The organism is Egibacteraceae bacterium (assembly GCA_040905805.1).
Taxonomy (GTDB): domain Bacteria; phylum Actinomycetota; class Nitriliruptoria; order Euzebyales; family Egibacteraceae; genus DATLGH01.
In genome coordinates this window covers 25,884-71,426 of sequence record JBBDQS010000154.1, presented here as the reverse complement: position 1 = coordinate 71,426, position 45,543 = coordinate 25,884, and the positions used below count along the sequence as shown (strand labels likewise).

Genomic DNA, 45,543 nt, shown 5'->3' with positions numbered 1-45,543 from the left:
ATCAGGATCCGGTTGAGCCGTCGGAGGACCGCCGCGTGCGGGCTGCCCTCGTCGGCGGCGAGCACGATGCGCCCGTCGAGCAGCTCGACCTTCTCGTCGGCGAAGTAGCCCTGCTCGCCGAGCGCCTCGTACTCCCACCGGTACAGCGGCCGGGTGCGCACGGGCTCAGCGGTCGTCATGCGCCCAGCATGGCCCGACCCGCAGCATCGCGGCAAGCACCCCGCCGCTGGCCTGGGGAGAAGACGCCTGGGGGTGTCCGCGCAGGTGGGCGATCAGCACGTCGCGAGCACCACATGTCGCCACTTCAGCGCACCGCTTCGCTGAACGCCTCGCAGTCGGGGTTGTCGCAGACGAACGCGGCGGGGATCCCCACCGCTGCGCCCGGCAGGGCCGTGACCCCGCACGAGGGGCAGATGGGGGCGTGGGTGTCGGTCACGCCGCCCCGGCTGCCGCCTCCACACAGGTGACGCCCTCGGCACCGACCGTCGCGCTGTGCGGGTGTGCGGCTTGCGCTCCAGACGGTCACCGGCGCTGAGCTCGACGTCGCCGCCGGGTGTATGGAAGGTGACGCTGCCGCGCACGCACACCAATGCCGGCGGAGCACTGCCGATCCACGGCACCCCCGTTATCCACAGGATCTTCCGTAGCGGGCAGAACGTGCGTCAACCATGGCCTACGGTCCAAACCGCCCACGACCGGGCAGAGGAGGACCTTGGATGGCATCAGGCCTCGAGCGATTCCGCAGAACGCGACGTTCCGGCGAGATCGAACAGTCAAGCGATGTTCCGTCCGCACGGGAGTGGGACGGGGCACTGACGGGGTCCCCCATGGAGTACTCGGCCAGGACCCTGACCGAGGAAGACAGCTGGGCGTTGCTGCCAGCCGACCTCCGAGCATGGGCCGAGCAGGTCGCGGGACCGCCGATCCGCGACTGGCGCACGCGCGCCGCACGACGATATCGGCACTGCCGGGTCGACCACACTGCAGCCGCACGCCCCGTACAGGGGTGCGCGACCTACGATCTCTGGCTCTTCGGCAAGGGCGGGCTCGCCGTCGCCACCGGGACCACCACCGCCCTAGACGATCGCACGGGGGCCTCATGGGGAGGAACCCGGTGGGCGCGGCCGGTGGACGGCACACGGATTCGCTCGGCCCACTTGAGCGCGGGTCGACCTCACACGGGCGCCCCGGCGGGCGGCCGGCCCGACAGAGCCGGGCTGCAGCTCGCCGCGGGCACCGCTCGCTACGTCCCGGTCGACGTCGCGCCATACCTGGGGAACCTGCCGGCGGGCACCCAGCGTCACCTGCTGGAACCGTTCGTATCAAGGGGGCGGATGCCGGAGCGCGCCGGCCTGCATGCCACCACGGCCATCGTCGCGAACCGCTACGAAGAGCGGTACAGCTGTTACCTCTTCGATGGCCACTGGGTCTCCTTCGCCGAGGCCTCACGCGGCGTGCCGTACGCCAGCGGGATGGCCGGCCCTGCGCTCTGGCACCACTCGCCCGAGAGCGCGCGAATCCGACACGAGCCCTGGCAGGTCGTCGCCTGGCATGGACCAGTCCGGGCGCCGGCGAACCCGAGCGCCACGTCGGGCCGATGACGGGCAACCCGTACGCCGTCCTCGGCGTCGACGAGGACGCCGACCTCGCAAGGATCGTCGCACGCCGCAGGGAGCTGATCCGGCGCCACCACCCCGACAGCCACCGCCAGCCCGACCGCGCCCGCATGACGAGGATCAACCTCGCCTACGAGCAGATCGCGACTGCGGAGCGACGACAGGTCACAGATGCCCGGCTCGCCCGCGAGCGGCGCGACCGCGACACCGACTCGCTGCGCAGCGATCCCGGCCCCCCACCGAACGGCGCGGGTGCCCGCGGCCCGTCCGGTACGAGTGGCTGGGGTGAGCCCGAGGAGGCGCAGGCCACCGGGTACCGGCAGCCAACACCGTCAGCAGGCGACTATATGGGCCACGTGTGGCGGCGCGCCCGCTGGCGCTGGCGGTGTCACGAGCGACGCCCCCACACCTGGTGCGGTCCCCCGCCGCGGGTGCGCGGGTTCCCCCGCGGGTTGACGTGGGTGGTCATGTGCCCCGACGGCACCTACCACTCCGAGCACCACGCGCCATCCCCGACGACAACCCGGTTGCGTCGCTTGGCGGTGGGGGTGGCCGCCCTGGTCTGGCTCGTCAACGCGGTATCGCTGTGGTCCGCGCCCGTCCCGGCGCCGTTCCAGCATGTCGACTTGTTGAGCATCATCGTCTGGGCCACGCTCGCGGTGATCGGCCATGAGACGCTGCGCCGCACGAAGCCGCGTTTCATTCGCTACACGGCATGGTGGCTGCTCGCAGCGGGGCTCAGTGGGGTGACGGCCGCAATGGCCTCGGCCAGTACCACCGCCTGGCAACCCTCGGCCTAGCCAGCCCGTCGGTGCTTTCCGGACCTCCAGTCCACAGACCGGCGCGCCGCCCCGCGGCCGCTCGTCATGCCGCCGCGACCTTGAACTCCTCGTAGAGGTCGGCGGGGATCGGGTTGCGCAGCCGCCAGGTGATCGCGATGGGCCGCTCGCCGCGGTGCTCGACGTAGTCGGCGGGGCCGAGCAGTACGTAGGGGCGGGTGGCGCCCCACGGGTCCTTCGGCGCGGTCCGCACGGCGAGGAGGATGCGCACCCCGTTGCGGCGCTGCTCGAGGTAGCGCCGGCCGGCGGGCGAGTCGACCCGGGTGGCGTTCTGCGACTCCCAGTGGAACAGCTCGCGGCTGATCGCGTAGTCGCGGTACAGGGTCGTCGGCGAGTAGTGCTGCTCGGTCTTGGCCAGGGTGATGAACAGCACCTCGGTCCGGGCGGGCTCGTGCCACCACGGGCCCGCCTGGTGGCTGTAGCGCACCCCCGGCACGAGCCGCCCGAACGCGGCGAGGATCTCGTCGCGCGCGTACGTCGCGTGCAACCGCAAGGGCACCTCGGCGTCGGGCAGCGGTATCGACGGCCGCGCGATGCGCTCACGCAGCAACGGCAGGGTCTCGACCAGCTCGTCGAGGACCGCTGGCGCGTCGAACAGCCCGCGCCAGGCCGCGTCGAGGTCGTCGGGCGCGGCGCGCAGGGTCCACATGGTGACCAGGAACATCCACGCGAGGTGCCGCTGGCGGTCGTCGGCGGGCACCGGCGGCCGGCCGGCGCGCAGCCACGACGCCAGCTGCTCGAGGCGCTCGACGTCGTCGAGGTGCAGCACGCGGCCGACGCCCTTCGCCAGGGTGGCCTCGTGCGCGCCGGCGGGGCGCTGCTCCAGCCCGGCGGCACGCCGCAGGCCCGCCCACCCGCCGACCTTGGCGACGTCGGCCAGCTCCACGCCCGCCTCGTCGAGGAACGTCGCCAGCGGCGGCGCGACCTGTCGCTCCTGCTGGGCGGCCAGCAGCCCGAGCTCGCGCGTCAGCGCCCGGCGGTTGACCAGCACCGCCTCCTTGAGGTGGGCCACGACCCACTCGCGGGCCTGGCGGTCGAGCTCGAGGTGGCAGCCCGAGGGCAGGTAGGGGAAGCCCTGCTCGGCGGCCGCGACGAGCTCGCGGCGCGAGATCCCGGTCATCGCCCGCAGCCGCAGGTCAAGCCGGTACTCGCGGCGGTGCTGGCCGACGAAGTCCAGGACCGTGCACACGTCCTTGTCGCGGTGGCGGCGCAGCCCGCGGCCGAGCTGCTGGAGGTGCACGGTCACCGACTCGGTGGGGCGCAGCAGCAGGATCGTGTCGGCCTCGGGGATGTCCACGCCCTCGTTGAACACGTCGCGGGAGAAGATCGCGGCGAGCTCCCCCGCGCGCAGCGCGGCGAGGTGGCGCTCGCGGTCGTGCTGGGCGGTCGTCGCGTCGATCGGCACCGCCGGCCAGCCGACCCGGTCGAACAGCGCGGCCATCGCGTGGGCGTGCTCGACGGTGGCGCAGAACCCCAGCGCGCGCATCCGGCGGGGGTCGCCGACGATGCGCTCGACCTGGCGCACGACCAGCCGGTCGCGGGCGTCGTCACCGGTGAGCAGGGCGCCGAGGTCGCCGAGGTCGTAGTGGCCGGCCTGCCAGCGCACCGTCGAGTAGTCCACGACGTCGGCGATGCCGAAGTACTGGAAGGGGGCGAGCAGCTGGCGGTCCAGGGCGTGCCACAGGCGCATGTCGAAGGCGGTGCGCCCGTCGGTCCAGCGGCGGATGTCCAGGCCGTCGGCGCGTTCGGGCGTGGCGGTCAGCGCCAGCAGCCAGCGCGCATCAAGGCTGTCGAGCAGCCGCCGGTAGGTGGCGGCCTCGGCGTGGTGGAACTCGTCGACGACCACGACGTCGAAGGCGTCGCCGAGGAGGCCGCGCGCCTCGGGCGACGACAGGGTCTGGATCGAGGCGAAGACGTGGCGGCCGGCGGTGGGACGGTGCCCGCCGACGAGCAGCTCGCCGAAGGACCCGTCGCCGAGCGCCTCCCGGAAGGTGCGCCGCGACTGCCGGAGGATCTGCTCGCGGTGGGCGACGAACAGCAGGCTCAGGTCGCCGTGGCCGGCCACCAGCCGCTGGTAGTCCAGGGCGGCGACCACGGTCTTGCCCGTGCCGGTGGGGGCGACGACGAGGTTGCGCGTCGATCCGTGGACGTCGCGCTGCACGGTGAGCGCGTCGAGGATCTCGTCCTGGTAGGGCCAGGGCCTCAGGGTGAGCCCTGACAGGGCCGACTCGGCGTCGGGTGCGCGCACGGCCGCGGTCGCGGCGGCGAAGCGCTGCGGGTCGTAGGGCTCGTAGTCGCCGGACTCCCACTGGGCGTCGAAGACCGTGGCGACCTTGGCGAACAGCACGTCGGCGCTGGCCTGCGACAGCCGCACGTTCCACTCGCGACCGTCCATCATCGCCGTGCGGGTGAGGTTGGACGAGCCGACGTAGGCGGTGCCGAACCCCGAGTCGCGGTGGAAGATCCACGACTTGGCGTGCAGGCGGGTGACCGCGGTGTCGTAGGAGACGCGGATCTCGACGCCGCGGCGGGACAGCTCGTCGAGCGCGCGGGCCTCGGTGGAAGCGGTGTAGGTCGTGGTCAAAAGCCGGACGGGGACGCCGCGGGCGGTCGCGGCCTGGAGCTCGTCGATGATCAGGCGCACGCCGTACCAGCGCACGAACGCCACGATCAGGTCCACCTGGTCGGCGGAGGCGAGCTCCTTCTTCAGCTCGGCCGCGAGGTGCGGCTCGCCGCGGGCGTTGACGAGCAGGTCGTGCGCGGACAGGGGGATGTCCGGCGCCGCGGGCGGTCGGGCGACTCCGTGCGCTGTGACAGCCTCCAAGCGCCGTGGCGGGCCGGGGACCGCGGCGTGGGCCTCGCCGATGCGCTCGACGAGCTCGTTGACCAGCGTCAGCCGCTCCGCGTCGTCGAGCATCCCCAGCGCGCGGGCCAGCACGTCGGCGACGTGGTGCGCCAGGCGGGTCGGCTGCTCGCCCGGGTCGAGGTCGTCGGTCCAGGCCCGCCCGGCGAGCCGCGCGGCCAGCTCCGCAAGCCGGCGGTCGACGACCGCGTCGTACCGGCCTGGTGGCAGCTCGCGTTCCCGCATGGGCGACACACGCTATCGGGCTTGACCGGCAACCACCCGCCAGGAGCGGCAAGCCATCGTCGAGCGTCCCGACCCGCCGCTTCGGCAACTACGGTTTCAACCCCCGCTGGGAGTCGGTTGGTGGCGATCGCGGCGCGGGGTTCGCTACGACTGCGGTGGTCGGCACCACCAACGGGGAGGACACCCTGCCCCACAGACAGACTGCTCGTGAGGATCGCCGCGCTCGCTCTGGCTGTCACCGCATGCGGGGCCGGCGAGGACCCCGCGGTGGAGCGCCCGCAGGAGACCGCCCACATGGCCCACGTCCTGCCCGACGACTCCGCCCTGTGGGTGGCCAACATCGGCGTCGAGACGCTGACCGAGATCGCCCTCCACCTCGACGCCGAGAGCTTTGAGGTCGGCGAGGAAGGCGGACATGGCTCTCGTGGAGCCGCACGAACGCCCTCACCGCAACGCGCGTAGGCGCAGCCCCTGTACGGGTTGGAAGTGGCGGCGGTTGCGGGTCGCCAGGCTCAGACCCTGCTCCAGGGCCGTCGCTGCGATCAGCGCGTCGGGCATGCGCAAACCGCTCCCACGCTTGATGCGACCCGCACGCTCGGCGATAGCCCGGTTAACAGGGAGTTCGCGGAACGGGGCGAGCAGCTGGGAGATCTGAGCTGTCGCCGAGCTCCCGGCGAACAGCTCGGCGCGGGTGATGACCGAGTAGTGCAGGCGGTGTTTGCCTGGCCTCAACTCAGCCGCGCCCCGCAGGTGGTCGACGAACAGGTCGGTGTCGACCAGGACGTCAGGCATGAGCCCATTCGTCGCGGTCGGGATTGCGGGCATCGGGATCTGCGCCGAACGTCGCTGCGAGTGCCGCGCTTGGGTCCGCGTGCACGTCGGCGAAGTATGCGTTCAGCGCCCGGCGCACAATCTCGGCAAGGGTCACGCCCTCGGCCTCGGCCAGGGCGTCGATCCGACGGCGCTGCTCCTCGGAAAGGTAGACCTGGGTCCTCGTCGCTGACATACAGCACAGTATACAGCACGACACCCCGGGAGGGCGCTTGCACGTTGCGCTCTTTGAACTTCACCCGCGCCACGGGTGAGCCTCCGGTGGCGATGCGTCGGTGGGTGCTGCCCGAGCGATGTCCTGACCTACGCCGCCCACCGGCGCCAGGTGGTGCGGCGGATGCTGACTGCCGCCGGCCGCGACATCGACGAGTCCGGCGATGCCGGCCCCCGGGCTCTCGTCCACCTCTGTGGGGAGGCTCAGCTCCAGACCCCTCGCCCGTGACTCGTGCACGATCGGTGCGCCGAACACGTGGGCGGACACTGGTCCAGCCGCCAGACGCAGCACCTCGTCGGGGTCGGCCCCGTCGAAGGGCACCGCCTCGACCAGTCGCGGCGCCCCGAGGTGACCGTTCCGGTCTTGTCCAGCAGCACGTACTCGGCGCGGGCCAGGGTCTCCAGGGCCCCACCGCCCTTGACGATCACCCCACGCCTGGCCAGCCGGGAGATCCCAGCCGTGATCGCGATCGGGGTCGCCAGGATCAACGGGCAGGGGGTGGCGACGACGAGGACGGTCAGTGCCCGCACGGGATCTCCCGACCACGCCCACGCCAGTCCCGCCACCAGCAGCGTGATCGGCACGAACACGCCGGCTGCGCGATCGGCCAGCCGCACGAACGGGGCGCGTTCGGTCTGCGCCTGCTCGACCAGACGGACCAGGCCGGCGTAGGTGCTGCCTGCCGCGGTGGCCGCGGCACGGACCTCCACCCGGGTGCCCGCGTTGATGGCGCCGCACGTGCAAGACCCCTACGGCAGCTTGTGTTAACATGTACATCGCTACGAAGACACCGGATGGGGGCGCGCCATGGCTGACAGCACCTTCACGTTTCGCGTCGACGACGCACTCAAGGCGGCATTCGCTGAGGTAGCAGCAGCCCAGGAGCACACGGCAGCGCAGCTTCTCCGCGTGCTCATGCGCGATGCGGTTCAGCGTTGGCACGAATCGCAGGGACACGATGCCTGGTTCCGTAGCGAGGTCGAGCACGCGGTCCGCGAGGCCGTCGATCCAACGGTTGATCGCATCCCCCATGATCGGGTGCTCTCGAGTTGGCGCCAGCAGCGGGCTGAGCTGGAGCGGCGCGCAGCCGGTCGGACTGCGTGAGGGTCGAGTGGCTGCCTGAGGCCGAACAGAGCCTCGCGGTCCAACTCGAATGGATCGCTGAGCACAACCCGCGGGCGGCCCTCGACATGGGGGATGCCATGCACGCCGCGGTGGGACGGCTCGCCGACTACCCAGCGATGGCGCGGTCGGGGCGAGTCGCCGGCACCCGCGAGTTGGCCGTCGTAGGCACCCCGTACCTCGTGGTCTACCGCCTCGAACCGGCGGCTGTGGTCATCCTCCGCATCCTGCACGGCGCGCAGCGCTGGCCCCGCGACTGAAGAGCGCCCCAGCACGGTCCTTGGCCCGAAGGTACGCAGTCAACGAGGCCAGCGGGCGCTTCCTCGGCCCTCGATGGTAGCTACCGATGCCGGCGGATCTGCGAAGGTTGCGAGGACTGCTGGAACCACCGAACGCCCGCGGATATCTCGTGATTGTTGCTTGACGCCTGAACAGCCGTGGGAGGCGCAACGCAACGCTGCAGAGCCTCCGCCCATTGGCAGCAGCGTGTATCGGGTCGGTCCTGCGCCTCTTCGCGGGTTTCGGGTCATCGGCAGATCCGTGGTGGTGCGTCGACGTTTCTGGGGCGCAGCTGGACGACAGCGCCATGGGGGGCCCGGAACTCGGCGAGCTCAGGTCCGAGCCGGGTGAGCACCCCGTCCTGTTCGGGGTCGGACCATCCGGGGGGCGGACCCAGGCCTGGCTGGTCGTCGCGGTAGAGCGGCTCGATGACCTCCCACCAGCGCCCGTCGATCTGCGCGGCTTCCACGCCACAGTGGACGTACATGGAAAACGGCACGGATTCGGTGGAGGCGCAGCTCCCCTGGGGGCTCGAGTCGGGCTGAGGGTGGGTTGGAGCAGGTTCGATGCGTGTAGCCACGGCGGTCAGGGTGTCCGCAAGGTCAGCGGGCACCGCCACGGCGTAGACGGGCCCGGGGCGCCCGCATGGGTGGCGGCGGCCGCGGCCAAGACGACGAAGTCCTCGCCTGGCCTGGGCTGGAGCAGGGCGGCTGCGACCTCGAGGCGGGCGTGCCCGACGATGTCCTCCGCGGATTCCGCCGCGGCCTGGACAGTCTTGGTGACGCGGTACCACCCGTCTGTGGGCGGCACGGGGATCTCCTGGGGGGCGGAGACGCCGCCCGGTTCAACCAGCAGCGCAGGCCCTTTCCACCCTTGGGTGGGCACAGCAGTCCAAGCGTGGCCGTCCCAGCGCTCCAGTGTGTAGGCCAGTCCGTAGCCGAGCCGCTCGTCGCGCCGGTTGTGGATGACCAGCGTGACGGTGCCGCCCGGCGGCACGCGCGCGGGCTCGGCGACGAGCACGACGTCGGTCCGCTGCGGGTCCGCAGGAGGACCGGTGCCCTCACCGTCTGCGCCGGTGATGGCAGTGACGGTGTAGGTGAGTGAATCGGGGGTGCAGGCGCCGCGTCGTCACCGGCGGCCAGAGGCACCGCCAGCTCGTAGGTCCCGGCGGTGAGGTCGCCGGTGCGCAGCCGCAACGCCCACGGCCACCGGCGCGTCGGGTGCGACCGACCAGGAGGCGGCGCACTCCAGCCGTTGCTGCTCGCTGGCCGCGCAGGGACCCTGGACCTGCACCTGCACCTGCACCTGCCCGCCCGCACCGGTCTGCGCGACGTGGTCCAGGCGAGACACGCCGTGGACTCGGTCCTCGCCGAGTCCCGTGGGCCAGGTGTGAGCCAAGCGCCCCCTATAAACACGTTTCCGCAGGTCAGGGGGGGTAAAAGGGGGGGAGCCGGCCGGTAAGCCGGATTCTGTGCCCGCGCCAGGCGCGGGTGGCGACCATCTATCTGGGACCGACGTCTCCGCCGGCCTCGTGCGGCCTACCTGGCGCTCGGCGGGCAACCTGCGATCGCGCCTGCTTGGCCTTGCTCCGGACGGGGTTTACCTGGCCGCCGGCGTCGCCGCCGGCGCCGGTGCGCTCTTACCGCACCCTTTCACCCTTGCCACGCACCCCGCGGAGCGGGGCCGTTCGGCGGTCTGCTCTCTGTGGCACTGTCCGCGCGTCACCGCGCCTGGGCGTTACCCAGCGTCCTGCCCTGCGGAGTCCGGACTTTCCTCGACGGTGCCGTGCACCGCCGCGGTCGCCTGGCCGGCTCCCCAACGCCAAGCGTACCCCCGCGGGCGCCGTGGAGCCTGCGGGGAGACGGGCGCAGGATTCTCGTCGGGTCATCGAGGCTTCGCCAAGCGAGAACCCGCCGTGTCCCAAGCTTTCCCGCGCCGGCGCGGGAAAGCTTGCGCCTCAGGCGTGGCCGTGCGACCAGATGGCGTGGTCAGCGGGTCGGTACCAGGCGCCGCATGGTGTGGTCACCCGGTCGGGACGAGGATCCGCCCGCACTGCTCACAGCGGGCCAGCCCCTTGCGGGCGCGCTCGTGCGCATCCTCGAACTCCACCGCCGTGAGCTCCAGGCGGCAGCCCTGGCAGGTGCGCCCGACGAGCTCCGCCACGGCGATGCCGTCCTTGCGGTCCCGCAGCTCCTCGTAGTACTCCCCCACCTCGACGGGCAGGCCGGCGGCCAGCTGCGTGCGCTCCTGCCGGCGCTCCGCCAGCTCGGCGTCGAGGTCGCGCGACGCCTCGTCGCGGCCCTGCTCCAGCCCGGCGACGTTGCCGGAGAGCTCCTCCTGGCGCTCGTCCAGGGTGGCGACCAGGGACTCGACATCCTCGAGCTCCTGCATCACCTCCAGCAGGCTGTCCTCCAGGTCGCCCTTGCGCTGCTTCAGGGAGGAGATCTCGCCGCGCAGGGCCTGCACCTCCTTCTCCGAGGTGATCAAACCCGAGTACATCCGGCCCTCCTCCGACTTGCGGCGCGCGTCGACGGTGGCGATCTCGCTCTCCAGCCGCATCTGGGCCCGGTTCAGCTGGTCGAGGCGCTCGCGGGCGTCGGCGTGCTCGCCGCGAACCCGCGACAGGGTGTCGGCGTTCTGGTCGAGTGCCTGCTGTTCTGGCAGGTGGGCCCGGCGATGCTCCAGCTGGCGGATTGTCGTGTCGACGCGTTGCAGGTCGAGGAGGGTGCGCTGCTCCTCGGGAGTGGCCGAGATCACCGTAGTCCTTCCGTCGCGGGCGCCTCGGGCGGGGTGTGGGCAACCCAAGGCTCCGTCGGGAGGGACGACGCTACCAGCGTCGCCGACAGGCCGTTGACGGAGGCAGCCTGTGCCAGGGTCGCGCGCAAAGCGGGCAGCGCCGCGGCCTCCGTGGCCGCATGACCGGCGTCGATCACCGCCAGACCCATGGTCAGCGCGTCGAGCACCGGATGGTGGCGAAGGTCCCCGGTCACGTACAGCTCGGCCCCGGCGGCGACGGCCGCGTCGATGAGGCTGTCCCCGGCACCCCCGCAGGCCGCGACCCGGCGTATGCGCCGGTCGAGGTCGCCGGCCACGCGGAGGAACGGGGCCGGCAGCGCGGTGGCCAGGCGGTCCACGAGCGCGCGCAGCGCCGTGGGCTCGCGCAGATCACCGACCCGCCCCAGGCCCGGGCCGTGCGCGCCCGCAGGCGGCGCCAGGAGCGGGTAGAGGTCGTACGCCACCTCCTCGTAGGGGTGGGCGCCCACCAGTGCGTCCACCACCGCCTCCAGGCGGTGGGGCGGGACGACGACCTCCAGGCGGTCCTCGGCCTCCTCGTTCAGCCGACCGCGCTCGCCGGCCGTGGGGTTGGCGACCTCGGATGGCCGGAAGGTGCCGGTGCCGGCGACGCGGAAGGAGCACTGGTCGTACTCGCCGATGACCCCGGCGCCGGCGGCTGACAGCGCCGCGAGCACCGCCGTGGTGTCCGCGGCGGGCACGAACGTCACGAGCTTGACGGGGCGGGGGGCCCGTCCACCCTGGGGCACGAGGGGCCGGGCGTCCACCATCCCGAGCGCCTCCACGATCGGAGCGGTGGTGCCGTCGGCAGCCGCGTCGAGGTTGGTGTGCGCGGCCAGGACGCTGATGCCCTGGCGAGCGGCGTGCAGCGCCACCCGCCCCGCGGCGGTACGCGGGGTGAGCGCTGCCAGGGGCCGGAACAGCAGCGGGTGATGGGTGAGGACGAGCTCGCAGCCCTGCCGGGCCGCTTCGTCAAGGGTCGCGTCGGTGGCGTCGAGGCAGACCAGCACCCGGGAGACGGAGTCGCTCGGGTCACCGACTTGCAGACCGGTGGCGTCCCAGTCCGCGGCGTCGCGCTCGGGGTAGAGCAGGTCAACGAGCGCGACCCAGTCGGCGAGACGGTCGAAACTGGCCATGACTGGCCGCAACTCTAGTCACTGCCTGGCGCGGTGGCACACCGCCGAGTACAGTTGTCGCAACCTATTCGCAACAGACAATACTCCGCAGAAGGGCACGACCATGCGCCGCTTCCTCGCTCCGCTGCTCGTGACGCTGCTACTGGCTGCGGCCTGCGGTGCGACCCCCGCGGGCGAGCAGACCCCCGAGGCCGCACGCGAGCAGGCCCCGGGGCCGGGCCTGTTAGTGCTGACGACCGTCGACCCGATCACCGACCTGGCGCGGCAGGTCTTGGGCGACCGCGGGGAGGTGCGCTCCCTGGTCGCCGCGGGCGACTCCCACACGTTCGAGCCGACGCCACAGGACGCCATCGCCATGAGCGAGGCGGACCTGTTCCTCGGCAACGGCCTGGGCCTCAACGACGCTGCTGTGGCGCTGGCGGAGACGAACCTGCCCGAGGGCGCCCCGATCGTGACGCTGGCAGACCTGGCTCTCGCCGCCGACGACATCATCCTCGGGGATGGGGGCCACACCCACGGCGGCGACACCAACACCCATACCCACGACGACGGCGATGCGGCGCCGAACCCCCACGTCTGGATGGACGTCACGCATGCCATGGCCTACGTCGGCCACATCGCCGACGCGCTGGCAGACGTCGACCCCGAGGGCGCGGAGACCTACCGGGTCAACGCCGCGGCCTACACCGCCGAGCTCGCGGCGCTCGACGCGGCCATCCTGGAGGCCACGGCCACGATCCCCCAGGACAGCCGCGTCCTCGTGAGCTACCACGACTCCTGGACGTACTACGCGCCGCGCTACGGCCTGGAGCACATCGACGCGATCCAGCCCTCCGACTACGCCGAGCCGTCCGCCGCGGAGGTCCGCGCCATCGTCGACGAGATCAACGCCCAGGGCGTGCCCGCCGTGTTCGGCGCGCGCGAGTTCCCGAGCGACGTGCTCGGCACGATCGCCGCCGAGACCGGGGCGACCTACATCGGCGACCTGTCCGACGACACGTTCCCCGGCGAACCCGGCGACCCCGCCCACAGCTACATCGGCATGATGCTGGAGAACGCGCGCGCCATCACCGAGGGTCTCGGCGGCGATGCGTCACCCCTGGACGCCGTTGTCCCGACCGGATAACGCGGAGTCCTCGGCCACGCCGGCTGGGAGCCCCTGACGCTTGGCTCGCTGCCCCTGTCGTGTCATCGGACCGACTGGAGCGCGCAGGAGCCAGACTCCCACGACCGCACCCACGACCGGGTGGGGGACCCGGTGCGCCCGACCGACCGTCACGCGCCCACGCCGGGCCCCCACGGTGGCTCCTTCATCGTCGTCAAACCCGAGTTCTCGCTATGACCTTGGGCACGGATCAACTGTGGTCAAGCGGCAATGGCTTCGCGACCTGCGGGTCCGGCGCCGGCAGTACGCCGGGGTCAGGCGGCAAAGGGGAATCACGTGGTCATGGCTGCGCGCGTACACCGGGGAGGCCGTCGACGAGGCCGCCCGCTGACCGCCGGCTTCCTCGCGCTGGCGGTCGGCCTGGCCCTGGCGGCCTGCGACGGGGACGAGGAGGCCGGGGCCGAGCGGGTCGCCGAGCCCACCGCCGGCCAGTGGGACACCTGGGTGCTCGACTCAGCCGAGGACATCGCGGTCCCCCCACCGCCCGAGGACGGCTCCCCTGAAGCGGAGGCCGAGCTCGCCGAGATCGCCCAGCTGGCCGAGGACCCCCCCGCGGCGGTGCTCGCCGCGATCGAGCGGTGGGGATCCGAGGTCCCCGGCGCACCGTGGACCGAGATGATGCTGGAGATCCTCTCCGAGCGTTCCAAGCAGGTGCCGCGGTCCACGCGCAACTACGCGCTGGTGCACGTGGCGATGTACGACGCGGTCCTGGCGGCGTGGCACTGGAAGTACGTCTACAACCGCCCCGCCCCCGACGTGGACGGCGTGCAGCGGCGGGCCGACCCGGGCCCCGACCCCTCCTACCCCTCCGAGCACGCCGCGGTCGCTGGCGCCGCCTCGAGGGTGATCGCCCACCTCTACCCCGACCGGCCCGCGCCGCGCCTGGACATGCTGGCCGAGGAGGCCGGCCAGTCACGCGTCGTCGCCGGGGCAGCGACCCGCAGCGACGTCGGCGTCGGCCTGGAGCTCGGGCGGCAGGTGGCCGAGGGGGTCATCGCCAGGGCGCAGACCGACGGGTCCGACGTGGAGTGGGACGGCACGCGCCCCGAGGGCATCGGCGGGGGCCCGGAGTTCTGGGAGCCCCCACCAGGCCGGGTGGTCCTGCCCGACGACCCGCTGGCGGCGACCTGGGACACCTGGGTGCTGCCCTCAACCGACATGTTCCGCCCGCCGCCACCACCGGCATACGGCAGCCCGGAGTTCGTCGAGGCCGCCGAGGAGCTGGTCGAGATCAAGGAGAACCTCACGCCCGAGCAGCTGTCGATCGCCATGTTCTGGGAGGGCGACGAGGGCACCCCTCTGCCCGGGGGGATCGTCATCCGCGAGGCACTGAAGGACATCCGTGCCGCCGACCTCACCACCCCGCGCAGCGCCCGGGGACTGGCGCTGCTGACCATGGCGCTGGACGACGCGGCCCTGGCGGCCTGGGACGCCAAGTTCGCCTACTGGGGCTCCCGCCCGGAGAACGCCATCCGCGACCTCGGACTGGACCCGGAGTGGCGGGCCGACTGGCCGACACCCCGCTTCCCCGCCTACCCGTCGGGCAGCGCTGGGTACGGCGGCGCCGCCGAGTCCGTGCTGTCCTACCTGCTGCCCGACCGCGCCGAGGACTTCCGCGAGCGGGCCGAGGAACAGGCGATCTCCCGCCTCTACGCCGGCATCCACTGGCGCTACGACAACGTCAGCCTGGATGCCGGCCGGCAGGTCGGCCAGCTCGTGGTCGAGCGCGCCAAGGCCGACGGTGCCGACCGATAGAGGTGGGGGCCGAATACCGGCGGCACGATGGTCGCACAGCACGACGGCATGCTGTTAAACTAGGTTGATGACTAGGTCAGTCGGTGTCCATGAGGCGAAGACCAACCTCAGCGGTTTGCTGCGCCTCGTCAGCAGCGGTGAGGAGATCACGATCACCCGGCGCGGCCAGGTGGTGGCCAGGCTCGTCCCCCCGCGCGTCGGCGGGCGCCCCGAGATGGGGTTCGACCGGGACCGTCTGCGCGTGCCGGACGACTTCGACGCCCCCTTGCCGGACGACGTCCTCGACACCTTCACGTCGTGAGGCTGCTGCTGGACACCCATGCCTTCCTCTGGGCCGTCGCCTGCCCTGAGCGGCTCGGCGAGCACGAGCAGCTCGTCGCAGAGCCATCGACGACGCGCCTCCTCTCGTCCGCCTCGTCCTGGGAGATCGCCATCAAGCACGCCCTCGGCAAGCTGCCGCTGCCGGCTGAACCAGCGGAGTACGTGCCCATGGCGATGCGCCGGCTCCTCGTCGGGGGCCTGCCCGTCGAGCACTCGCATGCCCTGGCCGTGGCCGGGCTCCCCGCACACCATCGCGATCCCTTCGATCGGCTCCTCGTCGCGCAGGCCCAGCAGCTCGGGCTGGCCATCCTCAGTGCCGATCCAGCCCTCGGCCGCTACGACGTCGAGGTGCTGGTCCCCTGAACCCGGCGCGCGGCGGACGGGCGGCGACGTGGGACCGCTGCACGAGCGGCTCGACGCGGCCTTGGACAAGTGCCCCGGCGCCATCGACAGCTCCGCCGGCGCCGTCCTCGAGCTGACCGCGTGGCTCGACCACGACGAGCGGGACACCGCGGCCACAGGCCAGATCCTCGAGGTCATCGACGCGGCCCTGGGCGCCCTGCGCACGCTGCGGGACGCGGCGGTCAGGAGAACTGCCGCCGGATGGACGCGGCGATGCAGCGCAGCGCGCAGCTCCTCGGCATCGAGGACGAGGAGGGCCAGCGATGAGCGAGTTACCCCGACACCGCGCCGTGCAACGCGCAGACCGTCGAGGAGAGCCTCGAGCGCCACCGGGACGTCACCCGCAGCCAGACGCCGTTGTGCTGTGACGAGGGCCACCAGCACCGGGCCGGGGACGCATCTCCGGGGGACGCTACGAAGCGTGACGCAACGGCAGCCGTCGATTTCCCGCCTCCCCGGCGAGGGCGGAACTCGCAGCCGTGAGGTCCGAACCGCAGGCATCGCCACGCGGCACTATCGGCCGCGCCGCAAGCGGGATGCGGCCCACGGCCCGCAGGCCACACCCGGCGATGGAACCAGCAGTCAAGCCGTCCGTGAATGACCACCCCGACTACCGGTCCCCACGGAACTCTTACGGTTCCCGCATCCGCCAACCCAGCGCCCGCACGCAGGTTACCCGGCGGTAGATGGGGTGGGAGGGACAGATATGTCGCTGAGACCCAATCTACCGGCCGGTAACCGGGCGTGGACCCGAAGATCTACGAGAACCGGGCCGTGGGCCGGCGTGCGGGTAGCCCCGGGAAACGACATTTTGCCGACCCGGCCCTCCTGCCACGCTGCTCTTCGCCCGGGTTCTGCGGAGCGTGAGGCCCGGTCGAGCCGCTTCGAGGGAAGAGCCGTGCAAGGTCCGCCGGACCCCGGACACCCCGGGCCCGCTCCGGTCACGGGCGGGAGGAGGGTCCCGAGGTGGGGCCCTGGTTCTCAGGGGACTCGGGTGGTGAGTCGAGCGCTGACACACGGCAGGTGCGCGCGCAGGCGATGCAGGCGCCGACACCACAGCGCGATGGTCTGGACGTCGCGGCCCACGACGGCGTGCAAGGGCGGCAACCAGCAGGCCGATCCGGTGGATCATGTCCATCTCGCGGTCGTCGTCAGGTCGGTGTGGCGCACCTGGTCATGTGCATGGGGTCGACGCGGCGACGGTGGGCCGGCTGAGCAGGTGCCTGGCGGGCTCGGCGGTGCCGTCTGCGGCTCCAGGACCGGCCCGGTGCGTCCGTGGCCTCTTGGCGGGGCAGACCCGCGGGGGGCGAGGTCAGTCCCGAGGACGCGTTCGCGGTCGGCGAGGACACATTCGGCCATGTCGATGGTCTCCTCCAAGACCACAGATCGACCGCGGCAGCGGCGGGGTTCCGATGCGACTTGCGAGATCCCGGCGCGCCGGCGGTCGAGGGCAGCCTCAAGCCCTGACAGCCCGTCGACGACTTCGGCGGGCGCCGGGGCACCCTGCGGGTGCGGCGGCTCCCCGACGGTTGCTGCGGCCGCAGTCGCGACACCCTGTCTCGGCCGGTCGCCTGGGAGCGCGGACACTTGGCCGGTGCCACTCACGGTAGCTCGGACACTTCGCCGCTTCGGCCCTCGGCAAACCCGCCCGATAGACCCTAAAGAGGATGGTATGTCGGAGCCACTCGTGCCGACGAATTCGGGGAATCGTCCACGCTATGGTGAGTCCGGTCGGGAAAGTGTCCGACATGGCACCCTTGCGGGATGCTGGTCAACCGGTGTTCCGTGGGCGCTGCAGGGCTCGAACCTGCGACCTCTTGCGTGTAAGGCAAGCGCTCTCGCCAGCTGAGCTAAGCGCCCGGTCGCCCGAGTGTACGCCCGCCCCCTCTAGGATCCGAGCCGTGATGCCGGGCGCGTTCCGACGCCCACAACTGGAGGAGACCTCATGAGCGATCCCGAGAGCGGCGGCCAGGGCGAGGGCCAGCAGGGTGGCAACCAGCAGATCAACGTGAAGGTCGACGACGCCAAGAAGCACGGCGTCTACGCCAACTTCCTCGTCGTCAGCCACTCCCCCCACGAGTTCACCCTCGACTTCTGCCAGGTGGTGCCGGGCGGCCAGGACGGCAAGGTGCAGGCCGACGTGATCAGCCGGGTCAAAGTGGCGCCCACGATGGTCGGCAAGATCATCCGGGCCCTCAACACCAACATGACCAACTACGAGGACAAGTTCGGCATGGTGAAGGACGTCGGCTGACCCACCGGCCACCGCGGGGCGCCGCTCGTGGCGCGTGCTGGCGTTCGAGGTGGCCGATCCCGCGGCGCTGCTCGACCGCGGGGTGGCGCTGCTCGAGTCACTCGCCGACGAGCCCGTGCCCACGCTGCGCTGGTACCGCGCCACCCGGCCCGCACTGGTCCTCGGACGCGGACAGCGCACGCTGCGGACCGCCACGGGCCTGCCCGTGGTAGCCCGGCACTCCGGCGGAGGCGCGGTGCTGATGGACGCCGATCTGCTCTGCCTGGACGTGCTCATCCCGGCCGGGCACCCGTGGCTGGAGGGCGGGCCGGGCGCCGTGTTCACGCCCGTGGGTGCGTCCTGGGCGGGCGCGCTGCGCGCCATCGGGGTGAGGGACCTCGCGGTCCACCGCGGGCCCGCCGCAGCCCGCCGCCAGGGCGACGCGCGTGAGCAGCTGCTCGCCGCGGTGTGCTACGCCACGCTTGGCAGGGGCGAGGTCACTGCCGGAGCCCGCAAGCTCGTCGGGCTGGCGCAGCGCCGGCGGCGGCAGGGCGCGCTCGTGCAGTGCGGTCTGCTGCGCCGCTGGCGCCCGGCCCGGCTGCTCGCGGCGCTCGGCGCGGATCCCGACGACGCCGAGGTCGCCGCCAGCGCGGTGGGACTCGACGACCTGGTCGACCCGCCGCCCACCGACGCGCGGATCATGGACGCGGTCGGTAGTAGCCTGCGCGCCCATGGGTGACGGACTGGTGGTCGCGAGCAACCGCGGGCCCGTGAGCTGGAAGGCTGTGGACGACGAGCTCGTGGCCAAGCGCGGCTTCGGCGGGCTCGTCACGGCGCTTGGCGGCGCCCTGCAGAGCGAGCCCGGCACGTGGGTGTCGGTGGCGCTGAGCGAGACCGACCGGCGGGTCGCCGCCGCGCACCCCCAAGCGCCTTTCGACGTGGACGCGGACGGGTCCCACCTGCGGTTGCGCCTGCTCGATGTCGGGTCGCGGTTCGATGCCTACTACAACGAGGTCGCCAACCGCCTGCTCTGGTTCACCCTGCACGAGCTGTGGGCGTCCCCGGTCGAGCCCACGGCTGTGGGGTGGCCCGTGCAGTGGGACGAGGGCTACCTGCCGGTCAACACCGCTGTGGCGTCGGCCGTGGGCGGCCCCCCCCCCCCCCCGCGGCCCAGTACGACGGACAGGCCGAGGTGCTCCTGCAGGACTACCACCTGTGCACCGCAGGACAGGCGGTGCGCGAGCGACTGCCGGGGGTGCAACTGCTGCACTACATGCACACCCCGTGGGTCGACCCCGACGCCCTGCGCCGCCTGCCCGACCGCATGGTCGAGGAGGTCGTGCGGGGCCTGCTGGCCGCCGACGTCATCGGGTTCTCCTCGCCGGTGTGGGCAGCCGCGTTCCGGCGGTGCGCGGCAAGCGTGCTCGGTGCGACCATCGACGGGGATGCCGTCCGGCTCGACGATCGCCGCACCCAGGTCACCGACTTCGTGCTCGGCGTGGACGAGGCCGACCTGGCCTCGTCGGCGACGTCGGCGCCGGTCGCGGCGGCCGGCGCGGACCTCGACGCGCAAGCCGACGGACGGCGGATGCTGCTGCGCGTCGACCGTACCGACCTGTCCAAGAACATCCTGCGGGGGCTGCGCGCCTACGAGCTGCTCCTCGAACGCCACCCCGAGCACCGCGGGCGCGTCTGGCACTACGCCCACCTCAACCCCTCCCGCCAGGGCGTCGACGCCTACCGGGACTACCTCGGGTCCTGCCGGGAGGTGGCGGCGCGCATCCGGGAGCGCTTCGGGGACGAAGCCCTCACCCTGTTCGTGGGTGACGACTACCCGCGAGCCGTCGCGGCCCTGCAGCGCTTCGACGTCCTGTTCGCCAACCCGGTGATCGACGGCACGAACCTCGTCGCCAAGGAAGGCCCCGTGCTGAACACCCGAGACGGTGTCGTGGTCCTGTCCCGCACTGCCGGGGCCGCTTCGGTCCTGGCCGGCGGTGCCCTGCTCGTGAACCCCTACGACGTCGACGGTCAGGCCGAGGCCCTCCACGCGGCGCTGACCATGGAGTCCGCCGAGCGCGCCAGGCGCGCCGAGACCCTGCGGACCGCGGCCCGGCTCGGCGCCCCCGACCAGTGGCTCAACGCCCAGCGCCACACCCTCCGGGCGGCCGCGGCGCGTCGCCGGTAAACCTGAGGGCTTCGTGGAGGTTCTCACAGACTTCCTCGCCACGGCGCCCGCGGAGCTGACCCCCGACCGCTGGCGAACCCTGCTGACCGGGGAGGGCTGACCTCGACGGTCAAGCGTCCGACGACCAGTCAAGACCCAGCGGGCTGCCGTCACGGCCCCGCTCGGCGGCCACGATCTCGGCGACGACGGACAGCGCGATCTCACCCGGTGTCCGGCTGCCGATGTCCAGTCCGCAGGGCGAGCGCAGGCGCCGCAGGTGCGGCTCGGGCACGCCGGCGTCGCGCAGCCTGCGCACGGCTTGGGGAGCGTGACGGCGGCTGCCGAGCATCCCCACGAAGAACGCGTCGCTGGCGAGCGCCACCCGCAGCACCTCGTCCACCCAGAGGGCGTCGTGGTCGCTCACCACCAGCGCGTCGGTGCGACCGGGTGGCGCCGCGAGCAGGAACCGCCCGGGGTCGTCGGCGCGGACCTCGATGCCGCCGCGCACCGAGACCGCGCCCCCGGGCGCGACCAGGACGGCCCGCCGCCCCACCACGTGCGCCAGCTCGGCGATCGCCCTTCCCACCGGGTTCGCGCCCATGACGAGGACCGCCGGCTCAGGGCGGTGGAGCTCGGCGAACAGCTCGATCGCGCGCTCCTGACGGTGGTGGGGGAAGGTCAGCCGCCGGCGCACCGGCGCGTCCTGCCCCACGGCCTCGGCGGCCAGCTCCGCACCCGCCGCGTCGAACTCCGAGCACCCGAGGGTGCCCGCGATGATGCCCTCGGCGCCGACGACCAGCTTGGCGCCCCGGTGGCTCGGCGCATCCCCCTCGACCTCCAGGACGGTGACCAGCACCGCCTGCTCGCCACGGGCCCGGGAACGGCTGAGCGCATCGAAGACATCCATCGGTGCCGGCAGCGTACCCGGTCCCCCCCGATGCGCAGCCCGTACCGGTGCACGGCTCGCCGGCGTCTATGGGGGACACTGACCATCACCCGTCACCGCTCAGCCCTGGAGCCCGCCGTGCGTCGCTGTCTTGCCCGCTGCCTGCCGCTTGCCGTGGTGGCCGCCCTCACCCTGGCGCCCGTCACCGCGCCGGCGGGTGCCCTGTCGGGGACGGTCACGGGCGCCTCCACGACCGTGGACGAGCACCGCATCCCGGTGTTCCCCGGACTGGACCGCCGGCACCTCTCCCTGCGGCTGGACGACGGCCGGCCCGCCGTCGCGAACGTCCTGGAGTTCCAGGCCACCGACCAGTCCCTGGAGCTGCGCCCGCACCTGGGGCAGGGGAGGGTCCCGGGTGTGGAGAGCGTGCCGGCGATGGGCGCCCGGCTGCTGCCCGATGGCGGCGTGGCCGGCATCAACGGCGGGTTCTGGCTGTCCAACCCGGTCGGGGACCCCAACGGCTTCTTCGCCGTGGACCACCTGCTGCAGTCTGAGGCCCAGACCCAGGGCGGCGGGCCGCGCGGGACGGTGGCCAGCCTCCCCGACGGCCAGCTGATCATGGACCGGCTGGCCTCGAACCAGGACGTGGCCGTGGGCACCGCCTCCCCGGTCCGTCTGAACGGCGTCAACCGCTACCACGCCGATACGCCGCCCGCCCCCGACGGCAACCACGCCAGCTTCGTGTACACGCCGGCGTTCGGGGCGACCGTGAACGTGCGGGCGCTCCGCGACGAGACCGCCACCCTGCCGGTGCGCGCGTTCGTGGTCGCCGGGCTCGCGCCCCGCCCGAGCGGCTCGGCCCAGGGCACGGTCAGCTCGGTCCAGGTCGGGGAGGGCAGCGCCACGATCCCGGCGGGGGGCGCGGTGATCGTGTCCCACGGCGACCACGCGACGCAGTTCTCCGGCGCGGCCGCCGGCAGCAGCGCGGTCGTCCGGGTGGGCCTGCAGCCCGAGCACACCGACGGCGGGCTCTGGGGCCAGATCCGCCACGGGCTGGCGGCGGGTCCGTTGATCGTCCGCGACGGCGAGCGCACGGACCCGAGCACCTGGGAGACGGAGGGCTTCTCCCCCGGCACGCACTCCGACGTGCGCCATCCCCGGTCGGCGATCGGGCGGACCGCGGACGGCCGCGTGCTGCTCGTCACCGTGGACGGGCGCCGACCCGGCTACTCGGTCGGCATGACCATGCACGAGCTGGCGCACCTCCTGCGCCAGATGGGCGCGGTCGACGGCCTGGCCCTGGACGGGGGCGGGTCGACGCAGATGGTCACCGACGGCGCGCTGCGCAACCGGGCGTGCTGTGACGCGGCGCTGCGTCCGGTCGCCACGGGGCTGTTCGTGCACCACGCCTACGACTTCGACGCCTCGGATCGGCTTGCCGGCGCCTCCCGCGCCGGCACGGCCGCGGCCATCGCCCGGGAGTCGCATCCCAACGGTGCCCAAGAGGTCTTCCTGGCCACCCAGGCCACCTTCGCCGACGCGCTCGCCGGCGGACCGCTGGCGGTCCGGCGGAACGCGCCGCTGCTGCTGACCGAACAGGGCGACCTGCCCCAGGAGACCCTGCTCGCGCTGGCGGCGCTGCGTCCCACCAGCGTGACGCTGCTCGGCGGCAGTAACGCCATCGGCGCCGGGGTCCAGTCCCGCCTGGCGAGCAGCTACCAGGTACGCCGGGTTGCCGGGCGCGACCGGTACGCCACCGCAGCGGCCATCGCCGAGGAGCTGGGGGCGGGCCACCCCCGGGCGTTTCTGGTGGTCGGCGGGGCGTTCCCCGACGCGCTGTCCGCCTCCGGACCCGCCGGGATGCTCGGGATGCCCATCCTGCTGACCAGCTCGGACGCTCTGCCGACCTCGACGCTCACGGCCTTGGAGGAGGCCGGCACGACCGAGGTCGTGGTGGCCGGTGGGGCGGCGGCCGTCGGCGAGGGCGTGGTGGACGAGCTGCGCCGGGAGGGCTACCTGGTCACCCGCGTCTTCGGCCCGTCCCGGTACGCCACGGCCGCGCGGGTGAACGAGTGGGCACAGCCGCAGATCCCCGAGCTCGACGACAGCGGGCTGGTGGTCGCGCTCGGCGAGCGCTTCCCCGACGCCCTGGCCGGTGGGCCGCTCGCCGCCAAGCGCCGCCAGCTGCTCATGATCGTGCCGGGCACCGACGTCCACCGTGATCCCCACGCCAGCGCCTTCCTGGCCGACCGGGCGGGGCGCGGGCTCGCCCGCGTGACGCTGCTCGGCGGCCACGCGGCCCTGAGCTCCTTCCAGCACTGGCAGCTTGACCAGCTCGCCCGCTGATTCCCGCCCTGGGGGGATGCCCCCGGGGACCACGGGGCGTTAGCGTAGGGGTCCAGACCATCTTGTGACCAGACCATCTTGTGAAAGGATGCGGCGTGAGCGACACGGCCCCTGCCCCGGTGACCAGCGGGGGTGACGAGACGATCGAGGTCGACCTGCTGATCATCGGCGCCGGGCCGGCGGGCCTGTACGGCTCCTACTACGCGGGCTTCCGCGGCCTGACGACCGCCATCATGGACTCGCTGCCCGAGCCCGGTGGGCAGGTCGCGGCCATGTACCCCGAGAAGCTGATCTTCGACATCGGTGGGTTCCCGTCCATCAAGGGCCAGGACTTCATCGACAACTGCGTGGAGCAGGCCAGCCAGTTCAAACCCACCTACGTGCTCGGCCACCGCGCGGAGGAGCTGGAGCGCCACGACGACGAGACCATGACGGTCACCAGCCACAGGGGCGCGCGGGTGCACGCCAGAGCGATCCTCATCACGGGGGGGATCGGCACCTTCACCCCGAAGCCGCTGCCCGCGGCCGAGGACTTCGACGGGGACGGCCTGGTCTACTTCGTCCCCAAGCTCGATGTGATGGAGGGCAAGGACGTCCTGATCGTCGGGGGCGGCGACAGCGCGTTCGACTGGGCGCTGAACCTGCAGGGCATCGCCGCCAGCGTGACGCTGGCCCACCGGCGCGATCGGTTCCGGGCCCACGAGCACACCGTGCAGCAGGTCATGGACTCCGAGGCGCGGGTGCTGACGTTCACCGAAGTCGCCAAGATCCACGGGGTCGACGAGGTCACCGCCGTCGAGGTCTTCAACAACAAGACCGACGAGCGCGAGACCTTGAAGGTCCAGGCCATCGTCGCCGCGCTGGGCTTCAAGGCCGACATCGGCCCGCTGAAGCGCTGGGGGCTGGACCAGGACAAGCGCTCGCTGCTGGTCGACACGGACATGGCGACGAACCTGCCGCGCATCTTCGCCGCAGGCGATATCACGGACTATCCGGGCAAGGTCAAGCTCATCTCGGTGGGCTTCGGGGAGGCGGCGACCGCGGTCAACAACGCCGCCATCGCCATCGACCCTGACGCCAAGCTCTTTCCCGGACACTCCTCCAACATGTAGGCAGTACGGTGGATGGCACCACCCGACGAGGAGGTTCGCGCATGGAGACAGCGATGTTCGGCGCCGGCTGCTTCTGGGGTGTGGAGGCGGCGTTCCGCCAGGTCCGGGGGGTGAGCGCCACCGCCGTCGGCTACGCGGGGGGCACGACCGATCAGCCGACCTACCAACAGGTGTGCACGGGCCGCACCGGCCACGCCGAGGTCGTTGCCGTGACCTACGACCCGGCGCGGGTGAGCTACGAGGAGCTGCTCGCGGTCTTCTGGGAGGCCCACGACCCCACCCAGCGCGACCGCCAGGGCCCCGACGTGGGCACGCAGTACCGCTCGGTGGTCTTCGTGCACGACGAGGTGCAGGAGAAGGCTGCCGAGGCGTCCAAGGCCGCGGTCTCCGCCTCGGGTCGCTACCGCAAGGCGATCGTCACCGAGATCGCGCCGGCACCGCCGTTCCACCTGGCCGAGGACTACCACCAGCAGTACCTGGAGAAGCGCGGACTGGCGACCTGCCGGATGTGACCGCACCGCCACGGTGCGGCGAACCGTGGTGGAGCAGAGCGGACGACGGGATTCGAACCCGCGACCTCCACCTTGGCAAGGTGGCGCGCTACCAGCTGCGCCACGTCCGCGTGACTCTGCAATCGTGCCGCACGCAGCCCTGCGGTGCAAGCCTTGGCCGGCGATCTCACGCGGCCGACGCAGCCGACGATGCAGCGATCGGCGATCAGGGACCGGTGGAGCCGAAGCCAGCCTGACCGCGGGGGGTCGGCGCCAGCTCGGCGACCTCGGTGACGGTCACCGCCTCGACCCGCTGCACGAGCAGCTGGGCGATACGGTCGCCCCGGGCCAGGGTGATCGTCTGCCGCGGGTCGAGGTTGATCAGCACGACCTTGATCTCCCCGCGGTAGCCGGCGTCGATGGTCCCCGGTGCGTTCACGATCCCGAGCCCGCACCGGGCGGCCAGGCCCGACCGCGGGTGCACGAGCCCCACGCAGCCCGGCGGCACCGCGACGGCCACGCCCGTCGGCACGACCGCCCGCTCCCCCGGCCCGAGGGTCACCGGCTCCCGGGCTGCCAGGTCCAGACCGGCGTCCCCGGGGTGGGCGTAGGACGGCAGCGCGAGCCCCGGGTCGAGCCGGCGGACCTCCAAGGTCGCCGGCGAGCCCGGCGAGCCCGGTGCCACCGGGTCGTCACCATCGAGCACCTTGGACATCACCAGCTCCTCCCGCACGTCGTGGTCGCCGACCCGGATCCGTCCCGGCAGCCGCGCGTCCATCCGAAACCCCGCAGCCAGATAGAACCCCTCGCGCCCGGTGCCCCCGCGCACGGTCAGGACGAGACGGCCCAGTCCCCGATCGCGGGCCGCGGCCTCGAGCTCGGCGAGCAGCACCCTGCCGACCCCCCGCCCGCGGTGGTCGGGGTGGCGCTGCAGACGCTTGACGACGCCCCAGTGCCGGGCCAGGGCCCAGTCGTTGGTGGCGAGGAAACCGAGCCCGACCGGCGTCTGGCCCTCGTAGGCGACCACGAGGTCGTCGACACCGGCGCGCACCCGCCCGAACGCCGCTTCGGCCACCGGTCGCACCTCGGCCCCCGTGACCGGCGGCACGAACCCCACCGCGCCGCCGGCGTTGGACACCGCAGCCCACAGCATGACCAGACCGTCGGCCAACGCGTCGTCAAGGTCTGGGTTGCGTCGGATGTCGGGCACGGCACCTCGGGGCGGTCGGCGGGCGGCGTCCTAGCCTGGAGCGGTCTCGAACCGGGTCGCGGACACGCACCAGCCGTCGTCGAGGCGGCGCAGCTCGACGGTGAGGGGCCTGGTCCGCCCCCCCGCCAGGGTCACGGTGCCCGACACGGCCGCGGTCCCGCTGCCGGCGACGTGGACCTCTGACAGGTGCTGCCCCTCCGATGTCGCGAGCTCGTCCGCCAGCTCGAAGGCGCCGGGGCACACCTCGCGGCCGGCCGCCGCCGGCCCCCCGGCGCGGACCCCGTCCAGGAACTCGTTGGCCGTGTCGACCGGCGCCCTTGCCGTGCGCACGAGCCGTGAGCCACCGACGTACAGCACCGTGCTGCACCCGGCGACCACGACGACGAGACCGACGACGACCCACACGACGACCCGGCTGACTCCCGCTCCAGGGGGCGGTCGCCTGGCAGGCGCCGGGGGCGGGGGCACCTGGCCGTTCGGGGCGGAAGGAGGCGGTGGGAGCGGGGTGTCAGCCATCACAGGCCTCCTCGGGCAGGTGTGCGATGCGGCGAGTCAGGGCAGCACTGTACCCAGGACACCCGCAGAACGGCTCGACAGAGGAGACATCGATGCGCCCCCTCACCCCCCGGGTATGGGAACGCCACTTCACCGCGCTGCGCCCCTTCGTCCTGCAGGAGTTCCCCGAGGTCGATCGCCAGAAGCTCGAGGTCATCGGCGACGACTTCTCCGGACTGGTGGACGTGGTGCAGGAGGCCACCGGCCTCTCCGGGGAGCTCATCCGGCAACGTCTGCGCAAGCTCGACGTCGAGGAGCTCGGGCTGGGCACCGGTGCAGGCAAGGAGGACGAGGACACCGGCCGGGCGTCCCTCGCCCAGCTGCGCCTGGGAGACGGCTTCACCGCCGCCGAGCGGGACCGGGTGGTGCAGCGGCTGGAGAAGCTCGACCGGCGCCTGCAGCGCTTCCCCGCTGACGGCACGGACCTCCTGCTGACCGTCAAGGAGCGGGACACGACGTCGCAGAAGGTGACCCTGGAGTGCGGGTTGCCGCACTTCGCGCCGCTCGTGGCCACGTCGAAGGAGCCCGACATGAGGGCGGCGCTCATGGAGGTGCGCGAGCAGCTGTGGCGCCTGATCGACGACGCCGTCAACAAGCGCAAGCAAGGGGTGTCCTAGAGGGCTACCAGCTGGTGCTCGACGCGGACGGCAACGAGGTGGCGCGGGTGGACTTCCCCGTCGTCGAGGGTGGATCAGCGTAGGAGACCGCCACCGGCGGAGCACTTCCGGGGACGGCATTTCGTGTCCGGCCGCCGTCCATGCCACACTAGCGGCGAGCGGTGCGCGCCATCCCCTTGGCGCCGAACAAGTCAACCGGTCTTGAGTCTGCGTAAGGAACCCAGGGCAGGATGTGCGCCGCCACCCTGCCTGAGTTGTTTCCTGCTCGTCGTCTGCTGAACACGGAGGAGAGATGAGGGCTCGACGCCGCCTCGTGGGCTGGGGGCTGCTGCTGGGGGCCGTGTTGGTGGTCAGCGGCTGCGCCATCGGCGGCGACACGGCCGGGGAGTTCCCCCAGAGCGCCCTCGACCCGCAGGGCCCCATCGCCCGATCGCAGGACCGGCTGTGGGACCTGGTGTTCCCCATCGCCGTGGGCGTCTTCATCCTGGTGCAGGGAGCCATCATCGTGGCGGTGGTCCGGTTCCGCGATCGCGGCCAGACCGACCCCCCGAAGCAGGTGGCCGGCAACACCCGCCTGGAGCTCATCTGGACGGCCATCCCCGCGCTGGTCCTTGCGGTCATCGCCGTGCCGACCATCGGGGGCATCTTCGCCCTCGCGGAGGACCCGGGCGAGGAGGCCCTCCAGGTCCGCGTCATCGGCAAGCAGTTCTGGTGGGAGTTCCAGTACCTCGGCGACGAGGGGCAGGGGGTGGTCACCGCCAACGAGCTGCACATCCCGGTCGACCGGCCGGTGCGCCTGCAGATGGAGTCGCTCAGCCCGGCGATCCCCGACAGCTACGACGAGGCTGACCCGACGGGGTCACGCAGCGACCAGTCGCTGGCCGGCGTGATCCACAGCTTCTGGGTCCCGAGCCTCGCCGGCAAGCAGGACGTCATCCCCGGCTACGAGCGCATCATGCGGTTGGAGGCCGAGGAGCCCGGGCAGCGGTACCCGGGCCAGTGCGCGGAGTTCTGCGGCCTCGCCCACGCCGAGATGCGCTTCGAGGTCGTGACGCACACCACCGAGGACTTCGACGGCTGGCTCGCCGCGCAGTCGCAGCCGGCAGGCACCGACCTGGAGGGCCTGGCTGCCGAGGGCCAGGAGCTGTTCGGGGTGCACTGCGTCGCCTGCCACGTCATCGAGGGCCACCCGGAGAACAACGACCAGCGGGTCGGGCCCAACCTGACGCACTTCGCGAGCCGCGAGGTGTTCGCGGGCGGCATCTTCGACAACGACGACGACGAGACGCTCGCGGCGTGGCTGCGCAACCCGTCGGAGATCAAGCCGGGCGCGCAGATGCCTGACCTCGGTCTCCCCGACGACCAGGTCGACGCCCTCGTCGAGTACCTGCAGACCCTCGAGTGAGCACCGTGCGACAGGAGATCGCCATGAGCCTCGTGTTCCGCATCCCTGGGGGCGACCAGTGACCACGACCCAAGAGCAGCCAACGACCGGCGGGAGTGCCTTCCGCCGCCCGAAGGCCACCACCGGCTTCGGCAGCTGGTTCACCACGATCGACCACAAGAAGATCGGCATCCTCTACTTCGCCACGGCGTTCCTGTTCTTCTCGCTGGGCGGTATCGAGGCGCTGCTGCTGCGCACGCAGCTGTCCAGCCCGGACATGGCGTTCCTGACCCGCGACCAGTACAACCAGCTGTTCACGATGCACGGCTTGACCATGATCTTCTTCGGGGTCATGCCGCTGGGGTCCGCAGCCTTCAACTACCTGCTGCCGCTCATGATCGGCGCGCGCGATGTCGCCTTCCCCCGCCTGAACGCCCTGTCCTACTGGGTGTTCCTGTTCGCCGGCATCTTCCTGTACTCCAGCGTGTTGCTGGGCGGCGCCCCCGACGGCGGCTGGTTCGCCTACGCCCCGTTGAACGTCCTCGGCGGTGACCCCCTCGGGGAGACGCTCGGCTTCGCCAGCGAGCAGAGCGCCAGGATGATGTTCTACTCGCTGGGACTGCAGCTGGCGGGCATCGCGTCGCTGGCCAGCGCCGTCAACTTCATCGTCACCATCCTCAACATGCGCGCCCCGGGGATGACGCTCATGCGCATGCCGGTGTTCATCTGGATGACCCTGGTGACCAGCGTGCTCATGCTGTTCGCCATGCCGGTCATCGGCGTGGCCCTGTGGCAGCTGATGTTCGACATCGGCTACGGGGCGAACTTCTTCAACCCTGCCCTGGGCGGTGACCCGGTGCTCTGGCAGCACATGTTCTGGCTCTTCGGCCATCCCGAGGTGTACATCATCATCCTGCCGGCGTTCGGGATCATCAGCGAGGTCCTGCCCGTCTTCAGCCGCAAGCCGCTGTTCGGCTACACCGCGATCGTCTTCTCGGGCATCGCGATCGGCTTCATGGGTTGGGGCGTGTGGGCCCACCACATGTTCGCGGTCGGTCTCGGCCCCGTGGCCAACGCCGCGTTCGCGCTGTCCACGATGTTCATCGCCGTGCCGACGGGCATCAAGATCTTCAACTGGCTCGGGACGATGTGGGGCGGCCAGATCCGCTTTCGCACCCCCATGCTCTTCGCCATCGGGATGGTGGCGATGTTCACCATCGGCGGGCTGTCCGGGGTCACCCACGCCATCGTGCCCCACAACTACCAGCAGACCGACACCTACTACGTGGTCGCCCACTTCCACTATGTGATGTTCGGCGGCGCCGTCTTCGGGCTGATGGCCGGCTTCTACTACTGGTTCCCGAAGGTCAAGGGCCGGATGATGGACGAGCGGCTCGGCAAGCTGCACTTCTGGCTCATGCTCGTCGGCTTCAACCTGGCCTTCGGCCCGATGCACGTCCTCGGCCTGCAGGGCATGCCGCGCCGGGTCGCGACCTATCCCGACGGCATGGGGTGGAACCTCTGGAATCTCGTCGCCACGGTCGGCGGCTACATGATCGCGCTCGGCTTCCTGGTGTTCGTCATCAACGTGCTGAAGAGCCGCAAGGGCGGCCTGCCCGCGGGCGACGACCCCTGGGACGCCCGCACCCTGGAGTGGTCCACGACCTCCCCACCCCCGGTGCACAACTTCAACGAGGTCCCCGTGGTGCGCACACGCGACGACTTCTGGAACCGCAAGTACGCGTCCGGGGACCCGAGCCGCACGCCGCTGCGGGTGCCGTCCGGCGGGTCCGGCGAGGCAGGGGCCGACGCGGGCGACGTGGCGCACGACATCCACATGCCCGACCCGTCGTACTACCCGTTGGTCGCCGCATTCGGCATGCCGATCATGGCGTACGGCGTCCTGTTCACCCCCATCCTGATCGCCGTCGGCGGCGTCATCACGATCGCCGGCCTCTTCGGGTGGGCCCTCGAACCGAGCGCGGAGGAGCACTAAGTGGCTGACGCGACGATCCAGCCCGCAGAGCGCGGGGAGGACGCCCACCACACCAGCCTCGGGCTGTCCAACGAGAAGATGGGGATGTGGAGCCTCATCGGTTCCGAGTGCCTGTTCTTCGGGGCGCTGATCTCCACCTACCTCATCTACCTCGACCGCACCGCGGACGGTCCGGGACCGAGCGAGATCTTCGACATCCCCTTCACCTCGGTGTCGACGTTCATCCTGCTCATGTCCTCGCTCGGCATGGTGCTGGCTCTGGCCGCCGTCCAGAGTGGGGACATGCGCCGCTTCCGGGTCTGGACCCTGGCGACCGCGGGCATGGGCTCGGTCTTCCTCGCCGGGCAGATCTACGAGTTCACGTTCTTCGTCGAGGAGGGTTTCGGGCTGACCACCAGCGCCTTCTCCTCGTCGTTCTTCGTGCTGACCGGCTTTCATGGGGTCCACGTGGCCGTCGGCATCCTCATGCTGCTCGGCATCTGGGCCGCGTCCCTGACCGGCCGGCTCACCCCCTCCCATGCCGGCACCGTGGAGAGCATCGGCCTGTACTGGCACTTCGTCGACATCGTGTGGATCGTCCTGTTCACCGTCGTGTACCTCATCCCCGCGGAGTAATCGACCATGGCAGAGTCCGAGCACGGCTGGCATCCCGGCGTCAGCGAGTACGTCATGATCGGCGTCATCCTCGCGGTCCTGACCGCCCTCGAGGTGGCGCTCTACTTCGCGCCGGTCGTGCGCACGGTGGCGGTCCCGGCACTGCTGTTCCTCACCGTCGTGAAGTTCCTGCTGGTGGTCGCGTGGTTCATGCACCTGCGCTTCGACCACACCTTCTTCCGGCGGGTCTTCATGGTGGGGCTCGCCCTCGCGGCCACGGTCTTCGGCATCGTCGTCGCCACGATGTTCCTCTCCGCCCAGATGATCCAGGCCTGACCCCCATGCCCGCCGACGCCTTCTCCTGGCAGCCGCACCCGGACGCGTGGCTGCTCGCGGTCGCCCTGGTCGGTGGCTACCTGTACACGCTGTCGGCGTGGGGGCCCTCGCATGCACCGGGGCGCCAGGCCGCCACCGCCCATCAGCGGCTGTGCTTCTTCGCCGGCGTCGCGGTCCTGTGGATCGCCTCCGACTGGCCGATCCACGGCATCGCGGAGGACTATTTGTTCAGCGTGCACATGGTCCAGCACATGCTGTTCCTGTACGCGGCCCCACCGCTGCTGATCCTGGGCACCCCCGGATGGCTGTGGCGGCGTCTCCTGCGCCCCGCCCCCGTGTGGTCCACGGCACGCCTGCTGACCAAGCCGCTGGTCGCCCTCGTGACCGTGAACGCGTTCATCGCCGCCACGCACTGGCCGGCCGTCGTCGACGCATCCGTGCGTGTCGCCGCCTTCCACCTCGCCCTCCACGTCGCCACCGTCGTGCTCGGCGTGGTGCTGTGGTGGCCGGTGCTGTCGCCGCTGCCAGAGCTGCCGCACCTGACCTACCCGGGGCGCATGGCCTACCTCTTCGCGCACTCGATCGTGCCGACGGTACCGGCGTCGTTCCTGACCTTCTCCGAAGGTCCGCTGTACCCCGCCTACGCGGAGGCGCCGCGGCTGTGGGCGTTCATGACGGTGATCGAGGACCAGCAGATCGCCGGACTGCTGATGAAGATCGGTGGAGGCCTGATCCTCTGGGGCACCATCGCCGTGCTGTTCTTCCGCTGGGCGAGCGAGAGCGAGTCCGGCGGGCCCGACGCCCTGTACTGGCGCGATCTACAGGGCGACACCGAAGCCGCCACACTCCAGTCGACCACGAGGACCGAATGAACCAGGACTTCCGCGCGCGGGTGTTCGTCCCGCTCATGTTGCCCGTGGGGGCCCTCGCCGCGTTCGGCCTGTTCGCGTTCAGCCTCTCGCGCATCTTCCTCGCCATCTCCAGTGTGGGCGCGGTGTTCCTCGCCCTGCTCGTCGCGAGCTACGTGCTCGTGCTCGCGGGCATGGTGGCGGCGCGTCCACACGTGTCGTCCCAGGCGCTCGGCATCGGGCTGGTGGTCGCGATGGTGGGGGTGACCGCCGCGGGCGCCGCCGGGGCCGCCGCCGGCATCCGTCCGATCGAGCACGAGGAGGAGCACGCCGCCGAGGCGGGCGCCGAGGGCGAGACGGGCGCCGAGGCCCCCGAGGGGGCGCTGGTGTTCGTCGCCGTGGACATCGACTTCGAGCAGGCTCCGGAGACCGGCGAGGCCGGCGAGGTCACGTTCTTCCTCGACAATCAGGGTGCGGCCTTGCACGACGTGACCGTGGAGGAGGCGGGCGACACGCTGGTCGTCGAGGCCGACGGCGGGGAGACCGGCACCGGCACCCTTGAGCTCGCAGCCGGCGCCTACACCTACTACTGCAGCGTCCCCGGCCACCGTGCGGCCGGCATGGAGGGCACCCTCGAGGTGCAATGATCAGCCGCGACGGGCCGGGCTGGTTCCGCGATCGCACGTTCGCCTGCGGCCAGTTCGACGTCGCTGAGCTGAGCCGGCGCAAAGCGGCCGCGGGGACCACCGTCAGCGTGGTGCTGCCCGCCCGCAACGAGGAGGCCACCATCGGGGCGATGGTGGAGGCCATCGGCTCCCTGCGCGGGCGCCTGGTCGACGAGGTGGTGGTCATCGACGGCGGGTCCACCGACAGCACGGCCGTGAGCGCCACCGAAGCCGGGGCGCACGTGCTCCAGGACAGCGGGCTCCTGGCCCAGTTCGGGGCCACCCAGGGCAAGGGCGATGCGCTCTGGCGCGGCCTGTCGGTGACCTCCGGCGACCTCGTCGTGTACGTCGACGCCGATATCCGCAACCCCGACGCCCGCTTCGTCTGGGGACTGCTCGGCCCGCTGTTGGCCGACCCCGACATCCATCTCGTCAAGGGCTTCTACGACCGGCCGCTGGCCACCGACGGCGGCATCGACCGTTCCGGCGGCGGGCGGGTCACCGAGCTGCTCGCCCGGCCCCTCCTGAACCTCTTCTGGCCCGAGCTGGCCGGCCTCGTCCAACCGCTGGCCGGGGAGTACGCGGGCCGTCGGGCCCTGCTGGAGGCGCTGCCGTTCTTCACCGGGTACGGGGTGGAGCTCGGGCTGCTGGTCGACGCCCTCGGCCACGTCGGCCGGGACGCCATCGCGCAGGTCGACCTCGGCGAGCGCATCCACCGCAACCAGCCCCTGGCGGACCTGTCCGTCATGGCCTACGCCATCGCGCAGGTCGCCATGCGCCGGCTGTGCGAGGCGCAGCGGGCCACCCTGGCCGATGCGCTGCCCCACGCCTACACGCAGTTCGAACGCACCGACAATGGTCGCGTCACCGAGCGCCACCGCATGGTCGAGATCCTGGAACGCCCCCCGCTCGTGACCGTCCCCCGGTAGCAGCACGCCACGCCCCGCTACCGGTCCTGCCGCAGCCACCGCACGGCATAGGGCGGCAGCGCCGCTCGCACCGCCCGCCCAGGCGCCCAGCCGCCTCGGCCGCCTCGGTCGGCGGGGAGATGCGGTCGAGGTGGGCGCGCAGGCGTGCCACAATCGCAGGAGCGAGCGGGGGACTCATCCTTGCGGCGCGGGACGCGCAGCGCAGGACCGGACCGCCGTGAGACCCGAACCGGGAAAAGGTGCGACCACCATGCCGATCTTCATCGTGCTCACCGTCATCATCGTCGTGGTGGTGCTGATCGCCAAGTCCATCCACGACGCACGACACGACCCCGAGGCGCCCCGACCGGCTCGTGAACCCCGGCCCGCCCGGGCCCCGCGCCCCCAGCCCCGAGCCCGGCCCAAGCCCCGCCGGCCGACCAAGCCGGTCGACGAGGCCGCCCTCGCCGAGCACGTCACCAAGCTACGTGAGGCCATCGCCGCCGACCTGGTCACGACCGAGGAGGCGGTGGCCAGCATCTGCAGATTCACCGAGGGGGCGCTCTCCGAGGATGCGGCGCGGGAGCTGCTGCGGCGCCAGGGCGCGGCCTAGTCTCCTACTCCTGAGGGTCGATGGCGTCGGTCGTGTAGCGCACACTCGCTGACCAGAGGATCCACTCGTCCGTCCCGGCATCGGCGGCGGCATCGATCTGCGCACGGACCTGCTCGGGGCCGTAGCTGACGCCGAGGCTGAAGTCCTGCAGCCACGGCACGATGCGGGTCTCCGTGCCCTCCACCACCTCCAGGAATGCCCCGACGGAGCGGTGCACGATGTCGTAGGGCTGGTTGTTCGGGTCGGCGACGTCGAACTCCCCGCGCGCCCAGTGGGACGGGTAGACCATCGGCGCGATGTAGTCGGTGTACGCCGCCATGCCCGGGATGTCCTGGGCGATCTCGGTGGGACGGTCCGAGGCGATGCCGTAGACCGACGCACCGTGCCAGACCCGGTGGGGCTCGAGTGCCGTACGGCTCTCCGCCAGGAAGGCCACGACCGAGTTCTCCGGGGTGCACCCATCGCTCTCCAGCACCTCGCAGGAGTTCTCCAAGCCGGGGATCACCAGGTTCTCCAGCCTGCCGTCGGGCCGGCGGACGTAGTCGTAGAGGATGTCGTCGATCCCCGCCTCGGCCGCCTCGACGGCGATGTCGATGTTGTACTGGCGCACCGCGGGATGCGCGAAGTTGGTGAACCCGCCGTACCCCGCGTAGCGGCTGCCGTCCGCCGTCTGCAGGACCTGGTCGCGCTCCCCGCGCTCCCACATCGCGTCGCCGAGGATCGGGTCGCGGAACGCCACGATCCGACCGATCACGTGCACGTCGAGGGCATGCAGCTCGGCGAGGGCCTCGTCGAGGTCGTAGATCCCCCTGGACGCCCCGATCTCCTGCGCGAGCGGGATCTGCGAGTCGTATCCGATGTCGCCCGACTCGTCCTTGAGGTCGAGCTCGACCGTGTTGATCTTGCCCTCGGCGATCATCTGAAGGACCGGGTCGCGAAGGCTCGGGGTGACCCATGAGTAGGCCGTCATGTGGACCGCGCGGACCGCATCGGGGCGGGCACGCGCCACCGGGACGACGAACCCCTCCTCGGCGACGTTGCCGAGCGGGTCGGTGGCGGTGAACACCACTGGCGCCTCGGGCGCCTCCGCCATGTCGAGGCTGAACCGGCCGTCCTCGACGGGGACCGCCGTGCCGTCGGCCAGCAGCGTCACGTCGGGGTCCACCGTTCCGGCGATGGTGACCGGCTCGCCCGGCTCGACCTCCTCGGCGGGCTCGGTGACCGCGAGCGCCGGGGGCGCCGTGTCGATCGTGAAGTCCCACTGCTGGCGTGCGGCACCGAACGGGAACCCCCCGTCAACGGTGAGCACCAGCGTGTAGCTGCCGTCGGGCAGGTCCTCCGGGCGGTAGACCACGACGTCGTCCTGGATCTCCGCGCGGTCGGTGACGTCCTCGTCGCCCAGGTGCAGCTCAGCGCCGTCCATGCCGAGGAATCGCCGAACCTCGACCCGGAACTCCAGGTCCGGCAGCGCGGCCTGGCCGAGGACGGCGCCACCGTTGGGACCGTCGGCGGCGAACGCCACCATGCCCGTCTGCAGGCTCAGCGCGATGCCCAGGCCGACGCCAGCGCCGAACGTACCGATGGCGGCACGTCCGCGGGTGGTGAGCCGGACACGAGCGGTCATGGCGATCCTCGAGGGCGCGAACCCAACGGGGCACGGTACGGACACGGGCATCGGGGTCTCGGCGCCCGGCAACGGCCCCACGGAACGGGGCGACTTGCAGGAGCGCTATCCTGCCGGTTCCAGCCGATATGAGCAAGTTCAAATGACGAGCAAGGAATCCCCTGTGGCACGTCGGGCGATCATCATCCTCTGCGCCGCTGCGCTGGCCCTCGGGGCCTGCCAAGCGGACGAGGGGGCGCCGACAGCGACCGGTCCGGCGCCCGCCGACCCGGACGCGCCGGCGGTCGAGACGACCCCGGAGCAGACGGACCCCCCGGTTGACCCGGCATCGGTCGAGGCCAACGAGCTCGGCCAGATCCCCGTCATCATGCACCACCGCGTCACCGACGGCGGTGGTGGTGAGTACGACCGCTCGCCTGAGGAGTTCCGCGCGGAGCTCGAGGGTTTGTACGACGCCGGCTACCGCCCCGTACGCGTGGTCGATCTCGTGCGCGGCGAGATCCACGTGCCGGCGGGGACAACGCCCGTCGCGCTGACGTTCGACGACTCCAGCAGTGAGCAGTTCGCGCTGACGCCCGCCGGCGAGGTCGATCCCGACACCGCGATCGGGATCCTCATGGACGTCGCGGCGACCTGGGAGGACGCCGACCCGGTCGCCTCGCTCTACATCAACGCCGGCCCGTTCGGCGTCGCGGAGAGCGGACCCCTGCTGACCTGGCTGCACGAGCATGGGTTCGAGCTGGGCAACCACACGCTGCGTCACGCGAACCTCGGCCAGGCGAGCGCAGCCGACGTGCGCCGCGAGCTCGCCCTCGGCGCGCGCGTGATCACCGACCACGTGCCGGAGGCGGAGGTCGTCACGCTGTCGCTGCCGCTGGGGATCTGGCCGGACCCGCGGGACCTCGCCTACGCGGGTGAGCACGAGGGAGACCCGTACGCCCATGCGGGCGTGCTGCTCGTCGGCGCCGGACCCGCCCCGTCGCCCTACTCCTCGGAGTTCGATCCCCTGGCGATCCCGCGCATCCGCTCATCGAGCTGGGACGGCGGGGAGGCCAACTACGGCTCGGAGTTCTGGCTCCAGTGGTTCCAGGACAACCCCGACCAGCGCTACGTCTCCGACGGCAACCCCGCCACCGTCTCGTTTCCGGGCGAGCGTGCCGAGGACCTCGATCCGGCCTTCGCCGAGGCCGCCAATCCCTATTAACAGCCTGGGTGCCGGGGGTACGCTCTGCCCCAGGAAACACCACCGAGGGCCGAGGATGGGTACATGAGCGACCACGCACGCATCGTGTTCGACGGGCAGACCTTCGAAGCCCCCTTCATCACGGGGTCAGAGGGGGAGCGAGCGTTCGATATCACCAACCTGCGCCGCGACACCGGGCACGTCACCTACGACCCTGCCTACATCAATACCGGCTCGGTCACGAGCGCGGTCACGTTCATCGACGGGGAGGCCGGGATCCTGCGCTACCGCGGCTACCCGCTGGAGCAGATGGCGGAGCACTCCACCTTCCTGGAGACCGCCTACCTGGTCATCCACGGGGAGCTGCCGACGGCCGACCAGCTTGCGCTGTTCAGCCACAACATCACCCGCCACACCCTGCTGCGAGAGGACATGCGCCGGTTCTTCGACGCCTTCCCCACCGACGCCCACCCCATGGCCATCCTCGCCTCCGCGGTGTGCGCCCTCTCGACCTTCTACCAGGACCGCTACGACCCCTCCAAGCCGGAAGACGTCGAGGTCTCCATCTACCGGCTGATGGCCAAGCTGCCCACGGTCGCGGCCTGGGCCTACAAGACGTCCATCGGGATGCCCTACATCTACCCCAACAACGCCCTCGGCTTCGCGGAGAACTTCCTGCACATGATGTTCGCGGTCCCGGCCGAGCCCTACGAGGTGGACCCCGAGGTGGCCCGCGCGCTCACGCTGCTCTTCATCCTCCACGCCGACCACGAGCAGAACTGCTCCGCGTCGACCGTGCGCATGGTCGGCTCCAGCCACCTGAACCTGTACGGCTCCATCTCCGCGGGCATCACCGCGCTGTGGGGGCCCCTGCACGGCGGCGCCAACCAGGATGTCGTGGAGACCCTCCTCCAGATCCAGGCCTCCGACGACGACGTCGAGACCTTCGTCCGCCGCGCCAAGGACAAGGACGACCCCTTCCGCCTCCCAGGATTCGGGCACCGCGTCTACAAGAACTACGACCCCCGGGCGAAGATCATCAAGGAGACCGCCGATCGGGTCATCGCCAAGCTCGTCGGCGACGACCCGCTCTTCGAGATCGCCCGCAGCCTGGAGGAGACCGCGCTGTCCGACGACTACTTCGTCGAGCGCAAGCTGTACCCCAACGTCGACTTCTACTCCGGGCTGATCTACCGGGCGATGGGGCTGCCCCTCAACATGTTCCCCGTGCTCTTCGCCATCGGGCGGATCCCGGGATGGATCGCCCAGTGGAAGGAGATGAAGGAGGACCCCCACACCCGCATCAACCGGCCGCGCCAGATCTACACCGGCGCCACCAGACGCGACTACGTGCCCATAGACCAGCGCTGACGCGTCAGTCCAGCAGCTCGTGGAGGGCACGTACGGCGACCGCGACACCCTCCAGGCCCGCGTCGGGCTCGGCCTGCAGACGGCGGACGAGAGCGTCGACGCGGGTGCTCGCCGGCGTGCGGGTGGCCAGGAACCGCTCGGCGGTCTCGACCGCAGTGGTCGGCGGACCCTCGCGGATGGCGCGGGCCGCGGTCCGCCGGCGCAGGTCGCGCAGGTCATCGGTGAGCCCGCGCATCTGCCAGCGTTCCCAGTGGCTCTCGGCCGGCACCTGCTCGACGCGCGCGGCCAGCACGTCGAACGGCAGCAGCTCGGAAAGCGTGAGGAAGACCTCCGCGACGGCGGGCACCGACCACCCGCTGAAGCGCGCGACCGTCGCCACGTCGTGCACGAACGTGAGCTCCGACGCGGTGACGATGCGGTCCGCGAGCTCCTCGTCGACACCGAGGTCCACGTAGCGGTCGATGCGCCCGCGGCGGACGCCGAGCCGGCCCGGTGATCCGAGCGAGGCCATCGACGCCATCAGCGTGGTGAACGCCGCCCGGTCACGCCCGATGGTGTCGGTGAGGTCGGCTGGCTCGGCCGGCCGGAGGTAGCCGCGGGTGACCACGTCGACCAGGGTCACGACCTCGGCCGCGAGCTCGCGCTGCAGAGCCGGCGTGGCGGTCTGGTCCAGCGCCTCCACCGCACGCCAGTGCGCGTCGGCGTCGGTCACCGTGCGGGCGGCCCAGTAGGCGGCAGCCACCTCGTCCGTCGCGGACCCGAGCTCCTGGCGGGTCCGGCTGACGTAGGTGATGCCCATGCGGTTGACGAGGTCGTTGGCCACGACCGTGGCGACCAGCTCGCGCCGCAGCCGGTGCTGACCGAGCAGGTCGGCGAAGCGGTCGGAGACCAGGGCGGGGAAGTAGATGGACAGCCCCGCCTCGAGGGGTGGCCAGTCGGGCAGCGAGGACGCCAGCAGGGCATCGGCCAGCTCGACCTTGGCGTAGCCGAGCAGGACGGACAGCTCCGGGCGGGTCAGCCCCGCGCCCGCGGCCCGACGCCGCTGCATCTCCGCGGTCGAGGGCAGCGCCTCGACGTCGCGGTCGAGCCGGCTCACCGGCGCCCGCCCCTCGTCGGACAGCTCCTCCATGAGGTGGTCGTAGGCGACCATGGCGTGCTCGCTGTCGGCGACCTCCCGGCTGATCGCCGAGACCTGCAGGTACACGTCGCGCAGGACCTGCTCGCCGACCTCGTCCGTCATCGCCGCCAGGAGTTCGTCGCGGTCGCCGCGGTCGAGCCGTCCATGGTCGATCGCGGTCCGCAACAGGATCTTCAGGTTGACCTCGCGGTCGGACGTGTCGACCCCGGCGACGTTGTCGATCGCGTCGGTGTTGCAGTGCCCGCCCCGGCGCGAGTACTCGATGCGCGCCCGCTGGGTCATCGCGAGGTTGCCCCCCTCCCCCACCACGCGGGCGCCGAGGGCGGTGGCGTCCATGCGGATCGCGTCGTTGGCGCGGTCCCCCACGTCGGCGTCGCTCTCCAGGCTGGACTTCACGAAGGTCCCGATCCCGCCCGCGAAGAGCAGGTCGACCGGCGTGCCGAGCAGCGCACGGATGAGGTCGGGCGGGCTCATGGCCTGCTCGTCGGTGCTCAGCATGGCGCGCACCGCCTCCGGCAGCGGCACCGATTTCGCCGTCCGCGACCAGACCCCTCCGCCGGGGCTGATCGCCGACGGGTCGTAGTCGGCCCAGGACGAGCCCACCAGCTCGAACATCCGCTGCCGCTCGCGGTAACCCACCGCGGGGTCGGGGTCCGGGTCGATGAAGATGTGGCGGTGGTCGAACGCCGCGACCAGGCGCACCGCGCTGCTCTGCAGCAGCCCGTTACCGAAGACGTCGCCGGACATGTCCCCGATGCCGAGCACGGTGATCGGTTCGGTCTGGACGTCGATGTCCAGCTCGCGGAAATGGCCCTGCACCGCGACCCACGCCCCCCGTGCGGTGATGCCCATCGCCTTGTGGTCGTAGCCGGCTGACCCGCCCGACGCGAAGGCGTCGCCCAGCCAGAACCCGTACTCCTCGCTGATCGCGTTGGCGGTGTCGGAGAACGTGGCCGTGCCGCGGTCGGCTGCGACGACCAGGTACGGGTCGTCGCCGTCGTGGCGGGTGACCCCAGTCGGCGGGACGCAGCGCTCGCCCACGACGTTGTCCGTGACGTCGAGCAACCCGCGGATGTAGTGCTGGTACAGCCGGTGCACCTCGGGTCGCAGGGCGCTCGGCTCCGACGGAGGCCGCTTCAGCACGAAACCGCCCTTGGAGCCGGTCGGCACGATCACGGCGTTCTTCACCATCTGGGCCTTCATGAGCCCGAGCACCTCGGTGCGCACGTCCTCCTGGCGGTCGCTCCACCGGATGCCGCCCCGCGCCACGTGGCCCCCCCGCAGGTGCACGCCCTCCATCTCGGGGGCGTAGACGAACACCTCCACGGACGGGACGGGCTTCGGCATGCCCGGCACCCGGGAGCTGTCCATCTTGAAGGTCAGGCTGGTGCGGCCCGTGCGGTAGCGGTTGGTCCGCAGGGTGGCGTCGACGAGCCCGAGGACGCCGCGCAGGATGCGGTCGGCGTCAAGACGTTCCACGGCGTCGAGGCCGGCCAGCACCCGGTCACGGGCCTCGTCCACCCGCACGTCCCGGCCGTCGACGTCCGGCTCGAACCGCGCCGCGAACAGCTCCATGAGCCCGCGGGCGACGTCGGGGTGCGCCACCAGCGCCTGGGCCTGGTAGGCCTCCGTGAAGGTCGTTCCCACCTGACGCCGGTAGCGGCGGTAGGCGCGCAGGACCGTGACGTCATCCCAGTCCAGGCCCGCGTGCAGCACCAGATGGTTGAGGGTGTCGCCCTCCGCACGGCCGTCCCAGACCGCGCGGGCCGCCGCCGCCAGCCGCGGGCCGTCCCGGGCGACGTCCACGGTGACGCTCGCCGCCGTCCGCACACCGAAGTCGTGCAGCGTCACATCCCCTCCCGACCGGTTCGCCAGCGCGAGCCGATGGGGGACCTCCTCCACCACCGTCAGACCGAGGCTCTCCAGGATCGGCAGGAACGTCGACAGCTCCACGCCCGGCCCGGCCTTGTAGAGCATGAACCGCAGCGGGGGGTCCGCGGCAGGGTCCGGCGACGGCCGCAGGGCCATCCGCACGACCTCGAGCTGCTCCAGCTCGATGATGTCGGCGACCGCCTCGGTGGCCGGCTTGGCGTCGGTGTAGCCGGGCGGGAACGCGCCGGCGTAGGCGGCGGCGAGGCGACGCCCGTCGCGGTCCCCGTACGCCCGCTCCAGCTCCGCGGCCAGGTCGTCCTCCCAGGTCCGGGTGATCTCCGCGATCTCGCGCTCCAGCGCGTCGGTCGCGACCGGCGGCAGGGTGTCGCCGACGTGCAGGACGAAGTGCAGCACCGCCTGGTCGCTGTCGGTGATCGACAGGTGGTAGTCGATCGTGTCGGCTCGAAACGCCGTGACCAGCAGCTGCTGGATGCGCTTGCGGATCCTGGCGCTGAACCGGTCGCGGGGGACGATCACCAGCACCGACGCGCTGCGCCGGTCGGTGCGGCACAGCACCCGGACGTCCTGCCGGCTCTGCGCGCCGAGCATCTCCATCAGCTGGGCGTGCAGCTCGGCGGTGTCCGCCTGGAAGAGCTCGTGCTTGGGCAGCGCCTCGAACATGGTGCGCAGCGCGCGCTCCTCGTAGGAGTGCTCGACGATGTCCTCCCACTCCAGGATCGTGCGCAGCTTGCGGCGCAGCACCGGGAGCGAGCTCGACGCCTGGGCGAACGCCTTCTGTGCGAACAGCCCGAGGAAGCGGAACTCACCCTCGATCTCCCCGTCGCCGCCCACCATCTTCACGCCGACGTAGATCATCCGCTCCCGTCGGTGGACCGTGCTGGTCCGGTTCGTGCGGGACACGAGCAGCAGGTCGCCGCCTTCGATGCGCCGGCGCAGCCCCGCGGAAAGGTCGGACAGCGGCACGGGCTCAGCGAACGTCGACGAGGACTCGTCGGACAGGATGCCCAGGCCGGAGCCGGGACGCACGGCCACCGCTCGGCCGGCGTCGGTGTCGACGAGTCGGTAGTCGCGGGCGCCGAGCAGCACGAAGTGGTCATCGAGCAACCAGTCCAGCAGCGCCACCGACTCGTCGACCTCCTCGGGGCCGTAGCGCGCACCGGCGCTCGCTCGGGTGGCGAACGCCGCCTCCTCCACCTGGGCGCGCATGGCCTGGTAGTCGTCGGTGGCCACCAGCGCGTCGGACAGCACCGTCCGCAGCGCCGCCTCGAGCTCGCCCAGGCCATCGGTCTCCAGAGGCCGGTCGAGCTCGATGCGGATCCATGCCTCGCGGCGGCCGGCGTCCCGGGCGGGCAGGATCCTGGTCACCGAGCCGTCCTCGCCGCGTTCCACGCCCACGATCGGGTGGGCCACGTCGACGAGCTCGAAGTCGCGCTGGGCGAGCTCCTCGTTGATCGTCGACAGCAGGAACGGTGAGTCCTCCACGGCCACCTCCACGACCGTCCCGCTGCGGGGGCGGCCCGGCTCCGCGGGCTCCTCGGGGGTGGTGACCCGCAGGGCCAGCGTGCCGGGGGGGCGGGCATCGATGAGATCGAGTGCGGCCTCCAGGTGCGCGACGATCACGGACGGATCCGGTTCGGCCGTCCGGGCCGCCACCGTCCGGCGGTACGCCGCTCGCGCGAGGCCCGCGACCAGCTCGGCGCGCCGACCGTCCAGCTGCTCGGCGATCCGGTGCAGCAACACCTGGAGGCCATCGGCGTCCGCGTGAAGATCGCTCACCCGGCCAGCCTCGCACACCGTGCATGGTGATGTCCGTACGATGGCCGCATGAGCGCGGTCCTCTGGACACCGTCCACGGAGCAGATCCGCTCCACGCTCCTGCACCGGTTCACCCTGGACGCCGTTGGGCACGAGGTCGGGTACCCGCAGCTGTGGCGGTGGTCGATCGACGAGCCGGAGGCGTTCTGGGCGGCGGTGTGGCGCGACGGCGGGGTCGTGGCGTCCCAGGCGTACTCGAGGGTCATGGGGGAGCCGCGGATGCCGGGCACCCGATGGTTCGCCGACGCGCGGATGAACATGGCGGAGAACCTCCTGCGTCGGCAGGACGAAACCCCCGCCATCGTCGCCGCCGGCGAGGACCGCCCCGACGAGGTGGTGTCCTGGGCCGACCTGCGCCGGCGGGTGGCGCGCGCGCAGCAGGGCCTGGCCGCGCTCGGGGTCGCACCGGGCGACCGGGTCGCCGGTCTGCTGCCCAACACCGTCCCCACGGTCGTGCTGGCGCTGGCGACCGCCGCCCTCGGAGCCGTGTGGTCGTCGTGCTCCCCCGACTTCGGGCCGCAGGGCGTCGTCGACCGGTTCGGCCAGATCGCGCCGCGGGTGCTCGCCGTCGCCGACGGCTACCGCTACAACGGCCGGCTGCACCCTTTGGCGGGCAAGGTCGGAGCGGTCCTGGACGCGATCCCCGCGATCGAGCACGTCGTCGTGGTCGAGGTCACCGGCGACGGTCCGGACCTGGCGGACCATCGCCGACTGCGCTACGACGACCTGCTGGCGGGTGACGCCACCGTGCCCGTCTTCGCCCAGGTGCCCGCGGACCATCCGCTGGCGATCCTGTTCTCGTCGGGGACAACCGGCCCGCCGAAGAGCATCGTGCACGGCACGGCCGGCACCCTGGTCAAGCATCTCGCCGAGCACCGGCTGGCCAGCGACGTGCGCCCCGGCGACGTGGTGTTCTGGTTCACCACGACCGGCTGGATGATGTGGAACTGGCTGGTCTCCGCGTTGGCCAGCGCGGCCACGATCGTGCTGTACGACGGAGCGCCCACCCACCCCGACATCGGGACCCTCTGGCGCTTGGTCGAGCGGGCGCGCGTCACCCATTTCGGGACGAGCCCGCGGTTCCTCACCGCCAACGAGCGGGCGGGGGTCAGGCCCGCCGACCTCGCCGACCTGTCGAGCCTGCGGATGGTCCTGTCCACCGGGTCCCCCTTGTCCCCCGAGCAGTTCGACTGGGTGTACGCCAACGTCCGCGCCGACGTGCCACTGGCCTCCGTCTCGGGGGGCACCGACCTGATCGGCTGCTTCGCCGGGGGGGTGCCGACCCTGCCCGTGCGCCGCGGCGAGCTGCAGGCTCGCAGCCTCGGCATGGCCGTCGAGGCCTGGGACGCCGACGGCAAGCCGGTGATCGGCGCGAAGGGCGAGCTCGTCTGCACCCGCCCGTTCCCGTCCATGCCGCTCGGCTTCTGGGACGACCCCGACGGCAGCCGCTACCACGCCGCGTACTTCGCCCAGCACCCCGGCGTGTGGACCCACGGGGACTTCATCGAGATCCGCCCGGAGGGCGGTGTCGTGATCCACGGGCGCAGCGACACCACCCTGAACCCCGGCGGGGTGCGCATCGGCACGGCCGAGATCTACCGGGCGATCGACGGGCTGCCCGAGGTGGCCGACGCCGTGGTGGTGGGACGCCCGGTCGGGGCGGACACCGAGATCGTGCTGTGCGTCGTCCTGGCCGGCGGGGCGGACCTGGACGCGGACCTCGTCGCGCGCATCCGGGCCACCATCCGCTCGGCGACGACACCACGCCACGTGCCGGCCCACGTGGTGGCCGTGACCGCCGTGCCCTACACGATCAGCGGCAAGAAGGTGGAGAAGGCGGTCGCCGCCATGATCGCCGGGGAGCCGGTGGCCAACCGGGACGCGCTGGCGAACCCCGAGGCGCTCAACCAGTACGCGGAGCTGCCGCTCCCGGACTGACTCGTGAATAGCCCGAGCCTGCGAGGGCGATTCTCAGCTGTGCCGGGTGTGGGGGGGGGGGC

The 45,543-nt window shown here is 71.8% G+C and carries 40 protein-coding genes, 2 tRNA genes, 1 other RNA gene and 1 pseudogene; 27 read left to right on the top strand and 17 right to left on the bottom strand.

Features of this window, described 5'->3' with window-relative positions; all coding sequences use genetic code 11:
• Positions 1–304: 304 nt before the first annotated feature.
• Complete coding sequence (locus WD250_16820; protein MEX2621878.1) at positions 305–436, bottom strand: hypothetical protein; 132 nt, start codon at positions 434–436, stop codon at positions 305–307.
• A gap of 391 nt (positions 437–827) precedes the next feature.
• On the opposite strand from WD250_16820, the gene WD250_16815 reads away from it, so the two are divergent.
• A complete protein-coding gene (locus tag WD250_16815; protein ID MEX2621877.1) occupies positions 828–1,601 on the top strand; it encodes a hypothetical protein in 774 nt (257 codons plus the stop codon).
• A complete protein-coding gene (locus tag WD250_16810; protein ID MEX2621876.1) occupies positions 1,598–2,416 on the top strand; it encodes a DnaJ domain-containing protein in 819 nt (272 codons plus the stop codon). The genes WD250_16815 and WD250_16810 overlap by 4 nt, the downstream gene beginning before the upstream one ends.
• A gap of 64 nt (positions 2,417–2,480) precedes the next feature.
• Here the strand turns inward: WD250_16810 and WD250_16805 are convergent, their stop codons facing one another.
• Positions 2,481–5,543, bottom strand: coding sequence for a DUF3427 domain-containing protein (locus WD250_16805; protein MEX2621875.1), 3,063 nt, complete (start codon positions 5,541–5,543; stop codon positions 2,481–2,483).
• Positions 5,544–5,750: 207 nt separating this feature from the next.
• Here WD250_16805 and WD250_16800 point away from each other — a divergent pair, with 207 nt between their 5' ends.
• On the top strand, positions 5,751–6,005 hold the full coding sequence (locus tag WD250_16800; protein MEX2621874.1) for a hypothetical protein: 255 nt from the start codon (positions 5,751–5,753) through the stop codon (positions 6,003–6,005).
• On the opposite strand, the gene WD250_16795 is transcribed toward WD250_16800, so the two are convergent.
• The 3 genes and pseudogenes from WD250_16795 to WD250_16785 form a co-directional block, all read right to left on the bottom strand.
• Positions 5,988–6,335, bottom strand: a complete 348-nt coding sequence (locus tag WD250_16795; GenBank protein ID MEX2621873.1) for a type II toxin-antitoxin system VapC family toxin — start codon at positions 6,333–6,335, stop codon at positions 5,988–5,990. The two genes, WD250_16800 and WD250_16795, sit on opposite strands and share 18 nt — an antisense overlap.
• Positions 6,328–6,549, bottom strand: coding sequence for a CopG family transcriptional regulator (locus WD250_16790; protein MEX2621872.1), 222 nt, complete (start codon positions 6,547–6,549; stop codon positions 6,328–6,330). The genes WD250_16795 and WD250_16790 overlap by 8 nt, the downstream gene beginning before the upstream one ends.
• Before the next feature lie 242 nt (positions 6,550–6,791).
• Positions 6,792–7,319, bottom strand: a pseudogene (locus WD250_16785) (hypothetical protein).
• A 76-nt stretch (positions 7,320–7,395) separates the two neighbouring features.
• On the opposite strand from WD250_16785, the gene WD250_16780 reads away from it, so the two are divergent.
• Together WD250_16780 and WD250_16775 are read left to right on the top strand one after the other, a co-directional pair.
• Complete coding sequence (locus WD250_16780; protein ID MEX2621871.1) at positions 7,396–7,692, top strand: hypothetical protein; 297 nt, start codon at positions 7,396–7,398, stop codon at positions 7,690–7,692.
• Positions 7,689–7,970 carry a type II toxin-antitoxin system RelE/ParE family toxin gene (locus WD250_16775; protein MEX2621870.1) on the top strand — a complete coding sequence of 94 codons (282 nt, stop codon included), beginning with the start codon at positions 7,689–7,691 and terminating at the stop codon, positions 7,968–7,970. The genes WD250_16780 and WD250_16775 overlap by 4 nt, the downstream gene beginning before the upstream one ends.
• Before the next feature lie 266 nt (positions 7,971–8,236).
• Here WD250_16775 and WD250_16770 read toward each other — a convergent pair whose 3' ends face one another.
• The 5 genes from WD250_16770 to WD250_16750 form a co-directional block, all read right to left on the bottom strand.
• Positions 8,237–8,476 carry a hypothetical protein gene (locus WD250_16770; protein ID MEX2621869.1) on the bottom strand — a complete coding sequence of 80 codons (240 nt, stop codon included), beginning with the start codon at positions 8,474–8,476 and terminating at the stop codon, positions 8,237–8,239.
• A gap of 98 nt (positions 8,477–8,574) precedes the next feature.
• Positions 8,575–9,009: an immunoglobulin-like domain-containing protein gene (locus WD250_16765; protein ID MEX2621868.1), complete on the bottom strand. Its 435-nt coding sequence runs from the start codon at positions 9,007–9,009 to the stop codon at positions 8,575–8,577.
• A 422-nt stretch (positions 9,010–9,431) separates the two neighbouring features.
• Positions 9,432–9,804: RNase P RNA component class A (gene rnpB, locus WD250_16760), an RNA gene on the bottom strand.
• Between the two features lie 207 nt (positions 9,805–10,011).
• Positions 10,012–10,746, bottom strand: a complete 735-nt coding sequence (locus WD250_16755; protein ID MEX2621867.1) for a C4-type zinc ribbon domain-containing protein — start codon at positions 10,744–10,746, stop codon at positions 10,012–10,014.
• Complete coding sequence (locus WD250_16750) at positions 10,743–11,918, bottom strand: Nif3-like dinuclear metal center hexameric protein (protein ID MEX2621866.1); 1,176 nt, start codon at positions 11,916–11,918, stop codon at positions 10,743–10,745. The genes WD250_16755 and WD250_16750 overlap by 4 nt, the downstream gene beginning before the upstream one ends.
• A 103-nt stretch (positions 11,919–12,021) precedes the next feature.
• Between WD250_16750 and WD250_16745 the strand changes: the two genes are divergently transcribed.
• The 4 genes from WD250_16745 to WD250_16730 all read left to right on the top strand — a co-directional run bounded on the left by WD250_16745 (position 12,022) and on the right by WD250_16730 (position 15,522).
• A complete protein-coding gene (locus WD250_16745; GenBank protein MEX2621865.1) occupies positions 12,022–13,044 on the top strand; it encodes a metal ABC transporter substrate-binding protein in 1,023 nt (340 codons plus the stop codon).
• 321 nt (positions 13,045–13,365) lie between these two features.
• On the top strand, positions 13,366–14,838 hold the full coding sequence (locus WD250_16740) for a phosphatase PAP2 family protein (protein MEX2621864.1): 1,473 nt from the start codon (positions 13,366–13,368) through the stop codon (positions 14,836–14,838).
• 67 nt (positions 14,839–14,905) lie between these two features.
• Entirely contained in the window at positions 14,906–15,139 is a 234-nt protein-coding gene (locus tag WD250_16735) for a type II toxin-antitoxin system prevent-host-death family antitoxin (protein ID MEX2621863.1), read from the top strand.
• Positions 15,136–15,522, top strand: coding sequence for a type II toxin-antitoxin system VapC family toxin (locus tag WD250_16730; GenBank protein MEX2621862.1), 387 nt, complete (start codon positions 15,136–15,138; stop codon positions 15,520–15,522). Before WD250_16735 ends, WD250_16730 begins: the two co-directional genes overlap by 4 nt.
• A gap of 1,825 nt (positions 15,523–17,347) precedes the next feature.
• Here WD250_16730 and WD250_16725 read toward each other — a convergent pair.
• A tRNA-Val gene (locus tag WD250_16725) sits at positions 17,348–17,421 on the bottom strand.
• An 85-nt stretch (positions 17,422–17,506) separates the two neighbouring features.
• Between WD250_16725 and WD250_16720 the strand changes: the two genes are divergently transcribed.
• The 3 genes from WD250_16720 (at position 17,507) to WD250_16710 (ending at position 19,979) form a co-directional block, all read left to right on the top strand.
• The gene (locus tag WD250_16720; GenBank protein ID MEX2621861.1) at positions 17,507–17,815 is read left to right on the top strand and encodes a DUF3467 domain-containing protein; all 309 of its coding nucleotides are present in this window, start codon (positions 17,507–17,509) and stop codon (positions 17,813–17,815) included.
• 34 nt (positions 17,816–17,849) lie between these two features.
• The gene (locus WD250_16715; GenBank protein MEX2621860.1) at positions 17,850–18,533 is read left to right on the top strand and encodes a hypothetical protein; all 684 of its coding nucleotides are present in this window, start codon (positions 17,850–17,852) and stop codon (positions 18,531–18,533) included.
• A gap of 129 nt (positions 18,534–18,662) precedes the next feature.
• Positions 18,663–19,979 (top strand): trehalose-6-phosphate synthase, encoded by a 1,317-nt coding sequence (locus tag WD250_16710; GenBank protein ID MEX2621859.1) that lies wholly within the window; start codon positions 18,663–18,665, stop codon positions 19,977–19,979.
• Positions 19,980–20,088: 109 nt separating this feature from the next.
• Here the strand turns inward: WD250_16710 and WD250_16705 are convergent, their stop codons facing one another.
• Positions 20,089–20,865 (bottom strand): XdhC family protein, encoded by a 777-nt coding sequence (locus WD250_16705; GenBank protein ID MEX2621858.1) that lies wholly within the window; start codon positions 20,863–20,865, stop codon positions 20,089–20,091.
• A gap of 117 nt (positions 20,866–20,982) precedes the next feature.
• Between WD250_16705 and WD250_16700 the strand changes: the two genes are divergently transcribed.
• The 3 genes from WD250_16700 (at position 20,983) to msrA (ending at position 24,814) form a co-directional block, all read left to right on the top strand.
• On the top strand, positions 20,983–23,190 hold the full coding sequence (locus WD250_16700; GenBank protein MEX2621857.1) for a cell wall-binding repeat-containing protein: 2,208 nt from the start codon (positions 20,983–20,985) through the stop codon (positions 23,188–23,190).
• A gap of 95 nt (positions 23,191–23,285) precedes the next feature.
• The gene (locus WD250_16695) at positions 23,286–24,302 is read left to right on the top strand and encodes an NAD(P)/FAD-dependent oxidoreductase (GenBank protein MEX2621856.1); all 1,017 of its coding nucleotides are present in this window, start codon (positions 23,286–23,288) and stop codon (positions 24,300–24,302) included.
• A 41-nt stretch (positions 24,303–24,343) separates the two neighbouring features.
• Positions 24,344–24,814, top strand: a complete 471-nt coding sequence (gene msrA / locus WD250_16690; GenBank protein ID MEX2621855.1) for a peptide-methionine (S)-S-oxide reductase MsrA — start codon at positions 24,344–24,346, stop codon at positions 24,812–24,814.
• Positions 24,815–24,851: 37 nt separating this feature from the next.
• Here msrA and WD250_16685 read toward each other — a convergent pair.
• From WD250_16685 to WD250_16675, 3 genes are all read right to left on the bottom strand, one after another.
• Positions 24,852–24,924, bottom strand: a tRNA-Gly gene (locus WD250_16685).
• Positions 24,925–25,019: 95 nt separating this feature from the next.
• Positions 25,020–26,003, bottom strand: coding sequence for a dUTP diphosphatase (gene dut, locus WD250_16680; protein MEX2621854.1), 984 nt, complete (start codon positions 26,001–26,003; stop codon positions 25,020–25,022).
• A gap of 30 nt (positions 26,004–26,033) precedes the next feature.
• The gene (locus tag WD250_16675; protein MEX2621853.1) at positions 26,034–26,519 is read right to left on the bottom strand and encodes a hypothetical protein; all 486 of its coding nucleotides are present in this window, start codon (positions 26,517–26,519) and stop codon (positions 26,034–26,036) included.
• A 92-nt stretch (positions 26,520–26,611) separates the two neighbouring features.
• On the opposite strand from WD250_16675, the gene WD250_16670 reads away from it, so the two are divergent.
• The 9 genes from WD250_16670 (at position 26,612) to WD250_16630 (ending at position 34,519) form a co-directional block, all read left to right on the top strand.
• Entirely contained in the window at positions 26,612–27,175 is a 564-nt protein-coding gene (locus WD250_16670; GenBank protein ID MEX2621852.1) for a hypothetical protein, read from the top strand.
• A gap of 292 nt (positions 27,176–27,467) precedes the next feature.
• Positions 27,468–28,580: a cytochrome c oxidase subunit II gene (locus WD250_16665; protein ID MEX2621851.1), complete on the top strand. Its 1,113-nt coding sequence runs from the start codon at positions 27,468–27,470 to the stop codon at positions 28,578–28,580.
• Positions 28,581–28,638: 58 nt separating this feature from the next.
• Complete coding sequence (ctaD, locus tag WD250_16660; GenBank protein ID MEX2621850.1) at positions 28,639–30,555, top strand: cytochrome c oxidase subunit I; 1,917 nt, start codon at positions 28,639–28,641, stop codon at positions 30,553–30,555.
• Positions 30,556–31,170: a cytochrome c oxidase subunit 3 gene (locus tag WD250_16655; GenBank protein ID MEX2621849.1), complete on the top strand. Its 615-nt coding sequence runs from the start codon at positions 30,556–30,558 to the stop codon at positions 31,168–31,170. It begins immediately after the preceding gene.
• A 6-nt stretch (positions 31,171–31,176) separates the two neighbouring features.
• Positions 31,177–31,485, top strand: a complete 309-nt coding sequence (locus WD250_16650; GenBank protein ID MEX2621848.1) for a cytochrome C oxidase subunit IV family protein — start codon at positions 31,177–31,179, stop codon at positions 31,483–31,485.
• Positions 31,486–31,490: 5 nt separating this feature from the next.
• Positions 31,491–32,357, top strand: a complete 867-nt coding sequence (locus WD250_16645) for a cytochrome c oxidase assembly protein (GenBank protein MEX2621847.1) — start codon at positions 31,491–31,493, stop codon at positions 32,355–32,357.
• Positions 32,354–32,980: a plastocyanin/azurin family copper-binding protein gene (locus WD250_16640; GenBank protein ID MEX2621846.1), complete on the top strand. Its 627-nt coding sequence runs from the start codon at positions 32,354–32,356 to the stop codon at positions 32,978–32,980. Before WD250_16645 ends, WD250_16640 begins: the two co-directional genes overlap by 4 nt.
• Positions 32,977–33,927, top strand: a complete 951-nt coding sequence (locus WD250_16635) for a glucosyl-3-phosphoglycerate synthase (GenBank protein MEX2621845.1) — start codon at positions 32,977–32,979, stop codon at positions 33,925–33,927. Before WD250_16640 ends, WD250_16635 begins: the two co-directional genes overlap by 4 nt.
• A gap of 250 nt (positions 33,928–34,177) precedes the next feature.
• Complete coding sequence (locus WD250_16630; GenBank protein MEX2621844.1) at positions 34,178–34,519, top strand: hypothetical protein; 342 nt, start codon at positions 34,178–34,180, stop codon at positions 34,517–34,519.
• A gap of 4 nt (positions 34,520–34,523) precedes the next feature.
• Here the strand turns inward: WD250_16630 and WD250_16625 are convergent, their stop codons facing one another.
• Positions 34,524–36,143, bottom strand: coding sequence for a putative glycoside hydrolase (locus WD250_16625; protein MEX2621843.1), 1,620 nt, complete (start codon positions 36,141–36,143; stop codon positions 34,524–34,526).
• A gap of 163 nt (positions 36,144–36,306) precedes the next feature.
• Here WD250_16625 and WD250_16620 point away from each other — a divergent pair, with 163 nt between their 5' ends.
• Both WD250_16620 and WD250_16615 read left to right on the top strand, forming a co-directional pair.
• A complete protein-coding gene (locus WD250_16620) occupies positions 36,307–37,347 on the top strand; it encodes a polysaccharide deacetylase family protein (GenBank protein MEX2621842.1) in 1,041 nt (346 codons plus the stop codon).
• 63 nt (positions 37,348–37,410) lie between these two features.
• Positions 37,411–38,697 carry a citrate synthase gene (locus WD250_16615; GenBank protein MEX2621841.1) on the top strand — a complete coding sequence of 429 codons (1,287 nt, stop codon included), beginning with the start codon at positions 37,411–37,413 and terminating at the stop codon, positions 38,695–38,697.
• Between the two features lie 4 nt (positions 38,698–38,701).
• On the opposite strand, the gene WD250_16610 is transcribed toward WD250_16615, so the two are convergent.
• On the bottom strand, positions 38,702–43,504 hold the full coding sequence (locus WD250_16610; GenBank protein MEX2621840.1) for an NAD-glutamate dehydrogenase: 4,803 nt from the start codon (positions 43,502–43,504) through the stop codon (positions 38,702–38,704).
• A gap of 48 nt (positions 43,505–43,552) precedes the next feature.
• Here WD250_16610 and WD250_16605 point away from each other — a divergent pair, with 48 nt between their 5' ends.
• Positions 43,553–45,481 (top strand): acetoacetate--CoA ligase, encoded by a 1,929-nt coding sequence (locus WD250_16605; GenBank protein MEX2621839.1) that lies wholly within the window; start codon positions 43,553–43,555, stop codon positions 45,479–45,481.
• Positions 45,482–45,543: the final 62 nt, after the last annotated feature.

What these genes read in the sequence shown, in the direction of transcription:
- WD250_16815 (MEX2621877.1), top strand. Translation starts at nt 828, where the DNA reads ATGGAGTACTCGGCCAGGACCCTGACCGAGGAAGACAGCTGGGCGTTG.
- WD250_16810 (MEX2621876.1), top strand. Translation starts at nt 1,598, where the DNA reads ATGACGGGCAACCCGTACGCCGTCCTCGGCGTCGACGAGGACGCCGAC.
- WD250_16805 (MEX2621875.1), bottom strand. Translation starts at nt 5,543, where the DNA reads ATGCGGGAACGCGAGCTGCCACCAGGCCGGTACGACGCGGTCGTCGAC.
- WD250_16795 (MEX2621873.1), bottom strand. Translation starts at nt 6,335, where the DNA reads ATGCCTGACGTCCTGGTCGACACCGACCTGTTCGTCGACCACCTGCGG.
- WD250_16790 (MEX2621872.1), bottom strand. Translation starts at nt 6,549, where the DNA reads ATGTCAGCGACGAGGACCCAGGTCTACCTTTCCGAGGAGCAGCGCCGT.
- WD250_16780 (MEX2621871.1), top strand. Translation starts at nt 7,396, where the DNA reads ATGGCTGACAGCACCTTCACGTTTCGCGTCGACGACGCACTCAAGGCG.
- WD250_16770 (MEX2621869.1), bottom strand. Translation starts at nt 8,476, where the DNA reads ATGTACGTCCACTGTGGCGTGGAAGCCGCGCAGATCGACGGGCGCTGG.
- WD250_16750 (MEX2621866.1), bottom strand. Translation starts at nt 11,918, where the DNA reads ATGGCCAGTTTCGACCGTCTCGCCGACTGGGTCGCGCTCGTTGACCTG.
- WD250_16745 (MEX2621865.1), top strand. Translation starts at nt 12,022, where the DNA reads ATGCGCCGCTTCCTCGCTCCGCTGCTCGTGACGCTGCTACTGGCTGCG.
- WD250_16740 (MEX2621864.1), top strand. Translation starts at nt 13,366, where the DNA reads ATGGCTGCGCGCGTACACCGGGGAGGCCGTCGACGAGGCCGCCCGCTG.
- WD250_16735 (MEX2621863.1), top strand. Translation starts at nt 14,906, where the DNA reads ATGACTAGGTCAGTCGGTGTCCATGAGGCGAAGACCAACCTCAGCGGT.
- WD250_16720 (MEX2621861.1), top strand. Translation starts at nt 17,507, where the DNA reads ATGAGCGATCCCGAGAGCGGCGGCCAGGGCGAGGGCCAGCAGGGTGGC.
- WD250_16705 (MEX2621858.1), bottom strand. Translation starts at nt 20,865, where the DNA reads ATGGATGTCTTCGATGCGCTCAGCCGTTCCCGGGCCCGTGGCGAGCAG.
- msrA (MEX2621855.1), top strand. Translation starts at nt 24,344, where the DNA reads ATGGAGACAGCGATGTTCGGCGCCGGCTGCTTCTGGGGTGTGGAGGCG.
- WD250_16675 (MEX2621853.1), bottom strand. Translation starts at nt 26,519, where the DNA reads ATGGCTGACACCCCGCTCCCACCGCCTCCTTCCGCCCCGAACGGCCAG.
- WD250_16670 (MEX2621852.1), top strand. Translation starts at nt 26,612, where the DNA reads ATGCGCCCCCTCACCCCCCGGGTATGGGAACGCCACTTCACCGCGCTG.
- WD250_16665 (MEX2621851.1), top strand. Translation starts at nt 27,468, where the DNA reads ATGAGGGCTCGACGCCGCCTCGTGGGCTGGGGGCTGCTGCTGGGGGCC.
- WD250_16650 (MEX2621848.1), top strand. Translation starts at nt 31,177, where the DNA reads ATGGCAGAGTCCGAGCACGGCTGGCATCCCGGCGTCAGCGAGTACGTC.
- WD250_16645 (MEX2621847.1), top strand. Translation starts at nt 31,491, where the DNA reads ATGCCCGCCGACGCCTTCTCCTGGCAGCCGCACCCGGACGCGTGGCTG.
- WD250_16640 (MEX2621846.1), top strand. Translation starts at nt 32,354, where the DNA reads ATGAACCAGGACTTCCGCGCGCGGGTGTTCGTCCCGCTCATGTTGCCC.
- WD250_16635 (MEX2621845.1), top strand. Translation starts at nt 32,977, where the DNA reads ATGATCAGCCGCGACGGGCCGGGCTGGTTCCGCGATCGCACGTTCGCC.
- WD250_16630 (MEX2621844.1), top strand. Translation starts at nt 34,178, where the DNA reads ATGCCGATCTTCATCGTGCTCACCGTCATCATCGTCGTGGTGGTGCTG.
- WD250_16625 (MEX2621843.1), bottom strand. Translation starts at nt 36,143, where the DNA reads ATGACCGCTCGTGTCCGGCTCACCACCCGCGGACGTGCCGCCATCGGT.
- WD250_16615 (MEX2621841.1), top strand. Translation starts at nt 37,411, where the DNA reads ATGAGCGACCACGCACGCATCGTGTTCGACGGGCAGACCTTCGAAGCC.
- WD250_16605 (MEX2621839.1), top strand. Translation starts at nt 43,553, where the DNA reads ATGAGCGCGGTCCTCTGGACACCGTCCACGGAGCAGATCCGCTCCACG.